General features: G+C 62.3%; 49 protein-coding genes and 6 pseudogenes. 27 read left to right on the plus strand and 28 right to left on the minus strand.

The features are described 5' to 3' along the window. Positions 1–163 precede the first annotated feature (163 nt). Together mrdA and B4L76_RS05975 are read left to right on the plus strand one after the other, a co-directional pair. Entirely contained in the window at positions 164–2,059 is a 1,896-nt protein-coding gene (gene mrdA, locus B4L76_RS05970; protein WP_296231171.1) for a penicillin-binding protein 2, read from the plus strand. 241 nt (positions 2,060–2,300) lie between these two features. Then, on the plus strand, positions 2,301–2,618 hold the full coding sequence (locus B4L76_RS05975) for a DUF2388 domain-containing protein (RefSeq protein ID WP_296231172.1): 318 nt from the start codon (positions 2,301–2,303) through the stop codon (positions 2,616–2,618). Between the two features lie 92 nt (positions 2,619–2,710). Here B4L76_RS05975 and glcC read toward each other — a convergent pair whose 3' ends face one another. After that, a complete protein-coding gene (gene glcC / locus B4L76_RS05980) occupies positions 2,711–3,475 on the minus strand; it encodes a transcriptional regulator GlcC (RefSeq protein ID WP_296231174.1) in 765 nt (254 codons plus the stop codon). A gap of 196 nt (positions 3,476–3,671) precedes the next feature. On the opposite strand from glcC, the gene glcD reads away from it, so the two are divergent. The 7 genes from glcD (at position 3,672) to B4L76_RS06015 (ending at position 12,125) form a co-directional block, all read left to right on the plus strand. After that, complete coding sequence (gene glcD, locus B4L76_RS05985; RefSeq protein WP_296231175.1) at positions 3,672–5,171, plus strand: glycolate oxidase subunit GlcD; 1,500 nt, start codon at positions 3,672–3,674, stop codon at positions 5,169–5,171. Beyond that, the gene (glcE, locus tag B4L76_RS05990; protein WP_296231177.1) at positions 5,171–6,223 is read left to right on the plus strand and encodes a glycolate oxidase subunit GlcE; all 1,053 of its coding nucleotides are present in this window, start codon (positions 5,171–5,173) and stop codon (positions 6,221–6,223) included. Before glcD ends, glcE begins: the two co-directional genes overlap by 1 nt. Positions 6,224–6,232: 9 nt before the next feature. Continuing rightward, on the plus strand, positions 6,233–7,468 hold the full coding sequence (gene glcF / locus B4L76_RS05995; RefSeq protein ID WP_296231179.1) for a glycolate oxidase subunit GlcF: 1,236 nt from the start codon (positions 6,233–6,235) through the stop codon (positions 7,466–7,468). Further along, positions 7,461–7,859: a heme-binding protein gene (locus B4L76_RS06000; RefSeq protein ID WP_296231181.1), complete on the plus strand. Its 399-nt coding sequence runs from the start codon at positions 7,461–7,463 to the stop codon at positions 7,857–7,859. The genes glcF and B4L76_RS06000 overlap by 8 nt, the downstream gene beginning before the upstream one ends. 46 nt (positions 7,860–7,905) lie before the next feature. After that, positions 7,906–10,077 carry a malate synthase G gene (locus B4L76_RS06005; protein WP_296231183.1) on the plus strand — a complete coding sequence of 724 codons (2,172 nt, stop codon included), beginning with the start codon at positions 7,906–7,908 and terminating at the stop codon, positions 10,075–10,077. Positions 10,078–10,267: 190 nt separating this feature from the next. After that, on the plus strand, positions 10,268–10,606 hold the full coding sequence (locus tag B4L76_RS06010; protein WP_296231184.1) for a hypothetical protein: 339 nt from the start codon (positions 10,268–10,270) through the stop codon (positions 10,604–10,606). Positions 10,607–10,691: 85 nt separating this feature from the next. Next, the gene (locus tag B4L76_RS06015; RefSeq protein ID WP_296231186.1) at positions 10,692–12,125 is read left to right on the plus strand and encodes a PLP-dependent aminotransferase family protein; all 1,434 of its coding nucleotides are present in this window, start codon (positions 10,692–10,694) and stop codon (positions 12,123–12,125) included. Here B4L76_RS06015 and B4L76_RS06020 read toward each other — a convergent pair. Next, entirely contained in the window at positions 12,118–13,314 is a 1,197-nt protein-coding gene (locus tag B4L76_RS06020) for a cyanate transporter (protein WP_296231187.1), read from the minus strand. The two genes, B4L76_RS06015 and B4L76_RS06020, sit on opposite strands and share 8 nt — an antisense overlap. Further along, positions 13,311–13,769 carry a nucleoside deaminase gene (locus B4L76_RS06025; protein ID WP_296231189.1) on the minus strand — a complete coding sequence of 153 codons (459 nt, stop codon included), beginning with the start codon at positions 13,767–13,769 and terminating at the stop codon, positions 13,311–13,313. Before B4L76_RS06025 ends, B4L76_RS06020 begins: the two co-directional genes overlap by 4 nt. 195 nt (positions 13,770–13,964) lie before the next feature. Between B4L76_RS06025 and B4L76_RS06030 the strand changes: the two genes are divergently transcribed. Continuing rightward, positions 13,965–14,402 carry a carboxymuconolactone decarboxylase family protein gene (locus B4L76_RS06030; RefSeq protein ID WP_296231190.1) on the plus strand — a complete coding sequence of 146 codons (438 nt, stop codon included), beginning with the start codon at positions 13,965–13,967 and terminating at the stop codon, positions 14,400–14,402. 68 nt (positions 14,403–14,470) lie between these two features. On the opposite strand, the gene B4L76_RS06035 is transcribed toward B4L76_RS06030, so the two are convergent. Continuing rightward, entirely contained in the window at positions 14,471–15,481 is a 1,011-nt protein-coding gene (locus B4L76_RS06035) for an AraC family transcriptional regulator (RefSeq protein ID WP_296231191.1), read from the minus strand. 168 nt (positions 15,482–15,649) lie between these two features. Between B4L76_RS06035 and B4L76_RS06040 the strand changes: the two genes are divergently transcribed. The 3 genes from B4L76_RS06040 to B4L76_RS06050 are packed head-to-tail and all read left to right on the plus strand — an operon-like array spanning position 15,650 to position 18,290. Continuing rightward, positions 15,650–16,834 (plus strand): acetyl-CoA C-acyltransferase family protein, encoded by a 1,185-nt coding sequence (locus tag B4L76_RS06040; RefSeq protein ID WP_296231192.1) that lies wholly within the window; start codon positions 15,650–15,652, stop codon positions 16,832–16,834. Between the two features lie 13 nt (positions 16,835–16,847). After that, a complete protein-coding gene (locus tag B4L76_RS06045; protein ID WP_296231193.1) occupies positions 16,848–17,696 on the plus strand; it encodes a 3-hydroxybutyryl-CoA dehydrogenase in 849 nt (282 codons plus the stop codon). A gap of 12 nt (positions 17,697–17,708) precedes the next feature. Further along, the gene (locus B4L76_RS06050) at positions 17,709–18,290 is read left to right on the plus strand and encodes a TetR/AcrR family transcriptional regulator (protein WP_296231194.1); all 582 of its coding nucleotides are present in this window, start codon (positions 17,709–17,711) and stop codon (positions 18,288–18,290) included. A 57-nt stretch (positions 18,291–18,347) separates the two neighbouring features. Here B4L76_RS06050 and B4L76_RS06055 read toward each other — a convergent pair whose 3' ends face one another. The 5 genes from B4L76_RS06055 to B4L76_RS06075 are packed head-to-tail and all read right to left on the minus strand — an operon-like array spanning position 18,348 to position 24,849. After that, positions 18,348–18,725: a response regulator gene (locus B4L76_RS06055; protein ID WP_225777371.1), complete on the minus strand. Its 378-nt coding sequence runs from the start codon at positions 18,723–18,725 to the stop codon at positions 18,348–18,350. Positions 18,726–18,768: 43 nt separating this feature from the next. Next, positions 18,769–19,995: a hybrid sensor histidine kinase/response regulator gene (locus B4L76_RS06060; RefSeq protein ID WP_296231196.1), complete on the minus strand. Its 1,227-nt coding sequence runs from the start codon at positions 19,993–19,995 to the stop codon at positions 18,769–18,771. Then, on the minus strand, positions 19,989–20,564 hold the full coding sequence (locus tag B4L76_RS06065; RefSeq protein WP_296231197.1) for a chemotaxis protein CheB: 576 nt from the start codon (positions 20,562–20,564) through the stop codon (positions 19,989–19,991). The genes B4L76_RS06060 and B4L76_RS06065 overlap by 7 nt, the downstream gene beginning before the upstream one ends. After that, the gene (locus B4L76_RS06070) at positions 20,561–21,382 is read right to left on the minus strand and encodes a CheR family methyltransferase (protein ID WP_296231198.1); all 822 of its coding nucleotides are present in this window, start codon (positions 21,380–21,382) and stop codon (positions 20,561–20,563) included. Before B4L76_RS06070 ends, B4L76_RS06065 begins: the two co-directional genes overlap by 4 nt. Then, positions 21,379–24,849 carry a response regulator gene (locus B4L76_RS06075; RefSeq protein WP_296231199.1) on the minus strand — a complete coding sequence of 1,157 codons (3,471 nt, stop codon included), beginning with the start codon at positions 24,847–24,849 and terminating at the stop codon, positions 21,379–21,381. The genes B4L76_RS06070 and B4L76_RS06075 overlap by 4 nt, the downstream gene beginning before the upstream one ends. A gap of 250 nt (positions 24,850–25,099) precedes the next feature. Here B4L76_RS06075 and B4L76_RS06080 point away from each other — a divergent pair, with 250 nt between their 5' ends. Next, positions 25,100–25,450: a response regulator gene (locus B4L76_RS06080; RefSeq protein WP_296231200.1), complete on the plus strand. Its 351-nt coding sequence runs from the start codon at positions 25,100–25,102 to the stop codon at positions 25,448–25,450. A 79-nt stretch (positions 25,451–25,529) separates the two neighbouring features. Here B4L76_RS06080 and cobF read toward each other — a convergent pair whose 3' ends face one another. Both cobF and B4L76_RS06090 read right to left on the minus strand, forming a co-directional pair. Continuing rightward, positions 25,530–26,279, minus strand: coding sequence for a precorrin-6A synthase (deacetylating) (cobF, locus tag B4L76_RS06085; RefSeq protein WP_296231201.1), 750 nt, complete (start codon positions 26,277–26,279; stop codon positions 25,530–25,532). A gap of 67 nt (positions 26,280–26,346) precedes the next feature. Next, the gene (locus B4L76_RS06090; RefSeq protein WP_296231203.1) at positions 26,347–27,636 is read right to left on the minus strand and encodes an OprD family porin; all 1,290 of its coding nucleotides are present in this window, start codon (positions 27,634–27,636) and stop codon (positions 26,347–26,349) included. A gap of 363 nt (positions 27,637–27,999) precedes the next feature. Between B4L76_RS06090 and B4L76_RS06095 the strand changes: the two genes are divergently transcribed. The 3 genes from B4L76_RS06095 to B4L76_RS06105 all read left to right on the plus strand — a co-directional run bounded on the left by B4L76_RS06095 (position 28,000) and on the right by B4L76_RS06105 (position 29,452). Next, positions 28,000–28,359, plus strand: a complete 360-nt coding sequence (locus tag B4L76_RS06095; protein ID WP_296231204.1) for a histone-like nucleoid-structuring protein, MvaT/MvaU family — start codon at positions 28,000–28,002, stop codon at positions 28,357–28,359. Positions 28,360–28,584: 225 nt separating this feature from the next. Further along, the gene (gene gloA, locus B4L76_RS06100; RefSeq protein ID WP_296231205.1) at positions 28,585–29,112 is read left to right on the plus strand and encodes a lactoylglutathione lyase; all 528 of its coding nucleotides are present in this window, start codon (positions 28,585–28,587) and stop codon (positions 29,110–29,112) included. A 97-nt stretch (positions 29,113–29,209) separates the two neighbouring features. Continuing rightward, positions 29,210–29,452, plus strand: coding sequence for a hypothetical protein (locus B4L76_RS06105; RefSeq protein ID WP_296231206.1), 243 nt, complete (start codon positions 29,210–29,212; stop codon positions 29,450–29,452). Between the two features lie 63 nt (positions 29,453–29,515). Here the strand turns inward: B4L76_RS06105 and B4L76_RS06110 are convergent, their stop codons facing one another. Beyond that, positions 29,516–30,337: a shikimate 5-dehydrogenase gene (locus B4L76_RS06110; protein WP_296231207.1), complete on the minus strand. Its 822-nt coding sequence runs from the start codon at positions 30,335–30,337 to the stop codon at positions 29,516–29,518. 162 nt (positions 30,338–30,499) lie between these two features. Between B4L76_RS06110 and B4L76_RS06115 the strand changes: the two genes are divergently transcribed. From B4L76_RS06115 to B4L76_RS06125, 3 genes are all read left to right on the plus strand, one after another. Beyond that, positions 30,500–30,835 carry a hypothetical protein gene (locus tag B4L76_RS06115; protein ID WP_296231208.1) on the plus strand — a complete coding sequence of 112 codons (336 nt, stop codon included), beginning with the start codon at positions 30,500–30,502 and terminating at the stop codon, positions 30,833–30,835. A gap of 93 nt (positions 30,836–30,928) precedes the next feature. Then, positions 30,929–31,111 (plus strand): hypothetical protein, encoded by a 183-nt coding sequence (locus B4L76_RS06120; protein ID WP_296231209.1) that lies wholly within the window; start codon positions 30,929–30,931, stop codon positions 31,109–31,111. 110 nt (positions 31,112–31,221) lie between these two features. Then, the gene (locus B4L76_RS06125) at positions 31,222–32,040 is read left to right on the plus strand and encodes a S24 family peptidase (protein ID WP_296231234.1); all 819 of its coding nucleotides are present in this window, start codon (positions 31,222–31,224) and stop codon (positions 32,038–32,040) included. 38 nt (positions 32,041–32,078) lie between these two features. On the opposite strand, the gene B4L76_RS06130 is transcribed toward B4L76_RS06125, so the two are convergent. Beyond that, complete coding sequence (locus tag B4L76_RS06130; protein ID WP_296231211.1) at positions 32,079–32,390, minus strand: DUF1654 domain-containing protein; 312 nt, start codon at positions 32,388–32,390, stop codon at positions 32,079–32,081. A gap of 245 nt (positions 32,391–32,635) precedes the next feature. Between B4L76_RS06130 and B4L76_RS06135 the strand changes: the two genes are divergently transcribed. Together B4L76_RS06135 and B4L76_RS06140 are read left to right on the plus strand one after the other, a co-directional pair. After that, positions 32,636–33,310, plus strand: a complete 675-nt coding sequence (locus tag B4L76_RS06135; protein WP_296231212.1) for a polysaccharide lyase family 7 protein — start codon at positions 32,636–32,638, stop codon at positions 33,308–33,310. A gap of 259 nt (positions 33,311–33,569) precedes the next feature. After that, positions 33,570–33,691: pseudogene (locus B4L76_RS06140) on the plus strand (DUF2599 domain-containing protein); the annotation flags it as partial. A gap of 104 nt (positions 33,692–33,795) precedes the next feature. Here the strand turns inward: B4L76_RS06140 and B4L76_RS06145 are convergent. Next, positions 33,796–34,860, minus strand: a complete 1,065-nt coding sequence (locus B4L76_RS06145; protein ID WP_296231213.1) for an SDR family oxidoreductase — start codon at positions 34,858–34,860, stop codon at positions 33,796–33,798. A 73-nt stretch (positions 34,861–34,933) separates the two neighbouring features. Here B4L76_RS06145 and B4L76_RS06150 point away from each other — a divergent pair, with 73 nt between their 5' ends. Further along, positions 34,934–35,338, plus strand: a complete 405-nt coding sequence (locus tag B4L76_RS06150) for a MerR family transcriptional regulator (protein WP_296231215.1) — start codon at positions 34,934–34,936, stop codon at positions 35,336–35,338. 41 nt (positions 35,339–35,379) lie between these two features. Here B4L76_RS06150 and B4L76_RS06155 read toward each other — a convergent pair whose 3' ends face one another. The 3 genes from B4L76_RS06155 to B4L76_RS06165 form a co-directional block, all read right to left on the minus strand. Beyond that, positions 35,380–35,748, minus strand: coding sequence for a hypothetical protein (locus B4L76_RS06155; RefSeq protein WP_296231217.1), 369 nt, complete (start codon positions 35,746–35,748; stop codon positions 35,380–35,382). Between the two features lie 428 nt (positions 35,749–36,176). Continuing rightward, a complete protein-coding gene (locus tag B4L76_RS06160; protein ID WP_296231236.1) occupies positions 36,177–36,386 on the minus strand; it encodes a hypothetical protein in 210 nt (69 codons plus the stop codon). A 389-nt stretch (positions 36,387–36,775) separates the two neighbouring features. Next, complete coding sequence (locus B4L76_RS06165; protein WP_296231218.1) at positions 36,776–37,855, minus strand: saccharopine dehydrogenase family protein; 1,080 nt, start codon at positions 37,853–37,855, stop codon at positions 36,776–36,778. A 321-nt stretch (positions 37,856–38,176) separates the two neighbouring features. On the opposite strand from B4L76_RS06165, the pseudogene B4L76_RS06170 reads away from it, so the two are divergent. Further along, positions 38,177–39,007, plus strand: a pseudogene (locus B4L76_RS06170) (alpha/beta fold hydrolase). A 164-nt stretch (positions 39,008–39,171) separates the two neighbouring features. On the opposite strand, the pseudogene B4L76_RS06175 reads toward B4L76_RS06170, so the two are convergent. The 5 genes and pseudogenes from B4L76_RS06175 to B4L76_RS06195 form a co-directional block, all read right to left on the minus strand. Beyond that, positions 39,172–39,631 (minus strand): annotated as a pseudogene (locus B4L76_RS06175) (tyrosine-type recombinase/integrase); the annotation flags it as partial. 262 nt (positions 39,632–39,893) lie between these two features. Then, positions 39,894–41,009 (minus strand): HD-GYP domain-containing protein, encoded by a 1,116-nt coding sequence (locus tag B4L76_RS06180; RefSeq protein WP_296231220.1) that lies wholly within the window; start codon positions 41,007–41,009, stop codon positions 39,894–39,896. Beyond that, on the minus strand, positions 41,006–44,869 hold the full coding sequence (locus B4L76_RS06185; RefSeq protein WP_296231237.1) for a response regulator: 3,864 nt from the start codon (positions 44,867–44,869) through the stop codon (positions 41,006–41,008). The genes B4L76_RS06180 and B4L76_RS06185 overlap by 4 nt, the downstream gene beginning before the upstream one ends. A 321-nt stretch (positions 44,870–45,190) precedes the next feature. Then, the gene (locus tag B4L76_RS06190; protein WP_296231222.1) at positions 45,191–45,424 is read right to left on the minus strand and encodes a hypothetical protein; all 234 of its coding nucleotides are present in this window, start codon (positions 45,422–45,424) and stop codon (positions 45,191–45,193) included. 93 nt (positions 45,425–45,517) lie between these two features. Continuing rightward, entirely contained in the window at positions 45,518–45,721 is a 204-nt protein-coding gene (locus tag B4L76_RS06195; RefSeq protein WP_296231223.1) for a hypothetical protein, read from the minus strand. 867 nt (positions 45,722–46,588) lie between these two features. Between B4L76_RS06195 and B4L76_RS06205 the strand changes: the two genes are divergently transcribed. After that, the gene (locus B4L76_RS06205) at positions 46,589–46,792 is read left to right on the plus strand and encodes a DUF6434 domain-containing protein (RefSeq protein WP_296231224.1); all 204 of its coding nucleotides are present in this window, start codon (positions 46,589–46,591) and stop codon (positions 46,790–46,792) included. A gap of 34 nt (positions 46,793–46,826) precedes the next feature. Here the strand turns inward: B4L76_RS06205 and B4L76_RS06210 are convergent, their stop codons facing one another. The 6 genes and pseudogenes from B4L76_RS06210 to B4L76_RS06235 form a co-directional block, all read right to left on the minus strand. After that, a complete protein-coding gene (locus B4L76_RS06210; protein WP_296231226.1) occupies positions 46,827–47,096 on the minus strand; it encodes a hypothetical protein in 270 nt (89 codons plus the stop codon). Further along, positions 47,096–47,405, minus strand: a pseudogene (locus B4L76_RS06215) (peptidase M48, Ste24p). Before B4L76_RS06215 ends, B4L76_RS06210 begins: the two are co-directional and overlap by 1 nt. A gap of 965 nt (positions 47,406–48,370) precedes the next feature. After that, positions 48,371–48,732, minus strand: a pseudogene (locus B4L76_RS06220) (hypothetical protein); the annotation flags it as partial. Further along, a complete protein-coding gene (locus B4L76_RS06225; protein ID WP_296231228.1) occupies positions 48,729–48,875 on the minus strand; it encodes a hypothetical protein in 147 nt (48 codons plus the stop codon). The pseudogene B4L76_RS06220 and the gene B4L76_RS06225, both read right to left, overlap by 4 nt. Beyond that, positions 48,872–49,452 (minus strand): annotated as a pseudogene (locus B4L76_RS06230) (recombination protein NinG); the annotation flags it as partial. The pseudogene B4L76_RS06230 and the gene B4L76_RS06225, both read right to left, overlap by 4 nt. A gap of 280 nt (positions 49,453–49,732) precedes the next feature. Beyond that, positions 49,733–50,137: a hypothetical protein gene (locus tag B4L76_RS06235; RefSeq protein ID WP_296231229.1), complete on the minus strand. Its 405-nt coding sequence runs from the start codon at positions 50,135–50,137 to the stop codon at positions 49,733–49,735. A 4-nt stretch (positions 50,138–50,141) separates the two neighbouring features. Here B4L76_RS06235 and B4L76_RS06240 point away from each other — a divergent pair, with 4 nt between their 5' ends. Beyond that, positions 50,142–50,687, plus strand: coding sequence for a tyrosine-type recombinase/integrase (locus tag B4L76_RS06240; protein WP_296231230.1), 546 nt, complete (start codon positions 50,142–50,144; stop codon positions 50,685–50,687). 183 nt (positions 50,688–50,870) lie between these two features. After that, the gene (pbpG, locus tag B4L76_RS06245) at positions 50,871–51,797 is read left to right on the plus strand and encodes a D-alanyl-D-alanine endopeptidase (protein WP_296231231.1); all 927 of its coding nucleotides are present in this window, start codon (positions 50,871–50,873) and stop codon (positions 51,795–51,797) included. The last annotated feature ends 80 nt before the right edge of the window (positions 51,798–51,877 follow it).

Raw genomic sequence — 51,877 nt, forward strand, 5'->3', positions numbered from 1 at the left:
CCGCATGATCATGGGCGTAGCGACCGTCGCCCGGTTGCTGCACGCGGCCTTCGCCTTGAGAGGGCCTGGCACCTTGCGTAGCATCACCGCCCCCGCACCCACAGGCCCGGCGTGTACAGGCCCACGCCTTACCCAGCCACGCCACCCGCAGACGAAACCGCCGATGCCGCAACCCATCCCTCTCAAGGACCACGAAAAGGAAAAGCACCTGGTCAACCGCCGGCTTCTGGCCTGCGCCGCCCTGGTCTTCAGCCTGTGCGCCGTCCTGGTCGGTAGGCTCTATGTGCTGCAGGTGGTGCAGCATGACCAGCAGAGCGCCGTGTCGGAAAACAACCGCGTTCACGTGCTGCCCATCGCCCCCGAGCGTGGCCTGATCTATGACCGCAACGGCGTGGTCCTGGCCGCCAACAAGCCCAGCTTCGACCTGACCATGACCCGCGAACGGGCCGGCGGCGACACGGCCAAGGTGCTCGACACCCTGACCCAGGTCCTGGGCCTGGGCGAAGACGAGCGCAAGCAGTTCGACAAGGACCTGCGCCGGGGCCGCAAGCCGTTCGAGCCGGTCACCTTGATGGTCGGCCTGAGCGAAGAGCAGATCGCCCTGGTCGCAGTGAACCAGTTCCGTCTGCCAGGCCTGGAGGTCGAACCGCAGTTCATCCGCGAATACCCGCTGGCCGAGCACTTCGCCCATTCGGTGGGCTACGTGGGGCGGATCAACGAAAAAGAGGCCAAGGCCCTCGACAACAACGAATACCGTGGCACCCAGTCGATCGGCAAGACCGGCATCGAACATTTCTACGAAAGCCAGCTGCACGGCCACGTGGGTTATGAGGAGGTCGAGACCAACGCCCAGGGTCGGGTGATGCGGGTGCTCAACCACAAGGACCCGACCCCCGGCCAGGATATCGTCCTGACCCTGGACGCGCACCTGCAACTGGCGGCGGAAAAAGCGCTGGGCGACCGCCGTGGCTCGGTGGTGGTGCTCGACCCGGCCAACGGCGATGTGCTGGCCATGGTCAGCAACCCCAGCTTCGACCCCAACCTGTTCGTCAAGGGCATCAGCTTCCAGCAGTACGCCGCGCTGCGCGACTCCATCGACCGGCCCCTGTTCAACCGTGTGCTGCGCGGCCTTTACGCACCGGGCTCGACGGTCAAGCCGGAGGTCGCAATCGCCGGCCTCGACAGCGGCGTGATCACCCCGGGCAGCCGGGTCTTCGACCCGGGCTACTACGAACTGCCCAACTATGACCACAAGTACCGCAACTGGAACCGTAGCGGCGATGGCTGGGTGGACATGTACACCGCCATCATGCGCTCCAACGACACCTACTTCTACGACCTGGCCCACAAGCTCGGCATCGACCGCCTGCACGACTACCTGGCCGAGTTCGGCCTGGGCCAGAAGGTGTCGCTGGACATGTTCGAGGAAGCCTCGGGGTTGATGCCATCGGCCGAGTGGAAACGTGCCACGCGGCGCCAGGCCTGGTTCCCGGGCGAGACGCTGATCCTTGGCATCGGCCAGGGCTACATGCAGGTCACCCCGCTGCAACTGGCCCAGGCCACCAGCCTGCTGGCGAGCAAGGGCGTCTGGCACCGCCCGCACCTGGCGAGGAGCGTGGGCGGCGTGGCCCCGGTCGATCCCCACCCAATGCCCGACATCGTGCTGCATGACAAGCATGCCTGGGACCAGGTCAGCCAGGGCATGCAAATGGTCATGCACGACCCGCGGGGGATCGCCCGTGCCGCCGCGGCTGGCGCGCAGTACCGGATTGCCGGCAAGAGCGGCACCGCGCAGGTGGTGGCGATCAGGCAAGGCGAGCGCTACAACCGCGACAAGACCCAGGAGCGGCACCGCGACAACGCCCTGTTCGTCGGCTTTGCGCCCGCCGAGCACCCGAGCGTGGTGGTAGCGGTGATGATCGAGAACGGGGAAGCCGGCGGACGGGTGGCGGGCCCGGTGGTACGCGAGGTGATGGATGCCTATCTGCTGGACGACCAGGGGCATCTGAAGCCTGAATATGCCGGGGGCGCAGCCGCGCATGCTGCGCCACACAGCTAGGGGCGCACCGCCGAACAGCCTGCCGTGCGAGGCATCAGCGCGGACGGGCGCTCCAGCTTGGCAGTGCCTTGATCCTGGCAAGCCCGAGCAGAGCACGCCGGGCTCGCCACAGTCCATGCATGCATTTGGCCGGCTGAGCGCAGCCTGCCGTGGAACACCCATGGAACTCCGGGCACCTCCGTGCGTTCTTAAACACTGAGTGGTTTATTTCCCTGTGCTTCACGTTACTGGAGAACATGCCATGCGCCACCTACTCCTCGCCCCTGCCTTGCTGCTCCTGCTGCCTGCCGGTGCTGCCCTGGCTGACGTCGACGCGGGCGACGTCGCCACCTCTGCCGGTGTTTCCGCTTCGCTCTACTCGACCTTCAAGGACGACAAACGGATCATCCCGGCGCGCGACGAGCTTTCCGCTTACGTCGCCAGCGGCGGTGCAATCCGTGGCGCCTACGTCGAGGCGGCACTGGAGCAAGCGCGCAAGGAACATCCTGGCCTGCAGGCCAGTGATGAAGAACTGGCCCAGGCCATCCTGTCGCAGGACGATACCGTAGGCAATCACTGACCCGGGCCGTCCGCTGCTGAACCCGCCTCCACAAGGCCACCAAGGCCGTTGGTGGACGGGTTCAGCCGCGCAAGGGCCGGCACTGGTGAAGTTCACCCCCACCCATCCATGCGCATGGTCGCCCGCACCAGGCGCTGCTCCTCCTGCTCGATTTCGCGCAAGCTGTCGCGGATGCCGTTGATGTGCTCCCGTGCCGCCCTCTGCGCCTGCTCGGGCAACTGCTCCATGACGGCGTGATACAACCGTGCATGCTGACGGTCGATCTGGCGCTTCTGCGCCGGGCGGCAATACAGGTTGTTGACCGACGCGAACACCGTGCTCAAGGTCAGGTCGTTGAGCGATTGCAAGGTCAGTACCAGCACCGGGTTGTGCGACGCCTCGCTGATCGCGCGGTGGAAGGCATGGTCGCGGCGGGCATGCTCACGGGCATCAAGCGCCTCGTGGCCGGCATGCGCGGCAAGCATCTCGTCATAGCGCCGGCGAATCAGCAGGCGGTCGATATCGGTGGCACGCAAGGCGGCCAGGCGCGCCGATTCGGCCTCCAGCAGCGCGCGCACTTCCAGCAGGTCGAACAGCGTACGTGGCTGCGAGCTGAACAGGTGCATCAACGGTGTGCCCCCGGCCCGCCCGGTCAGGTCGGCGACAAACGAACCACGGCCCTGCTCGGTATCGATGATGCCGCGCCCACGCAGGATGCGCAGGCCTTCCCGCAGCGCCGAACGCGAGCACCCGAGCTTTTCCACCAGGCGCCGCTCCGACGGCAGGGCCTGGCCGACCTTCAGCACACCCTCGACAATCAGCCGTTCGACCCGTTCGGCCACCTGGTCGGCGACCTTGACCTTGCCTTCTGTAGCCATTGCGCACCCTCCTGCTGGTAGGACCACTTTGCCTGCCGACCTCAATCTAGCCGAGCGATACCGCCAATAACCAGCGCTTCTGGCAAAAACTGGTAGGACCAGCTTCCCGGCTACTCGACCCCAACCGCTGTGACGCGCAGGCTGCAAAGGGTGAGCGATGTGCCAACAACGACAATAACCGTTGCCGAGTGAGCCCATGAACATCCTGTACGACGAACGCGTCGATGGCGCACTGCCCGCCGTGGACCAGGCGGCCCTGCTGCAGGCGCTGCGCGATGCCCTGCCGGACCTCGAGGTGCTGCACCGCGAGGAAGACCTCAAACCCTACGAATGCGATGGCCTTTCCGCCTACCGCACGGTGCCGCTGCTGGTAGTGCTGCCCGAGCGCCTGGAGCAGGTGCAGGCATTGCTCAGGCTCTGCCACCAGCGCGGCGTCCCGGTGGTCGCGCGCGGCGCCGGTACCGGCCTGTCGGGCGGCGCCTTGCCGCTGGCCAAGGGCATCCTGCTGGTGATGGCGCGCTTCAACCGCATCCTCGAGGTCAACCCGCAGGGCCGCTTCGCCCGGGTGCAGCCCGGCGTGCGCAACCTGGCCATCTCCCAGGCCGCGGCACCGCACGGCCTGTACTATGCACCAGACCCGTCCTCGCAAATTGCCTGTTCCATCGGCGGCAACGTTGCCGAAAACGCCGGTGGCGTGCACTGCCTGAAGTACGGCCTGACCGTGCACAACCTGTTGAAGGTCGAGATCCTGACGGTCGAAGGCGAACGCCTGACCTTGGGCAGCGATGCCCTGGACAGCCCCGGTTTCGACCTGCTGGCACTGTTCACCGGCTCCGAAGGCATGCTCGGCATCGTCACCGAAGTCACCGTCAAGCTACTGCCCAAACCCCAGGTGGCGCGGGTGCTGCTGGCCAGTTTCGAGCGCGTCGAGGATGCCGGCCGGGCCGTGGCCGAGATCATCGCCGCCGGGATCATCCCCGGTGGCCTGGAAATGATGGACAACCTGGCGATCCGTGCCGCCGAGGACTTCATCCACGCCGGCTACCCGGTGGACGCGGCAGCCATCCTGCTGTGCGAGCTGGATGGGGTCGAAGCCGACGTGCACGATGATTGCGACAGGGTCGCCGCCGTGCTGGCCCGGGCCGGGGCGTGCGAGGTGCGGCTGGCCAGTGACGAGGCCGAACGTGTGCGCTTCTGGGCCGGGCGCAAGAACGCCTTCCCGGCGGTGGGGCGCATTTCCCCGGACTACTACTGCATGGACGGCACCATCCCGCGCCGCGAGCTGCCGCGGGTGCTCAAGGGCATCAGCGACCTGTCCCGCGAGTATGGCCTGCGCGTGGCCAACGTGTTCCACGCCGGCGACGGCAACATGCATCCGCTGATCCTGTTCGATGCCAACCTGCCCGGTGAACTGCAGCGCGCCGAGGCCATCGGCGGCAAGATCCTCGAGCTGTGCGTGGCCGTCGGCGGCAGCATCACCGGCGAGCATGGTGTCGGGCGCGAGAAGATCAACCAGATGTGCGCGCAGTTCAGCGACGACGAAATCACCCTGTTCCATGCGGTCAAGGCCGCCTTCGACCCGAAGGGCCTGCTCAACCCCGGCAAGAACATCCCCACCCTGCACCGTTGCGCCGAATTCGGCGCGATGCACGTGCACCACGGACAACTGCCCTTCCCCGAGCTGGAGCGCTTCTGATGAGCATGGACCGTGATATGAGCCAGGCCCTGCTGGAGCAGGTCAGCCAGGCATTGAACCAGGCTACGGCGCTGCGTATCCAGGGGGGCAACAGCAAGGCCATGCTCGGCAACCCGGTGGCCGGCGACGTGCTGGACACCCGCAGCCACCGCGGCATCGTCAGCTACGACCCGACCGAGCTGGTGCTCACCGCCCGGGCCGGCACGCCGCTGCACGAAATCGAGGCGGTGCTGCACGAAGCCGGCCAGATGCTGCCCTGCGAGCCGCCACACCTGGGCCCCGAGGCCACCGTGGGGGGCATGGTCGCAGCCGGGCTGTCAGGGCCACGGCGGCCGTGGGCCGGGTCGGTGCGTGACTACGTGCTGGGGACACGGCTGATAACCGGCCATGGCAAGTTGCTGCGCTTCGGTGGCGAGGTGATGAAGAACGTCGCCGGTTACGACGTGTCACGGCTGATGGCGGGCAGCTTCGGTTGCCTGGGGCTGCTGACCGAAGTGTCGCTGAAAGTGCTGCCGCGTCCGCGCCAGTGCCTGAGCCTGCGCCTGCCGATGAGCCGCCACGAAGCGCTGCTGGAACTCGCCGAATGGGGCCAGCAACCGCTGCCGATCAGTGCCGCCTGCCATGACGGCGACGCGCTGTACCTGCGCCTGGAAGGCGGTGAAGGCTCGGTCCAGTCAGCGCGCCAGCGCCTGGGCGGCGAAGCGCTCGACAGCCGCTTCTGGAGCGACCTGCGCGAGCAGCGCCTGGCGTTCTTTGCCGACCCTGCACCGCTATGGCGCCTGTCGGTGCCGCTAGCCACCGGCGAACTGGAGTTGCCCGGCCGGCAACTGCTTGATTGGGGTGGCGCCCAGCGCTGGCTGAAGTCCACCGCAGCAGCACAGGACATCCGCGAACGGGTGGCCAGGGCCGGTGGCCATGCCACCTGTTACGTCCCAGGCGTTACCAACAGCCCACCGCTGCCCACCGCGCTGCTGCATTACCACCGCGCCCTCAAGCAGCAACTCGACCCCCAGGGCATCTTCAACCCTGGCCGCCTGTACCCGGACCTGTGAGCCCAGACCATGCAAACCAACCTTAGCGAAAGCGCCCGGCGCCTGGCCCGCGCCGACGAAGCCGAAAGCATCCTGCGCTCCTGTGTGCATTGTGGTTTCTGCACCGCCACCTGCCCCACCTACCAGTTGCTGGGCGATGAGCTGGACGGCCCACGCGGGCGTATCTACCTGATCAAGCAGGTGCTCGAAGGCGAGCCCGTGAGCGCCAGTACCCAGACACATCTGGACCGCTGCCTGAGCTGCCGCAATTGCGAAACCACCTGCCCTTCCGGGGTGAAGTACCACGACTTGCTGGATATCGGCCGCGCCGTGGTCGACCAGCAGGTACCACGCCCACTCGGCCAGCGCCTGCTACGCCACGGCCTGCGTGCGGTGGTGCCGCGCCCGGCGCTGTTCAAGGCCCTGACCCGCAGCGGCCAGGCGCTGCGCCCACTGCTGCCGGCCACCCTCAGGCACAAGCTGCCGGCTCGCGCTGCCGCCCCCGGCGTGCGTCCGGTAGCCCGTCATGCGCGGCGGGTCCTGCTGCTGGAAGGCTGCGTGCAACCGGCCCTGTCGCCCAACACCAATGCTGCCGCCGCACGCCTGCTGGACCGCCTGGGCATCAGCGTGGAGCCGATCCACCAAGCCGGTTGCTGTGGCGCGGTGGACTACCACCTCGATGCCCAGGCACAAGGCCTGCAACGCGCGCGGCGCAATATCGACGCCTGGTGGCCCGCCATCGAGGCCGGCGCCGAGGCCATCGTGCAAACCGCCAGCGGCTGTGGCGCATTCGTGCGCGATTATGGCCACCTGCTGGAAAACGACCCGCACTACGCTGCCAAGGCCGCACGCGTCAGCGCGCTGTCGCGCGACCTGGTGGAGGTACTGCGCGACGAGCCGGTCGAGCAACTGGGCCTGTGCGCCGAACAGCGCCTGGCCTTCCATTGCCCATGCACCCTGCAACACGCGCTGAAACTGGGCGGTGCCGTGGAAGCCTTGCTCACACGCCTGGGTTTCACCCTTACCGCGGTCGCCGACAGCCACCTGTGCTGCGGCTCGGCCGGCACCTACTCGCTGACCCAGCCTGAGCTGTCGCGGCAACTGCGCGACAACCGCCTCAACGCCCTGGAAAGCGGCAAACCGCAAGTCATCGCCACCGCCAACATCGGCTGCCAGGCCCACCTCGACGGGGCCGGGCGCACGCCGGTGCGGCACTGGATCGAAATCGTCGAAGCAGCCTTGAATCCGGAGAACCACCATGCATAGCAAGCCCGTTATCGGCCAGGCCGAAGTCGCCCGAGTGCTGAGCGCCGCCCGCCAGGAAGCCCTGGCGCAACACTGGGGCGTGACCATCGCCGTGGTCGACGACGGCGGCCACCCGCTGGCCCTGGAACGCCTGGACGGCTGCGCCCCGGCGAGCGCCTACATCGCCGTGGAAAAGGCGCGCAGCGCAGCGCTTGGGCGCAGGGAGACGCGCGATTACGAGGAAATGGTCAATGCAGGCCGCACGGCGTTCGTCACCGCACCACTGCTGACCTGCCTGGAGGGCGGCGTACCGCTGCGGGTGGAGGGCCAGGTGGTAGGCGCCATTGGCGTTTCCGGGGTCAAGCCCGGGCAGGATGCCCAGGTGGCCATGGCCGCAGCTGCAGCCCTCTGAATCCTGTGCACTCACTTTCCGCAGACAGACTATCGAGCCAACAGACATGCCAAACCACCCACTGCACATCGCCCCCACCCTGCAGCGTTTCATCGAAGACGAGGTGCTGCCCGGCACCGGTATCGAGGCCTGCGCCTTCTGGCAAGGCTTCAGCACCCTGGTTCATGACCTCGCCCCGCACAACCGCACCCTGCTCGCCGAACGCGAGCGCCTGCAGGCCGAACTGGACCACTGGCACCGCCAGCACCCCGGCCCGATCAATGACATGGCCGCCTATCAGCAATTCCTGCGCAGCATCGGCTACCTCGTGGAAGCGCCCGCCAGGGTGCAGGTCGGTACCCGCAACGTCGACCGCGAAATTGCCGTGCAGGCCGGCCCGCAGCTGGTGGTACCGCTGAGCAACGCCCGCTATGCCCTGAATGCCGCCAACGCCCGTTGGGGCTCGCTGTACGATGCGCTGTATGGCACCGATGCCATCGCCGAAACCGAGGGTGCCGAACGTGGCCACGGCTACAACCCGGTACGCGGCGCCAAGGTAATTGCCTTTGGCCGCCAGTTCCTCGATGCCAGTGCGCCGCTACAAGGAGCATCACATGGCGATGCCAGGGCCTACACGGTCAACCAGGGCAGGCTGCAAGTCACCTTGGCCGATGGCCGCCAGGTCGGTCTTGAACACCCTGGGCAATGGCGCGGCTACCAAGGTGAGCCGAACAGGCCGAGCGCGATCCTGTTGCAACATCACCAGCTGCATTTCGAAATCCAGATCGACCCCAGCCACGCGATCGGCCAGCAGGACCCGGCCGGGGTCAAGGACATTCTCCTGGAGGCGGCGCTCACCACCATCATCGATTGCGAAGACTCGGTGGCCGCGGTGGATGCCGACGACAAGGTCAACGTGTACCGCAACTGGCTCGGCCTGATGAAGGGCGACCTCAGCGAACGGGTCAGCAAGGGCGGCAAGACCTTTGTTCGCAGCCTGGCGGCAGACCGCGACTACCAAGGCGCGGACGGCCAGCCATTGACCCTGCCGGGCCGCTCGCTGCTGTTCATCCGCAACGTGGGCCACCTGATGACCAACCCGGCCATTCTCGACCGTGACGGCCAGGAGATTCCGGAAGGCATCCTCGATGCCGTGGTCACCAGCCTGATCGGCCTGCACGACCTCAAGCGCCGTGGCAATTCCCGCGAGGGCAGCCTGTACATCGTCAAGCCGAAGATGCACGGGCCAGCCGAAGTGGCCTTCGCCGACCAACTGTTCAGCCGCGTCGAAGCCCTGCTGGGCCTGCCTGCGTACACGCTGAAGATGGGCATCATGGACGAGGAGCGGCGAACCAGCGTCAACCTCAAGGCCTGCATCGCCAACGCCGCGTCACGCGTGGTGTTCATCAACACCGGCTTCCTCGACCGCACCGGCGACGAGATGCACACGGCCATGGAAGCCGGTGCCATGCTGCGCAAGGGCGACATGAAGGGCAGCGCCTGGATCCAGGCCTACGAGCGCAGCAACGTGCTGGTCGGGCTGGCCTGCGGCCTGCGCGGCAAGGCGCAGATCGGCAAGGGCATGTGGGCCATGCCCGACCTGATGGCGGCCATGCTCGAACAGAAAGTCGCCCAGCCCAGGGCTGGCGCCAACACCGCCTGGGTGCCCTCGCCCACTGCCGCGACGCTGCATGCGCTGCATTATCACCAGGTGGATGTGGCTGCCGTGCAGCAAGCGCTGGAACAGGTTGACCCAGATGCCCAGCGGGCCGAGCTGCTGCATGACTTGCTCAGTGTCCCGGTCAGTCCCGATCGCCCCTGGACCGCCAACGAGATCCAGGCCGAGCTCGACAACAACTGCCAGGGGATCCTCGGCTACGTGGTGCGCTGGGTCGAGCAAGGCGTCGGCTGTTCCAAGGTGCCAGATATCCATGACGTGGGCCTGATGGAAGACCGCGCGACCTTGCGGATTTCGGCACAGCACATTGCCAACTGGCTGCACCATGGAGTGGTGGATGCCGAACAGGTCGAGGCGACCTTGCAGCGCATGGCCGCCGTGGTCGACCAGCAGAATGGCGCCGACCCGGCGTACCGGCCGATGGCGGCCGATTTCGCCGCCTCACATGCCTTTCGCGCCGCGCGGGCGCTGGTGTTCGAAGGGCGCAAGCAGCCAAGCGGCTACACCGAGCCATTGCTGCATGGCTGGCGGTTGCGCTTCAAACAGGAGGTTCAGCGCTAGAGCGCGCCGCCCTGGTCAGGAGCAGCTGAAAGCCCGCTGCCACCCTTGCCTCCTTGCCAGTCTGAGCGGGCATCGTCCCGCTCAGAATTTTCCCACGCGGCGCTCGGAAACCCCCTACTTGTTGCCCTTGGCCGTTGAAAACATGATCGGCTCTGGATGACGCAAGGTCGCGATCCAGAGGAGGCTCCGCATGCACCAGTACGCCCGCTCCACCGCCGAATTGCGCAGCAGCCTGCGCGAACTGCTGGCCCATGACATGAGCAACCCCGATGAAGATCCACACCTGTCGGGGGTGATGTTCTTCTGCGCCACGGATGAACGCTCCCGTCAGCTGATCGAGCGTATCGAGTTGCTGGCCAGCGAAGTGTTCTTCGACGCGCACGGGCGGGCCATTGCGCAGCATATGAAGGCGGCAGCAGTGGAAGGCGTGCGCATCAAGCGCACCCGCGCGGCGCCAGCGGATGAAACGGTGATCCGCATAGCCTTGGCGGACAAAGGCTATATCACGGTGAGTACAGCCCGCTTCTGAGCACCCGCATGCCATCCCACCCTGGCGCAACACAAGGCCGTTTCTACCCGCTATCCTGAGCGCACCTCCCACTGCGGACCCGTCCATGGAACTGCATATTCGCCTGCACGGCCGCAAAGGCCTGGCCGACCAGCTCTACCAGCAATTGCGTGCCGGCATCGATAGCGGCCACCTGGCCGCCGGCACCCAACTGCCGCCAAGCCGCCTGCTGGCCGAACAACTCGGCGTGTCACGCAAGACCGTGGCCGAAGCCTACTCCCGCCTGACCTATGACAACCTGTTGAGCGGAGTGGTCGGCCGCGGTACCTTCATCGCCCCGCGTCAGCCGCTGCGCAGCAGTACGTCCAGCACCATCCCGCTGGCCAGCGCCGCTTCGCTGGAACGCTGGCAACAACGCGCCACCGTGCTCGGCCGTCGCCAGCTGGAATCCCCCTCACGCTATGACTTCATCGGTGGGGCCTCGAACAAGGCGCAGTTCCCGTTCGACCAGTGGCGCAGTTGCCTGAACTACGCCCTGCGCCGCAGCCAGCGCCACCCCGAACGGCACTTTCCGGCCCAGGGCCTGCCCGAGCTGCGCGAGGCCATTGCCCATCACATCGCCTACGCCCGGGGTGTGCACTGCAGTGCCGCCGACCTGTTGGTGTGCAACGGCGCCCAGCAGGCACTGGACCTGATCGCCCGGGTTCTGATCGAGCCGGGTTGCCAGGTGGCCATGGAGGACCCCGGCTATCCGCCCGCACGGCAACTGTTCCTGGCGCTGGGTGCGCGCCTGCAGTGCGTGCCGGTGGACGACGAAGGCCTGTGCGTGGAACAGATCGCCGACGGTACCCGGCTGATCTATGTGACGCCGTCGCACCAGTTCCCGCTGGGCATGCCGATGAGCGAGCAACGCCGGCACGCCCTGTTGGCGCGGGCCGCCGAGCTGGGGGCGTTGATCATCGAAGACGATTACGACTGCGAATTTCGCTACCACGGGCCGGCTGCAGATGCGCTGCAGCGCCTCGACCGCCATGGCCTGGTGGCCTACGTGGGAACGTTCTCCAAGACCCTGCTGCCAGAACTGCGCCTGGGTTATGCCGTGCTTCCACCAGCCGTGCTGCAAGCCGCCTGCGTGGCCAAGCACCTCAGTGACTGGCACAGCCCGACCCTGTTGCAGTGGGCGCTGGCGCGCTTTTTGGCCGAAGGCCACCTGAACAGACACATCCGCCGTTGCCATGACATATATAGCGCCCGCCGCGAACGCATCCTGGCGCGCCTGGGCGGTGACCTGGCGCCATGGCTCAGCGCCATCCCCGCCAGTGCCGGCTTCCACCTCAGCGCGCTGGCCAAGCCTGGGGTGGATATCGAACTGCTGGCCAACCTGGCACGCAAGGTGGAGGTCGGCCTTTACTCGCTGGCACCGTTCTTCAGCGAGGCAGCGGTGCGCCCCGGGCTGCTGCTGGGCTTTGGCGCCATCGAACTGCTGGACATCGACCCGGCGCTGGACCGCGTGCGCGATACCTTGCAGCGTCTCAGTTGACCACCGCGGTCTTGACTGCCGGCAGCGGGCGGGTGATGGCAGCGGCATAGCCGCGCGGGTTGAAGCAGACAGTCACCAGCAGCATTGCCAGCACGGTCACGCTCAGCAGCGTCCAGGACGCCTGGAAGTCGCCGCTCACATCACGCAACCAGCCAGTGATGTACGGCACGATGCCGGTGATGATGAAACCGATCCCCTGCACGAACGCCGCCAGGCTGCCCGCCTCGGTCGGGGTCTTGAGATGCTCGAGGGTCAACGTCAGGCTCTGGCTGAAACAGGCGCCCAGGCCAAAGCCGATCGACGCCACCCACAGCGCCGGTGCCAGTGTTGGCGCCAACAGCAGGCCGAGGAAACCCGCCAGCTGGATCGCCAGCGCCAGCCACAGGCCGGGGCGGCGGTCTGGCCAGCGCCGCAACAGCAGCGGCAGGCCCAGTGCACCAGCCACCTGGAACAGGGTCATCAGGCCAACCAGGTCTGCGCCGCCCTGGGCGCTGCCGCCATGCTCGATGTGATAGGCCGGCAACCAGGCGACCATGCTGGTGTAGCCGCCATTGATCAGGCCGAAGTACAGCGCCAGCAACCACGCCCGGCGCGTCCCGAACCAGTGCCCGCGCGCGGCACCGGCTTGCATCGGTACGTGCCGGCGGGGCCGCAGCATGGCCCAGGCAAGCAGTGCCAGCAGCGCAGGGGCGGCCCACAGGCCCAGGCCGACCTGCCAGTGGCCAAAGTAGTCACTGACGTGCGGCCCGAGCACGGCGGCCAGGCCGCCGCCGCTCATCAGCGCCGCCGAATACAGGCCCATCGCTGCGGCCAGGCGCCCGGGGAACCAACGGTTGACCAACCCTGGCATCATGCCCTGTACCAGTGCTACCCCCAGGCCGGCCAGCAGCGCACTGGCGATCAGCGCCCAGGCACTGTCCAGCTGCAGCCGCCACAGGCAGGCCAGGGCGAACGCCGCCAGGCCCGCGAGCATGCCGCGATGTTCGCTGAGCCAGCGCTGCAACCACGGCTGCAGCAGCGGCACCAGGCCCATGCACAGCACCGGCAACGCCGTCAGCAAGGCCGCCTGCTGATAGCCCAGCCCGGTGCTGGCGCGCATGGCTTCGAGCAACGGGCCGATACTGGTCAGGATCGGCCTCAGGTTCAGTGCCAGCAAGATCACCAGCAACAGGTTCAGGGCCGCTCTCATTGCTTGTTGGCCTGCTGCCATTCCAGGTACAGGCCGGCTTCGCCGCTGGGCTTCAGCGCACGCAGCGGCAGGCTCTGCTGTTGCGGCGGGCGGGCCATCTGCGCGTAGACCGCCGCAGTGGACAAGCCGAAGGGTTCGCCCTCGGTGTTGTCGTAGGCAAACCAGGCGCGCTCGATACCACACAGGTGCATGGCCGCCAGGCACATCGGGCATGGGTGGCCGCTGGCGTAGATTTCGGCACCCGCCAGGCGCGCCTGGCCCAGCGCATGGCTGGCTTTGCGGATGGCCTGCATCTCGGCGTGGGCGGTAGGGTCCTGGGTGCTGTGGATCTCGTTGACCGCGCGCGCCAGCACCTGCCCCTGGTACACCAGCACGGCGCCGAAGGGCCGGCCACCGGCGCGGATGTTGGCGCGGGCCAGGTCGAGGGCTTCGCGCATGAAATGTTCTGCGGACATGAATGGCTTCTCCAGTAGCAACTCCCGGTCATTATCCCGGCCCGGACGTCCGGGCAGAAATGAAGAGATTGGATGCCTGTCAGTGGCCAGCCGAATAGCCGATTGGCCTCCTCCTCATGCGCGCGATTGGCTATCGGGGCGGCGCACGGCCGGCGCTACAGTAGCGCCATCCCACCTACCCCCTTGGAGATAGCCATGCACAACCGTATCGAATGGGCCAGGCACGCCCCCGAGGCCTACCAGGCGATGGTCGGCCTGGAACAGGCCCTGGCCAGGAGCGGCCTGGAGCAATCGCTGCTGGAACTGGTGCGCCTGCGGGCTTCGCAAATCAACGGCTGCGCCTACTGCGTCAACCTGCACGCCAACGATGCTCGCAAGGCCGGTGAGACCGAAGCGCGCTTGCAGACCTTGTGCGTCTGGCAGGAAACCGCCTACTTCAGCCCACGCGAGCGTGCTGCGCTGGCCTGGGTCGAGAGCCTGACCCGGCTGCCCGAGCACGGTGCGCCGCAGGCACAGTATGAAGCTTTGCTGGAGCACTTCGAAGCGGCCGAGGTGGCCAACCTGACCCTGGCGATTGCCACCATCAATGCCTGGAACCGCTTTGGCGTCGGGTTTGCCATGGTACCGGCCTGATCAGTGAGCGCAGCCTGTGCCAGCCTCTTCGCGGGCAAGCCAGCGAAGAAGCCGGCACAGGTGACCGCTCAACGCCCGGCCAACCGCGCCCGGTAGCTGCCGGGACTCTGTCCGGTCCACTTCTTGAACGCCCGGTGGAACGCACTGGGCTCCTGGAACCCCGCCTGCTCGGCGATCTCGGCAATGCTCAGCACCCCTTCACGCAGGCGCTCGAAGGCCATTGCCCGGCGCACCTCGTCCTTGATCTGCTGGTAGGAGCGACCTTCCCGCTCCAGCTGGCGGCGGAAGGTGCTGGCACTGACCCCCTGCTGCTGCGCCAGCGCCGCCAGCGTCGGCCATTGCCCATACCGCCGCGCCCGCAAATGCCGGTACACCTCGGCCACCAACCCGTTCTGGTTGCGGAAGCGAATCACCAGCCCCTGTGGTGCGCTGCGCAGGAAAGTTTTCAAGGCCGCCAAATCCTGCACCACCGGCAGGCGCAGGTAGGCGCTATCGAACTCCACTTCGGTACGCCCGCTACCCAGACGCAGGTCCGGCCCCCACAACAACAGGTCGTCCTCTTGCGCCGGGCGCGACATCGCCAGCTCGGTGCGGTCGATGGCGATCCGTCGCCCGGCCAGCCAGCACAGCATGCCGATCATCAGCACCAGGTAGGTTTCCTCGGCATACACCCGGGTCAGCGGGTCGGCAATGTCCGAGTGCACGCTGATCACGGCCCGCCCGCCGCGCACCGTCAGGCTGCCGCGCAAGTCACGCAGGAACAGGCCGAAACCGGCCATGCACTGGCGCAGGGCTTTTTCCAGGTTCGGCTCGAGGATCAAGCCCCGGCAGATCAGTGCGAAACTGCCCTGCGGCATGCCATGGCTGTCGAGGCGGAAGAATTCGTCATCCAGGCGCCGGATCAGCGCCAGCCACAGCTGGGCAAAGGCCTTGGCCGGCACGCGGGCCTGGGGCTGCGCGAGCAGTTGCGGGTCGATGCCCACCGCGCGCAGTTGTGCATCGCGTTCATCGGGGCAGCCGCGCAGGGCGTGGAGCATGGCATTGAGGAAGTACACGGCGACCGAATCGCTATCGCGCATGGCGGTTTTCGCTGTCTATGCTGAGTGGCAAAAAATGCCAGGTTGTCTGAACAGTTCCGGCATAGGCTGCAACAGAGCCTTTGCCTAGACTCGGTCCCACTCCGGGATTGCCGGCCATTCTCGCAGAGCCTGGCCCGGTCCCGCCATGCCTTCGCAATCGGAGCCCCTATGAGCAGCACAGAAATCTATGTCGTCAGTGCCGTCCGTTCAGCCATCGGTGGCTTCGGCGGCTCCCTCAAGGACCTGCCGCTGGCTGACCTAGCCAGCGCCATCACCCGTGCCGCCATCGAGCGTTCGGGTGTGGATGCCGAGCAGATCGGCCATCTGGTGATGGGCACGGTGATCCCCACCGAGCCACGCGATGCCTACCTGGCCCGGGTCGCGGCGATGAACGCCGGCATCCCCAAGGAAACCCCCGCCTTCAACGTCAACCGCCTGTGCGGCTCCGGCCTGCAGGCCATTGTCTCGGCCGCCCAGTGCCTGCTGCTCGGCGACACCGACGTGGCCCTGGCGGCCGGCGCCGAGTCCATGAGCCGTGGCCCGTACCTGCTGCCGCAGGCCCGCTGGGGTGCGCGCATGGGTGACCTGCAAGGCATCGACTACACCGTCGGCGTGCTGCAGGACCCGTTCGAGCACTTCCACATGGGCATCACCGCCGAGAATGTCTCGGCCAGGCACGGCATTACCCGCGAGATGCAGGACGAACTGGCCCTGACCAGCCAGCGGCGTGCCGCCCGCGCCATCGCCGAGGGCCGTTTCGCCAGCCAGATCGTCCCGCTGGAGCTGAAAACCCGCAAGGGCAGCGTGCAGTTCAGTGTCGATGAGCACGTCCGCGGCGAAGTGACCGCCGAACAACTGGCCGGGATGAAGCCGGTATTCAAGAAAGACGGTACCGTCACTGCCGGCAACGCCAGCGGCATCAACGACGGCGCTGGCGGCCTGGTGCTGGCCACGGCTGACGCGGTGCGCCGCCTGGGCCTCAAGCCGCTGGCACGTCTGGTCGGCTACGCCCATGCCGGCGTCGAACCGGAACTGATGGGCCTGGGCCCGATCCCGGCCACCCGCAAGGTACTCGAGAAGACCGGCCTGAAGGTGCAGGACCTGGACGTGATCGAGTCCAACGAAGCGTTTGCCGCCCAGGCCTGCGCCGTGGCCCGCGAACTGGGCTTCGACCCGGAAAAGGTCAACCCCAACGGCTCGGGTATTTCCCTCGGCCACCCGGTCGGCGCCACGGGCGCGATCATCGCCACCAAGGCCATCCATGAGCTGCAGCGCATCCAGGGACGCTACGCCCTGGCCACCATGTGCATCGGCGGTGGCCAAGGCATTGCCGTGGTCTTCGAACGCGTCTGAAGGAGGCTGATACATGAGCATTGAACAGATCGCCGTGATTGGCGCCGGCACCATGGGCAACGGCATTGCCCAGGTGTGCGCGGTAGCCGGCTACCAAGTGTTGCTGGTGGATGTTTCCGACGCGGCGCTGGAGCGCGGCGTGGCCACCCTGAGCAAGAACCTCGAGCGCCAGGTCAGCAAAGGCACCCTCGATGCGGACAAGGCTGCGACGGCGAAAACGCGTATCCGCACCAGCACCGACTACACCCAGCTCAGCGGTACGCAACTGGTGATCGAGGCGGCCAGCGAAAACCTGCAGCTCAAGCAGCGCATCCTGCAGCAAGTGGCGGCCAACGTCGCCGCCGATTGCATCATCGCCACCAACACCTCGTCGCTGTCAGTCACCCAACTGGCCGCCAGCATCGAGCACCCCGAGCGTTTCATCGGCGTGCATTTCTTCAACCCGGTGCCGATGATGGCACTGGTCGAGATCATCCGCGGCCTGCAGACCAGCGACAGCACCTATGCCCAGGCGCTGGTGGTGACCGAGAAGGTCGGCAAGACCCCGATCAGCGCCGGCAACCGCCCGGGCTTCGTGGTCAACCGCATCCTGGTGCCGATGATCAACGAAGCGATCTTCGTGCGTCAGGAAGGCCTGGCCAGCGCCGAGGACATCGACACCGGCATGCGCCTGGGCTGCAACCAGCCGATCGGCCCGCTGGCCCTGGCCGACCTGATCGGCCTGGACACGCTGCTGGCGATCATGGAAGCCTTACATGAAGGCTTCAACGACAGCAAGTACCGCCCTGCCCCGCTGCTCAAGGAAATGGTCGCGGCCGGTTGGCTGGGACGCAAGAGCGGCCGCGGTTTCTTCACCTACTGAGGAGCGCACGCCATGCCCCCGGTCAATGCCGCGATGCGCTGTGCCAATTTCGAGGAGCGACGCGAGCGGGCCATGGCGCTGTTTGCCGAAAAGGGCTTTGGCCAGGTCAGCATGCGCGAGCTGGCGGCTCATGTGGGCCTGACTGCCGGCTCGCTGTACCACCACTTTCCCAGCAAGCAGGACTTGTTGTACGACCTGATCGAGGAGTTGTACGAGGAGTTGCAGGCGACCCTGGATCAAGGCCGCCGGGCCATGGCCCGTGGGGCGTCGGCGTTGAGCTGCCTGATCGCAGCACACTGGCAGTTGCATGCCGAACGACCGTTGCAGTTTCGCCTGGCGGAGCGCGACCTGTGTTGCCTGAGCGACGACCAGCAGGCGCGCCTGGCCTTGTTGCGCAAGCGCTATGAGGCGGGGTTGCTGCGGTTGATCGCACCGCAGGCAAAGCTGCAGGGTGAAGCGCTGGTGGCTACCGCGCATGTGCTGGCGACACTGCTGAACCAGTTGCCGGGGCTGTTGAAGGCGTTGCCTGAGGAACAAGGGCTGGGCTTGATGGAAAGCATGCTGGTAGGCGGGCTGGAGCGGACCCTGCGCTGACCTGTACTGGCCCTGTCACCTGTGCGCGCTGGCTTGCCGGTAACAGGGCCATCAGCTTTACCGCAGCAGGCTCTGGATCTGCTCGTGCAAGGTATCCAGGTCGAACGGTTTGGCCAGGATCGGCGCCTTGCGCGTGATCGGGCTGCCGGATTCAAGAATCTCGGCCGGGTAGCCGCTGATGAAAATCACCTTCAGGTCCGGCCGCAACTTGACCGCCGGTTCGGCAATCTCCACCCCGGATATCCCACCGGGCAGGCGGTAGTCCGTCACCATCAGGTCCAGGTGCGGTTTGCTGGCCAGGATCGCGAACGCCTGCTCGCCATCTTCGGCCACCAGCACGTGGTAGCCCTCGCCTGCCAGGTAATCCTGCAGGATCATGCGAATCGCCGGTTCATCCTCGACGACCAGCACCACATCTTGTGCATCTTCACTCATGTCAACGCCTTGAAATGCTTGCAACAGCCATGTGACCCCAGGCTCATGCAGAGGTTGCTCGCGCCTGGTCGTTTTGTTGTGCGCAGGCCGCCAGCGGCAACTGCAGGGTGAACGTGGCGCCCTTGCCCTCTTCACTCTCGAGCAGGATACGCCCGCCATGGGCCTGGACGATCTGCTCCGATATGTAGAGCCCAAGGCCCAGGCCACCACTGGCCTGCTGGGTAGCCACCCGCTCGAACTGCTGGAAAATGCGCTGCTGGTTGGCCGCGCCAATGCCGATGCCGTAGTCCTGCACCTGCACGCAGGCCAGGCCATCTTCCTCGAACACGCGCACGTGCACCGGTTTGCGCTCACCGTAGCGCAAGGCATTGGACAACAGGTTGGCCAGCACCTGCTCGATGCGAAATTCGTCCCACTCACCGTACAGCGGCTCGCAGCGTTGCAGTTCGATGTGGGTTTCCAGCGCGGTGGCCTGGGCGGCAAAGTTCTCCACCAGGCCACGCACCAGCTGGCCCAGGTCGAACGCCTTGGGCCGTAGCGACAGTTTGCCGGTACGGATGCGCGACACATCGAGCATGTCCTCGACCAGGCGGATCAGGCTGTTGATCTGCCGCTCGTCGCGCTCGACCATGGCCTGGAGCTTGTCGCTGCTGAACGCGGCAAGGTTGCCGCGCGAAAGGTGCAGCTTGCGCAGCTGGGTTTCCAGAATCAGGCCGTTGAGCGGAGTGCGCACCTCATGCGACACGATCGACATGAAGTCATCACGCATGCGCACGGCATGCTCCAGCTCGGCCCGCGCCGTCTGCAACTGCGCGAGCAGCATTTCCTGCTCCTGACGGCTGCGCTCCAGTGCCTGCAGCTGGCGGTCGAGGACCTTGCGCTGGCGGTACAGGTCGACGAACACCGACACCTTGCTCTTGACCGCCAGCGTGTCGAGCGGCTTGTGCAGGAAGTCGACTGCGCCGCTTTCGTAGCCCTTGAAGGCGTAGTTCATCTCGCGCCCGGCGGCGGTGACGAAGACGATGGGGATATTGCGGGTCTTTTCCGTACCGCGCATCAGCTCGGCCAGCTCGAAGCCGTTCATGCCCGGCATTTGCACATCCAGGATGGCCAGGGCGAATTCATGTTCGAGCAACAGCGATAACGCCGCTTCGGCGGATTGGGCCTGATGCACTTCACGGTCTTCGCCCTGGATCAAGGCGCCGAGGGCCAGCAGGTTTTCCGGCAGGTCGTCGACGATCAGCAGTTTGGCGGTGGTGTGGCTTAGCATGCGCTGGGTTCCAGGGCAGCGAGCAACTGCTCGATACCACTCAAAGTAAGGATATGGTCGGGCTGGTGCAGGGCCAGGGCAGCCTCCGGCATCAGCGCAACCTGTGCATCGCGCGGGTCCTGGACGATGGTCCGGCCCCCGCTGTTCTTGATATAGGCAAGCCCTGCGGCACCATCTTCGTTGGCACCGGTGAGCAGCACGCCAAGCAGGCCGGAACCGTAGGCGTCGGCCGCCGACATGAACAGATAGTCGATTGCCGGCCGGGAGAAATGCACCGGCGGCTCCTGGCTGAGCGACAGGCTGAAATCGCGTTCCACCGACAGGTGATAACCCGGCCCGGCCACATAGATCTGCCCAGGCCGCAGCAGCTGCTTGTCGCGCGCCTCGCACACGGGCCGGCGCAAGCGGCGTTGCAGCACCTCGGCCAATTGGCTGTGGCGGTCATCCGGCAGGTGCAGCACACAGACCACCGGCAGGGCAAAACCGGCTGGCAACGCGCCGAGCACCTTGAACAGGGCCGTCACGCCGCCTGCCGAGGCGCCGATCACCACCGCGCGCACGCCGTTCATGATTTACGGTAGATCCGTTCGGGCTTGACCAGCGGCTCGAAGCGCTCGGCGTAGGCGGAAAAATCCACCGACTCCTTGCTGCCCAGCACCAGGAAGCCGCGGTGGCACAGGGACTCGTGGAACAGACCCAGGGCGCGATCTTGCAATACCTTGTCGAAATAGATGAGGACGTTGCGGCACGACACCAGCTGGGTTTCGGAAAAAACGCTGTCGGTGGCCAGGCTATGGTCGGCGAAGGTCACGTTTTCGCGCAGCGAGCTGTCCATGATTGCATTGCCATAGGCCGCTGTGTAGTACTCGGAAAAATCCCGCCGGCCACCAGCCAGGCGGTAGTTTTCCGCGTATTCGCGCATGCTCTGCATCGAATAGATGCCCTGCTTGGCCTTGTCCAGCGAATGCGGGTTGATGTCGGTGGCATAGATGATGGTACGTTCCAGCAGCCCTTCCTCGCGCAGCAGGATGGCCATCGAATAGACCTCCTCGCCAGTGCTGCAGCCAGCAATCCAGACCTTTATCGACGGCCAGGTGCGCAACAGCGGCACCACTTCGTTGCGCACAGCCAGGAAGTGCTCCGGGTCGCGAAACATCTCGCTGACCGGGATCGTCAGGTACTGCAGCAACTGCATGAACATGCCGGGGTCGTGCAGCACACGCTCCTGCAGTGCCGATACCGTCAGGCAATCGAACTGGCGCAGCGCGTGCAGGATCCGGCGCTTGATCGAAGCGCCGGAATAGTTGCGGAAATCGTAGCTGTACTTGAGGTAGATGGCCTCGATCAGCAAGCGGATTTCAATGTCGGTGTTACGTTCGCTAGTCAAATTCGCTCCAGTTGCGGCAGCCAGACCCGGATCAGCGAGAACAGGCGGTCCAGGTCAATCGGTTTGGCCAGGTAATCGTTGGCGCCGGCCTGCAGGCAACGCTGCTGGTCATCCTTCATCGCCTTGGCGGTCACGGCAATGATCGGCAACTTGCGCCAACGCGCTTGCTGGCGGATCAGGCGGGTGGCCTCGAAGCCGTCCATTTCCGGCATCATCACATCCATCAGCACCAGGTCGATATCGTCATGCTGTTCGAGGCGCTCGATCGCCTCTCGCCCGTTGCGACCGATCTCGACGATCGCGCCCTTGTGTTCCAGCGCGCTGGTAAGGGCGAAGATGTTGCGCACGTCATCATCCACCAGCAGCACCTTGCGGCCCTCGAACACCTTGTCGCGGCTGCGCGCGGTCTTGAGCATGCGCTGGCGTTCGTTGGACAACTGCGACTCCACCTTGTGCAAAAACAGCGTCACTTCGTCGAGCAGGCGCTCCGGCGAACGCGCGCCCTTGATGATTATCGAGCGGGAATACTTGAGCAGGTCGGCTTCTTCTTCGCGGGTCAGGTTGCGCCCGGTATACACGATTACCGGCGGGAACGCGCGGATATCCTCGGCGGTCATGCGCTTGAGCAGCTCGTTGCCGAGCATGTCCGGCAGCTTGAGGTCGATGATCATGCAGTCGTAGATGTTCTCGCGCAACAGCGCCAGGGCATCCTGGGCCATGGCCACGGCGGTGATCTCGACATCGTCATCGCCAATCAGGCGGGCAATGCTTTCGCGCTGCAGGTCGTCGTCTTCCACCAGCAGGATGTGCTTGAGCTTTTGGGTCAGCTTGGCCTCCAGGCGGGCGAACACTTCCTTGAGTTCCTCGCGGCTGGTGGGCTTGACCGCGTAGCCGACGGCGCCCATGTGCATGGCCGCCTCGACCCGGTCTTCAACAGAAATGATATGCACCGGGATGTGCCGGGTGCTGGCCTGCTCCTTCAGCCGTTGCAGCACGGTGAGGCCGGAATGGTCGGGCAGGCGCATGTCCAGCAGGATGGCATCGGGAAGGTACTCCTGGGCCAGCTCGAAGCCCTCATCGGCACCCTGCGCGACCAGGCAGCTGTAACCCAGCTCGTGGGCCAGGTCGAACAGGATGCGGGCGAAGTTCGGCTCGTCCTCGATCACCAGGATGCAGCGGTTGCTGAACGGTGCACGTTCGCGATCGTCGGCAAACGCCGGCGCCGGACGCTGCTGTGCCACCGTCACCGGTGGCGTCGGGGCAGCAGGCGGCAAGGCATCGACCGCCGGGCGCAGGGCCAGCGGCTCGGCCGTCTGTGCCTCGCGCTCGTAGCGCTCCGGCAGGATCAGGCTGAACACACTGCCTTTGCCAGGGCTGCTGTCGACGAGGATCTGCCCACCCAGCAAATGCGCCAGGTCGCGGGAAATCGACAGCCCCAGGCCGGTGCCGCCATAACGCCGGTTGCTGGTGCCATCGACCTGATGGAAGGCACCGAAGATCGCCTGCTGCTGGTCAGCGGCAATACCGATGCCGCTATCACGCACGGCAAAGATGATGCCGCTGTCGGGCTGGTAGCCGATGTTCAGGCTGACCTGGCCGCGCTCGGTGAACTTGATCGCGTTGGACAGCAGGTTCTTGAGGATCTGCTCCAGACGCTGGCGGTCGGTGAACAGGGTGGCCGGCACCTGGGCGTCGGTGGTCACCTCGAAGGCCAGGCCCTTGTGCGCGGCCAAAGGTTCGAACATGCCGCGCAGGCCTTCGACCAGGCGCTCCAGCTGGGTGGTTTCTGGGCGCACTTCCAGCTTGCCGGCCTCGACCTTGGCGATGTCGAGGATGTCGTTGATCAGATTGAGCAAGTCGTTGCCGGCCGAGTAGATGGATTCGGCGAACTTGACCTGTTCCTCACTGAGGTTGCCTTCGACGTTCTCGGCCAGCAGCTTGGCCAGGATCAGCGAACTGTTCAACGGTGTGCGCAGCTCGTGGGACATGTTGGCGAGGAACTCGGACTTGTACTTGCTCGACCGTTGCAGCTCTTCGGCACGCGCCTGCAGTTGTTCCTGGGCGTGGAGCAGTTCGTCATTCTTGCGGTCCAGCGCCTCGGTACGCTCGGACAACTGTTCGTTGGTCTGCTCCAGCTCCGCCTGCTGGGTTTCCAGGTGGGCCTGGGACTCCTTGAGCACGCGGGATTGCTCTTCGAGCTCCTCGTTGGCGGTTTTCAGCTCTTCCTGCTGCACCTGAAGCTCTTCGTTCAGTTGCTGGGTTTCGGCCAGCACTTCCTGCAGGCGCTGACGGTAGCGGGCGCTGTCGATGGAGATGCCGATGTTGCCACCGAGCCGTTGCAGCAGTTCTTCGTCACGTGGCTGCAACGGCCGCAGGAAGCCCAGCTCGAGCACGCCGTTGGTCTGCGTGCCTTCACTGGCCGGCACCAGTACAGCGCTGCGCGGCAGGCCCCGGCCCAGACCGGAGCTGAGGTGGAAATAGCCTTCGGGCAAGTTGTCCAGGCGCAGCAGCCGCCCCTCGCGCACCGCCTGGGCGAGCAGGCCTTCGTGGTCGCCCAGTACCTGCTCGCGGGCCTGCTCTTCGGCATCCAGGCCGTAACTGGCCACCCGCACCAGGTGCCCATGTTCGTCACGCACGTACAAGGCCCCGACCACGCTGCCCAGGTAAGCGGCGAAGAAGCGCAGGATGTTGTCACCGAGCATCGGCAGGGTCAGTTGGCCCAGTACCTGCTCGGCGAGCTGCGTCTGACCGGTGCGCAGCCAGGCCTGATGTTCCAGGTGCTCGGTGGCGCGTTGCTGGGCGTGCAGGTTGTCATCGTAGCTGGCCGACAGCGCCAACAGGTCGCGCCGCCCCAGGTAGGCGAGCAAGGCGCTCAGGCCGACAATGAACAGCACGAACGACACCATGACCGTGACCGTGACCGTGCTGACCCGCTCGTTACGGGCCATACGCAACTGCTGCTCGGCGTTGATCAGGGCGTCGAACTCCTTGCGGATTTCATCAGTCAGGCGCTTGCCGCGGCCGCTGCCGATCGATGCGCGGTAATCCCCCTGGCTGCGACGCTGGGCGATGAGTTCGCTGCCGAAGGCGTTCCATGCCTGCTGCAGGGCGACCAAGCGGTCGATGCGCTCGACCTGCTGCGGGTTATCCTCGACCATGCTGCGCAGGCCCTGCAGGCTGCCGAAAATTCGCGGTTTGGCCACCTCGTAGGGGTCGAGAAAACGCTCGTCGCCGGTGATCAGGAAACCGCGCACACCCGTCTCCATGTCGATCGACAGCTTGACCGTCTCGTTGGCGCTGCCGATGACCCGGTCGGTATGCTCGACCCACTGCATGGCCGAAAGCAGGTAGTTGATCATTGCGACGAAGGCCAAGGCCCCCAGCAGGCCCACCCCCAAAGGGAGGCCGATGTTGCGGGTCAACAACTTGCGGAAGCTGCGCTGGTCCATCGAGGCTGCTTGAATCATGTGAAAACGCCCGAGCAAGAAAAGTCCATGAATAGTGTGGCCGATCAATCGTTGTCGTTATTCGCCAATGCCCTGTCCTGTAAAGCGAGTCTAACCAGCTTTAGCGGGTCTGGCAGGGCATTTAGCCAGTATTTGAAGGTGGTGTGCGCCAATCGTTCCATCTGATTGCATGGACCGGTATCCTCGGGGAACTTCTGCTGCCACCCGGAGCACAGATTAAAGACAATTCAATTGGTACAGGATCGGAACCATGCACCTTCTGGTAGTCGAAGACGACGACATCGTCCGCATGCTGATGGTCGAAGTGCTCGACGAGTCAGGCTACACGGTCATTGAGGCGGAAAACGCCAGCGCGGCGCTGCGCATTCTCGAAAACCTGGGCCAAGACCTGGCGCTGATGATGACCGACGTGGGGCTGCCGGACATGCGCGGCGAGGCGCTGGCAGCCAAGGCGCGCGAACTGCGGCCGAAGCTGCCGGTGCTGTTCGCCAGCGGCTACGCCGAAAGCGTCGATGTACCAGAAGGCATGTACCTGATCAGCAAGCCGTTCACCATCGACCAATTGCGCGATAAGGTGATAGACATCGTGGGCCCGGCTTGAGGTGAGCGCAGTCGGCTTGGCGGGCCTGCCCGCTCCCAGACCGGCCCGCGTGGCCTGCAGCTGCCGGGCTGACCGCGCCTCACGGCTCCCTGCGCAACAGATAGGTATCCATGATCCAGCCCTTGCGCCCGCGCTGCCGTTCGCGCACCTCGAGGATCTGCGCCTTAACCGCCTGTAATGGGCCGGCAATCAGCACCTCATCTTCGGTCCCCAGATACGCGCCCCAGTAGATCACCAATGCCGGGTCATCGAGCTGGGCAAATGCGCACTGGCCATCGAGCATCACCACCACGTTGTCGATACGCCCCAGCGTCGCCAGGCATCGCCCTGGCAGCACCGTCAGCGGTTCACCAATGCGGTTGAGCGGCACCTGGTGACGCGCGGCCAGGGCCTGCACGCTGCTGATGCCGGGAATGACCCGCAGGCGCAGTGCCACGCCGCGCTCACGGACTTGGTCGAGAATGCGCAAGGTACTGTCATACAAGGCTGGCTCGCCCCACAGCAGGAAGGCGCCCACCTCCCCGGCGGCGATCTCCTGGTCAATCAGTTGCGCGTACAGGGCGGCGCGCTCGCGGTGCCAATGCTGTACCGCACCCAGGTAGCCATCGGCGTGTGCCTCGCGCACAGGGTCGGCCACCTGCACCAGGCGGTAGCCACCCTCGGGCCGGTAACGTTGCAAAATGGCCTTGCGCAGTTGCACCAGCTCATCCTTGTCGCGGCCCTTGTCGAGCACGAAGAACACGCTGGCCTGGGCCAGCGCCTCGACCGCCTCGTAGGTGATCTGGCGCGGGTCACCGGGGCCGATGCCAATCAACAACAGGTCTTTCATTGCCCTGCCCTTCGCGTGAACCAGCAGCCATTGTCAGGCGGCTGCCGGTATTTGGCAAAGCCAGCGATCAGAACAGCGAGAAGTTGTAGCTGACGATGACCCGGGTCTCGTCCATGTCACGCGCCCAACGTTCATAGTTGCTGCGGTAGGTGGAATTGCGCAGCCGCACGCTGACGTCCTTGAACGTGCCACTTTGCACCTGGTACTTGAGTTCGGTGTCGCGTTCCCATTCCTTGCCTTCGGCCGCACTGCCCGGCACCTTGATACTGTCACCGTTGATGTAGCGGGTGAAGAAGGTCAGGCCGGGTACCCCCATGGCCTTGAAGTCATAGTCATAACGCACTTGCCAGGAGCGTTCCTGGGCGGCGGCGAAATCGTTGACCTGGGCATAGTTGACCAAGTATGGGTTGCTGCCATCCAGGTACGGCATGGCACTGTCGCCGTACATACGCTGCCAGCCGGCGCTGAGCTTGTGGCCACCCAGGCTGTAGCCGAGCATGCCGCTGAATGCACGGTGGTCGATTTCACCAGCGCGGGCATTGCCGATGTCATCACTCTTGATCAAGCGCAGGTCGGCCGACAGGCTGCCCACCGCCAGTGGCTGGCTGGCCACCAGGCCGAGGAAGTGCTGGCGGTAGATGTTCTCCAGCTTGGCCACCTGGTACTGGGCGCTGAGACGCTCGTTGAAACGGTAATCAACACCGGCCAGGTCAAAATGGTCGGCCTCGATATCACAGGCATATCGCTTGTTCTTGCAATGCACGCGGATATCCTGACGGTCGGTGGAATCCCGTGCGGTGTATTTGTCCAGGCGGGCCAAGGTCAACTTCAGGTCGCGCACTTCTTCGGAAGTCAGCATGGCACCCTGGAACAGGGTCGGCAGCAGGCGCCCATCGTTGTACTTGAGCAGCGGCACGTCCGGCATCATCGAACCGTACTTGAGCACGGTATTGGAAAGCTTGGCTTTGGCGGCCAGGCCCATCTTCGCGTACTGGTCGGCCGAGTGCCGCGGATCGTGACCAGAAGACGGCAACAGGCCGCTGTTACTGTCCGCCGGGCTGGAGTCCAGTTTGAAGCCGAACATGCCCAGTGCATCCACGCCAAACCCTACCGGGCCCTGGGTAAAACCGGACTGCACATTGAGGATGAAGCCTTGTGCCCATTCTTCGCGCTTGGACGCTCCCTGGCTGGAACTGCTGTGACCATCACGAAAGTCCCGGTTGAAATAGACATTGCGTGCTTCAACCTTGGCGCTGCTGTCTTCAAGAAAACCGGCGGCCTGGGCATTGGCACCGGCACACAACAGGAACAGGCCGGCAACACGACGCCCGGGGGCGAGAGGGAAAGGGGCAAACATGCGGGGAAACATCCAGAATCAAGGCGAGTAAATAACCTGTGGCGCAAGCTGGCCACGGTATTGCGGGGGCGGCCGAAGAATAGACGGCCATCATCTGAAATGATCGCAAAACCGCTCTAGGGCGAGCCATTGGACCATGGTCTAAGCACGCAGCAGGGCAACCATGAAAAAAAATGCAAATAACGTACGTGACAGTCGCAAAGTTCCCGGCTTACTTCAAAAAAGTTTGCAGTTTACCCAGTACCGCTGAATGACTACACTCGATATCAGCGAACAACATAACCCACCCGCGTGGCCGGCGTTTTTTTTAGTTCCTCAATGTTCGTCACGCCCTGCCACACCCGACGTACAGGAGTGATTACAGTGTCCAGACTTGCAGAGTTTCGTGCTGCCGAAAAAGCGCTCCAGGAACAGATGGCGCAACTGGAAGCGTTGAAAAAGGATGCCGGCCTCAAACGCGAAATCGAATTCGAGCAGAAACTAGTCGGCCTGATGAAAAGCTACGACAAGAGCCTGCGCGATATCATCGCCATTCTCGACCCGAAGAGCGCGACCCGGGCGCCCAGTACAGCACCCAAGCAACAGCGCCGCCCCCGCGTGGTGAAGGTTTACACCAACCCACATACCGGCGAGCGGATCGAGACCAAAGGCGGCAATCACCGCGGCCTCAAGGCCTGGAAAGAACAGTATGGAGCCGCCACGGTAGAAAGCTGGGTACGCTGATGAAACATCCACGCGCACTTCACACTTTTTTCACAACGGCTGGCTCAGTATCGAAACAGCTAAAGGACTAGCGACCCCATCACGCGCCCGCACATGCGGGCCTCTAATTCCAGCGCCCTGCCTCATTCAGGGCGCTTTCATTTGCGCAATCGGCGCACTGCCGTATCATGGCCAGCCTGTCTGTTTTGCCGGCGCCCTGCGCCCGGCCTTGCCTCAGGAGTTCCCATGAGCCTGCACGATCTGCAAACCCTGCCCGGCGTCACCGCCCAACCGGACGCTGCCACTGCACAGTTCGTCTTCAACCACACCATGCTGCGGGTCAAGGACATCGAAAAGTCCCTGGACTTCTACACCCGTGTACTGGGCTTCCGCCTGGTGGACAAGCGTGACTTCCCCGAAGCGGCCTTCAGCCTCTACTTCCTGGCCCTGGTCGACCCGGCACAGATCCCGGCCGACGACGCCGAACGCCACCAGTGGATGAAGTCGATCCCCGGCGTGCTGGAACTGACCCACAACCACGGTACCGAGAACGATGCCGGGTTCGCCTACCACAACGGCAATACCGACCCGCGCGGTTTTGGCCATATCTGCGTTTCGGTACCGGATGTGCGCGCCGCCTGCGCACGCTTCGAGGAACTGGGTGTAACGTTCCAGAAGCGTCTGCAGGATGGACGCATGAACCACCTGGCCTTCATCAAGGACCCGGACGGTTACTGGGTCGAGGTCATCCAGCCGAGCGAACTCAAGGGCTGAGCGTTCCTTGCGGTGCGCTCGTCGGGCCGGGAACTCCCGGCCCCTTGCTGTGGTATATGAAGGTAACTGCTTCACATGCCACAGCGAGGTAAGGACGATGCAATCTCTTCACTGTGAATACCGCCAGCACACCATCACCGCCAGCGTGATGCCCCACCCCGACTCACCCCTGCCCTATGCCGCCGGATGCCTGATTACCGACCCCGACGGGCATACCAGCAAGCGCATGGGGATGCCGATGAAGTTCTTCTCCGACCTGGAGAATGCACAACATGTGTCGCTGGCCCATGGCCGGGCGTTGGTCGACGAGCAACTGGATAAAGGGCACAAGGTGTTCTGATCCTGACTGTTCTGTTCCGGCCCTTTTGCGGGTGGCCCAGCGAAAGAGCCGGAACAGGCATGATCAGATATCCCGGGCGTAAGCCACCGCCGCCTCCACCTGCGCCGGCGTCGGTCGCACACCGGTATACAGCACGAACTGCTCCAGCGCCTGCAACGCAATCACCTCCAGCCCGGTGATCACCGGTTTAGCCAACGCCTGCGCCCGCCGAATCAAGGGTGTATGCGCCGGCATCGCCACCACGTCGAACACCCGCTCTGCCGCAGCGATGGCGTTTTCGGAAAACGCCAGTTGCTGGGCTTCCGCACCGCCTGCCATGCCGATCGGCGTCACGTTGATCAGCATCGGAGGGCACAGGTCCTCCAGCTCAGCCACCCAGCGATAGCCACAGACATCCGCCAATTGCCGCCCGGCCTGCTCGTTGCGCGCAACAATGATGCCCTCGCCGAACCCGGCATCGCGCAAGGCACTGGCGACGGCCTTGGCCATGCCACCGCTGCCGCGCAGGGCAAATGCCGTGCGCGGGTCTACCTGGTGCTGCGCCAGCAACTGGCGTACCGCCAGGTAGTCGGTGTTGTAGGCCTTCAGATGGCCGTTGGTATTGACCAGGGTATTGACTGACTCGATGGCCGCCGCAGAGGGGTCGACCTCGTCGACCAACGCCAAGCAGGCCTCCTTGTACGGCATCGATACGCCGCAGCCGCGGATGCCCAGGGCGCGGATACCCGCCACTGCTGCCGGCAGGTCATCGGTGCGCATGGCCTTGTAGTAGAAGTCCAGGCCCAGCTGCTGGTACAGATGATTATGGAACCGCACCCCGAAGGTGCCGGGGCGGCCAGCCAGGGAAATGCACAACACAGTGTCTCTGCTGGGACTTGTCGACATGACCTGCTCCTTTTTCATAACTGAAACGTTTGTGCAGCGTAACAGAGGCAACCACTGGTCGTCCCTTACGCAACCTTTACCGTTTCCCTGTGCTCGGCTGACCGAAAGTGGAGTCATAGTTAACAGGACCCCACGCTTGGGGTGTCCTTGCGAGGTTGCTTTATGAACCGCCACATTCCTTCAGTCGCCCTGCTGGTCAGTGCCCTGGCCATCAGCGGGCCCGCTGCCGCCCATGGTGGCCATCGCGGCGGTGGTTGGTATGGTCCGGCCCCACTGTTAGGTGCCGCCGTGGTCGGGGCTGTGGTCGGGGCGACGGTGTATGGCGAGCGCGAGCGTACCGTGTATGTCGAGCGCCAGCCGGTCTACTACGCACCGCCTCCGGTGTACGTACAACCACCGCCACCACCGGTGTACTACCAGCCTTACTATGCGCCACCGCCGGGCTACCGCGGCTACTATGGCCCGCCACCGGTGTATTACGGCCCGCCGCGCTGGTGAAGGTTGATAGAACTAATGACCACTATCGAGGAAGTTGATTTCAAACCGCCTCGGCTGCTGCGTATGGTGAAGCCATGTTTACAGGAGGTCCCCATGGCCACTATTCAGATCATGTCCGTTATCGGCAGCGCCGTCCCCGCTTCGTTGCGTGAACAAGGCCTGCTGGCCTGTTGGTACCTGGTGCGCAACGGCGAAGCCGTTAGCGGCCCGATGCCAAGCCTGGCCGCGGCCCAGGCGCTGATCGAACAGCTGCAACCAGGCACCCTGGTCGCCTGACCCGCATTTGTTGTGCGTTGCTCCCTACGCCCTTCTGGCCCGCCTATTGGTGGGCCTTTTTTTGCCTGGGCATATTTAGCAATGAGCTAAACACTGGCATGCTTCGCGTCATGGACATCTACGAAATCCGCAAGCACAACCTGGTCAAGCTGATCGGTAACCAGAGAAAGGGCTCCTGTGCAGAACGCTGGGGCATGGCCCCTGCACACCTCAGCCAGATCCTCTCGAACAAGACAGCAAAGAACCTGGGTGATGACGTGGCGCGCAGAATCGAGAGTATAGAGGGCTTGCCCAGGGGTTGGTTCGACACCACGGCAGCCGGTGAGCAGGCCCTGCCTGACATTGGCGACAGCAAGCTGTCCGCAGCTGACCTGGTCAAGCAGATGCTGGCCAGAAGCGGCAAAGGCATTCCCGAGGAAACCCGGCAACGGCTGCTGGCTGCTGCCGAGGAGCCGGTAAAGGCCACGCTGGTCAAGGCCGACCTGGCTCAGCCTGGCCTGGTGGGTGACGAGGTATGGATCGCCCACTATGACGTGCGGGCGGCCATGGGCGGCGGGCAGATTCCCCACGATTACCCGGAAATGCTCAGGGACGTCCGTGTCAGCCCAAGCCACCTGCGCGAGCTGGGTGTGGAGTTCAGCGACCATAACCACCTGAAATTGGTGACCGGCTGGGGCCAGTCGATGGAGCCGACCATCAGGCATCGCGACCCACTGATTGTCGACGTCAGCATCCGTGAGTTCGTCGGCGATGGCATCTACCTGTTTTGCTGGGGTGACCACCTCTATATCAAGCGGCTGCAGATCGCCGATGAAGAGCACTTCGAAATGATTTCCGACAATTCGCGACACAAGGACCGCATGGTCCGTCGAGAAGAAACCTATATCCAGGCCAGGGTGTTGCTGGTATGGAATGCGCACCTGGTATGACGCCAAGCCCGCCCTCCTGGCGGGCTTCTTTATGTAACTCAGAACGGTGCAGCCTCGCCGACCTGCTGCTCAACGGCAAGATCGTCGTGCGCAGCCACGCTGCTGCGCGTCCAACGCAGCGTGACACTGCCGTCGTTATTGAAGGCCAGGTCCAACTCTGGCGTTTCGGCCAGCAGGCTTAGCACTTCCTTCCACTCAGCCTCACCATCCGTATCCAGGCGATGGACCACAACCCAACGCTGGGTCTGTGCCAGCGGGTGGTTGATCATCGCTGAAACCCGCAGGATCAGCCGCTCCAAACCGGTCATTTGCTGGCGCTGCTGCAGCGTCGGCTTCATGTGCCTGTGCATCTGCCACCTCCAACACTGTTTTTTTGTACAGTATCCAGACCAAGCATAGCCCTTTCTCAAAATCAGCGTAAAGCCCCGTTCGGGAAACAGCCCAGGTCGGGAGCGAATTTATCGCCGAGCGAAATTAATTTAGCTCATAGCGATTGACAAGAATTTAGCTCGTGGCTAAGTTTTTCATCAGCAGCGGCGCCATTGTCGCTGCCAGCCCAAAGGGCACAACCCGTTATCCATCAAGGAGTACTTCCATGAGCGTAGACATCAGCAACCTCATCATTTCCGTTCCGGTGGCCGAATCCGCGACCAGCCTGGTCGCCGACGAACTCACCGGCAGCGAAGCGATCGCCCAGTATCCGCAGTATGTGTCAGTGCTCGCCGACGGTTCGGTGCAGCTTTCTGCCCCGACCAAAGGCGTGTCGAGCAAAAGTACCCGACGGACACGCTGCGAGTGGTCCGAGCCGACCTACTGGACGCTGGGCAGTGCCCTCGACCACTGGAACCGTCAGGAAATGACCCTCACCAAGGTAAACTGGGCACAGAAGGTGGTCGTGGCGCAGATGCACGTATACGGCGACGACAGCCCGCCAGTGAAGGTGTTCTGGAAAAAAGGCGATATCACCCTGGGGTTCCGGCAGACCTACAACCAGACGGACCCAGTCAACTCGACGGTGCTCAGGGGGGTGCCACTGGGAGCAAAGTTCTTCGTGAGCATCCACGCCAGCGCCAAGGGTGTCGTCAACGTGACGGCCAGCTGCAACGGGGTGACCGGCAGCTCCGGCGACCTGCCATTCGACAGCAGTTGGGCGGCGCACCGGTTCGAGTTCCATGGCGGGGTCTACAACCAGGTCGATTACACCGATACGACCCCGGCCGATGATGGTTCGATCTGCATCATCAGCGATCTGTCACTGGCCCATGTCTGAGCTTGGCTAGGCGAAAAAGACGTCCCGATGCCCTGTGTTCCGACGCAGGTTGCACGGGACGTTTTGCGATGAAGGCGCCGCTGCCTGGCAAGCGCATTTGACCGCAAACAACCGGCTGACTACGCCGCGGGCACAAGCGCGACCAGCTGTATCGGCAATGTACCGCTTTCGTCTCTCATTTCTCAGCGCCTGTACCCTGCCCTTTACCGTCGATATGCTGGCCGCCCCTGCCCAGCGACGCGCTGGCCTGGGCAACTGGTGCCACCTGGCGGCGAGGTTGACGACTGGCCTGTCAGGAACAAGCCCGGATGGCACCTGGAGCCGGCGCGGCCGTACGTCGACCGGGCCAAGGCCGTAGCGCAGTACTGCAACCCGTATTGATCCGCCGGCGCGGACCTGTCGGTACCGACCGGTATCGGCGGGGCTCCAGGCCTTGATTTCAACAAGACGCCACAGCCCGGCGGACACGGCCTGAGGTGGTTGGCTCAGCAAGGCAAGTGAGCCATGACGTAGCACACTGTCCTTTCCAGGGTTTGCGCCATATCGGGATGCGTTAACTGATACTTGCGCTCGAGTTGCTCGCTCTCGCTCATGTCGAAGCGCTGCGGCTGGATGAAGTTCAACGACTCGGCGCGGATCTCCAGGCGTGCGGCCAGCCCGGGGATCCTCGCTAGCCAGCGAAGCACTCCGATCGCGACATGGCGCCGGGGTGCCTTGACCCCCAGTGTTTTCGCCAGCGCCTCGAGCAGCCCCTGCAGGTTGGGGGTGTGCTCATTGAGCGCCAGCACCTGCCGGTTGGCCAGCAAAGGGTCGAACGCCACGCAGGTTATCAGCGTCACCAGGTAATCGACGCTGACCATTGGCAACCAGTGCCGGGCGGAACCGGGAACCGCCTTGAAACGGCCGCGCGCCAGATTGCGAATGAGTTCGACCAGCGGCTGCCCTGCCAGGATGTGCCCACTCTCGCTGTGGCCAACCACCGTAGCCGGATGAACGATGGTGTAATCCGCATGTGCTTCCTGCAGGTAACGGATGACTGCGAAATGCGACTCCAGCTTGCTGCCCTCGTAGCCACCCACGCGGCTATAGACGGCGGGCCAGTCAGTGTTTTCCGGGCATTCGTGATCAACCCCGATACGCCCAAGAAAGGCAAGGTTCTGCACCATGTAGCCGCCCACCATCAGCAACCGAACATGCAGGCTCGCCGCCAGCCTGGCGACCCTCAGCGCGCCCTGCACATTGATCGCGCGGGCATGTTCCATCGTCAGTCCCCAGGAAAACGCTGCCGCCAGGTGGAAGACCACCGAGACGCGGGATATGCACTGCCGGTCTGCCTCGCAGAGGCCAAGCCCGTCCCTGCCGATATCACCCGCAACGGCATGGATGTTCGCCGGGTTACCGCCCAGTCGGCCGACATGCTCTCTGAGACACGCGATGTTTTCAGGGTTGCGCATGAGCACCCAGGTCTTGTGCCCAGTCGCGGAAAGACGGGCCAGCAAGTGTTGCCCGACAAAACCGCTGCCACCTGTAATGAAGCATTCCACAGCCATGACCGAATCCTTGTTTGTATGATCGGCGCAGGCTAAGGTATAGAGCCGGGTCTACAGTCAAGGAGTTTACGCTGTGAATGTTGCGCAACTGGAGCGTCGCAGTGGCATCGGCCGCCACGCCTTGCGCTATTACGAAAAGCTCGGGCTTATCGGCGCCCATCGACGGGCCAACAACTATCGCGATTACAGCGAACAGACCGTGGCCGACCTGCAATTCATTCAGATTGCCCAGAGCATGGGGTTTTCGCTTGCGGCGATCGGCGACATTCTGGCTGCCAAGCGCGGCAACACGATCAATTGCGCCCAGGGCGCGGCCTTGATCGCGGAAAAGATGGCCGAAATCCAGGCGAAGATCATCACCCTGCAGGACGCCTATGCGTCACTGGATGCGGAGCGGGCGAAGCTTGAAGCCAGTGCTATCGCCAAGGGGCTGATGGTGCCGCATCTTCCTGTACAGAAGGCTGTCTCCAGGCAATAAAAAACCCAGCGCAATGGCTGGGTTCAGGGGTTAGCGCCTGCTTACTGGGAAACGCTTCGGCTGTGATGCCAGTACAGATAGGCCAAGCCGACTGGAGCGATGAAAATCGCCATTGACCAGCAAAGCGCCATGGTGAAGACCTTGACCGCCAACATGAACAGTGCGTTCACGAAAAAGACGTTATTACCCATGATGAAGCCCACTACGCTTTCGTAGACGAACCGAGAGTACGGGTATAACAAGGTCGAGACGACTGCCATCAGCAGCAGGCCGGGTTTGCCGCTCAGGCCGGTGGGGCTATTGGCAGCCAAGCCCAGAATCAAGGCCGCGAAAAGCGCGCCGAAGAAAAGCTGGCGGATGTAATAGCTCGGTGTCAAACCGCCAAATGTCATTGCAATGATGCGCCGCATAAGATCCCTCTCAGGCTGGTAACAAAGGCGCAGACTCTACCAGTTACAGAATTCGCGGGCAAAGCGGCAAATGGCAACCTGGAGCTGGTTAGCCAGGTCGACTGATGTCGCCCCCGAGCGTGCAGAAACTGACCCAGGCCCTATCCTGCAGCGGCAACGTTGGGTACAGGATCAAATTTCCTTCACCTTGCGCCCTTTAGTCATAAGGCATTCGACAGCAATTCAGCCATACTCCAGAGATGCTTTCCGCGTTTTTAAGAGTTTCTGAAAGTGAGGAAAGCCCGTATTTACGGGCCTTCCAGCACATCTCATCACCCTTTGATACTTACCAAAAAATAGCCATTGGTAGAAAAATTGGCACGAAGTACCTGAATCCGCCCAGCGGTTTCAGACAGCCAAACACCCCTCCTCCGGGGCTCTGCCGATCTTCACTCCGCCCCTTCACAGATTGACCCATCCAGTGCCCACAGCCTGGCCGCCTTTGCCAAATCCAACATGTCCACCAGGTCGCCATCATCAACCTCTCGCAGCCGGCGCGCGGCATAGGCCATCTCATCGAGCACTGCTGCGCGCCCATCGGTATCAGCCACCAGCGCACACTGGTCGTTCAGCTCGGCTAGCCAGATTGAAGTAGCCAGGACAACACCGGATGCAAGCCGGGCACTGGCAGCGCTGGGGAACACACCAGACGCGTACGGGCAAACCTGGCACCTGCCCTGTGACGATGAGCGGCTGACCTACAAAGAATTTGTCACGCTGGCTTCCCAGCTTGCTGGCAAGGACGCTACTTATAAAGTTTTAGGTAAATTCACCCTGACAGCTGTAGGCCTGATAACCAAGCAGGTTCGTGAGCTGCGAGAGTTGCTGCCACGCTACGAGCATGACAACCTGTTCGACTCCTCGAAGTACAAGCAGCGTTTTCCCGATTTCAAAGTCACGACATACCGCCAGGGGCTCACTCAAATCTTCGATGGGTGTGGTAGCAACTGAGACGGTCCCTCGTCCGCCTTGGCTGCCGCATTCTGAGCTAGCTGATTTGCAAGGGACCCGATTCCGGCAGCTGGTTTACCAAAATCGAGCCAACCAATTTGGCCGGTGTGTAAGTGCCAGCTACAGACCCAGACTTCATCAGATAATCCACGACCGCCAATGAACCCGTGACAGTCAGACTGTAGCCGTTGGCAGTACGGATTCTCGCGGTTTTCTTTTCTCCGCGCGCGTTGACAACCTCACCCCAGACGAACGTAGGCTGATGGGCACGTTTTTTTTCGCTAGGCCCCCTCACCGTTTTGGCGATACGTGTCTTGATCAACCTTTGCACCCAGGCGATTCCTAGTAGCGGTCGTATATAGTTAGCACGCTTGGCGTTAGTGATTATGCTTGGTGAGCCCGGGATGAACACTTCAATATTGGGAATTCCGGTGGTGTGGTAAGCAGTGGACACATCGCCCCAAGGAATGGTCATGGCATCCTTCTCGCCGTCGCCGAAGTCTATCCTGCGCACCTTGTACGCCAACGGCACACTTACGATCCTGCCATCGTGGCGCACCTTGCCGCCTTGCGCCAAGCCTTCGACCGAGGTCTTCGCAGTACCTGGAGAGAATCCTGATCGGGAATCAAAGCCCAGTGCCAGGTGCGTCGCGTCAGGTAGCGTAGTTTTCAATGCAGCGGCGACGCAGTCAGTCGGAATGACGTCGAAGCCTACGCCAGGGCAAAGCACGACACCGGCTTGCTCTGCTCGATTTGCCAACGATTGCGCCAATTCGAATACGGCAATCTCGCCGGTTATGTCGAGATAGTGGGCACCCGATCGCAAGCAAGCTTCCATCATCGGCGCTGCGGTGGCCGAGAAGGGACCGGCACAGTTGAGCACCAACGATAGGCCTTCGATCTGCTCAGCCAGCACCGTGGCATCGGCAAGTCCGAATACACGAAACTCCAACCCCAGTTCGTGAGCAAGCGCCTCCACGCATCCCCGATTCCGACCGGCCACTATCGGCTTGAACCCTCGCCTCACGGCCTCACGAGCGATCAGCTCCCCCGTATAACCGTTAGCGCCGTAGATCATCCAGCGCAACTCAGCCGGCGTATTGTTTTTTGAACCCATGCCATCATTCCCAGTGCCGATGTCAGTGATCCCAGAAGCGTAACGTTAAAGCAAACTTTAATGTCAAACGAAATTGTTTTAGGGAAGCCGGGCAGAGGCGCATCCGGACCTGAACCACTCATCTGCATCAAAGGGATGGCTTTCTGGACTCGCCTATCCTCGTCCTGACCTTTATAGCTTGACCTTAAAGCCGGCTTTAACCTTACAGTGCTTCAGGGATGAGTATGCTGATCGCTCACGGAAGAGAAGCAACTCTCCCGCTATAAGCGGTGATGGCTGCTCACTGTCTACCGAACTCCATCACATGCAGGAGACGCAAACATGGGATACGTCACGACAAAGGACGGAGTTGAAATCTTCTATAAGGACTAGGGCCCAAAGGATGCACAAGTCATCCATTTCCACCATGGGTGGCCGCTCAGTGCTGATGACTGGGACGCCCAGATGCTGTTTTTCCTTGCCCATGGCTTCCGGGTCGTTGCCCACGACCGACGAGGCCATGGGCGTTCCAGCCAGGTTTGGGATGGTCACGACATGGACCATTACGCCGACGACGTAGCGGCGGTAGTCAACCACCGCGGAACCCAGGGAGCCCTTCATGTCGGTCATTCCACTGGCGGCGGTGAAGTGGTGCACTACATTGCCCGCCATGGCGAAGACCGTGTTTCTAAGGCGGTCATTATCAGTGCCGTCCCCCCACTGATGGTGAAAACAGACAGCAATCCAGGCGGTTTGCCCAAGCAAGTTTTCGATGACCTCCAAGCTCAGCTCAAAGCCAATCGCGCCCAGTTTTACTATGACGTCCCAGCAGGCCCGTTCTATGGTTACAACCGACCAGGCGCCAAACCCTCGGAGAGGATCATCTGGAACTGGTGGCGCCAGGGCATGATGGGATGTGCCCAAGCTCATTACGACGGCATCGTCGCATTCTCGCAAACGGACTTCACTGAAGATCTGAAAAAAATCACTATTCCCGTATTGGTCATGCATGGTGACGATGATCAGATTGTTCCGTACGAGGATTCAGGGATACTTTCTGCAAAGCTGCTTCAAAACAGTACGCTGAAAATCTACCCAGGCTACCCCCACGGAATGCCAACCACTGAAGCCGATACGATCAACGCTGACCTGCTTGCCTTTATTCGAGGCTGATAAGGCCTAGGAGCCAGGTCTTTATCCTGGCTCCTTGTTGGCCGTGGACTGATCGGCATTTCCATGCTGCGCCATTTATATGCAGAGGTTCGGAATCAGACTGTGCCCCTCCCGACCATGCATCTCCCAAGGGCGATTTATACTTCGACCGTCGCTATACGCCTTCACACCTCCGTCTGCTCCGCCATCTCCAATGCGTCATCGACCTCGATACCTAGGTATCGCACCGTGCTTTCAAGCTTGGTATGGCCGAGCAGAAGCTGAACTGCTCTCAGATTTTGTCCTGCGATAGATCAGCGATGCCTTCGTACGTCTCATCGTGTGGGTGCCGTACATGGCTGGATCAAGGCCAATAGCTTTTATCCACGCTTTGACGATTCGGACGTACTGCCGGGTGGAGAGATGCGCTGAGACGTGTAGCCGGCTTGGAAAAAGACAATCCTCGCTGTGGAGCCGGGCTTCATGTATCCAGGCCTGTAGGGCCAGCCGCGTTTGCTCTGTAATCTCAAACTGCACGGGCCGCTGGGTTTTCTGCTGCATCACTATCGCTCGAGATGACACGTGTTCCCCATGAGCGACATCGCGCACGCGAAGCTTGGTCAGATCACAGGCTCGTAGATGGCTTGTCCTCCATGTGAGGAAGGACAAGGATGGCCAGCTCGACCCAGAGGTGCTGACCGACTCAACGCGGAGAGTCGTCAAGGACAGCTTCCGACCCAAAGCTGCGCTCCGCTAGAGACCTATACCGTGACAGAGGCAACCTGGGCGGTAGCCAATAGCTAAGGTCAGCAGGCCCTAAAGTCCATATAATTCGGGGCGGATTGTGCCATGTTTACCGCTGTTACACGCTCACGTACAGGCTGAAGCAGCCTTGGGCATTGAAGTGTCAGCCAACCTCATCGCTATCAGCAAAGCGCTCCGCGATAGCCTGGAATTGCTCATGGTTGGCCAGGAAAACGTCGCATATATCTGGATCGAAATGCTTGGCACGTCCCTGGCGGATAATCTCCAGCGCCTGATCATGGGACATGCCCTGCTTATAAACGCGCCGGCTGATCAGTGCGTCATACACATCCGCCACCGCCATCAGTCTGGCACTGATGGGAATGTCGTCGGCACTCAGCCCTTCGGGATAGCCGGTACCATCCCACTTCTCGTGGTGGCCGTAGGCGATTTCCTTGGCCAGACGCAGAAACCCCACCGAGGTGCCCAGCTGCTCCTCGGCGTGTCGGATAGCATCGCGTCCCAGCACCGTATGGGTCTTCATCGTCTCAAACTCCTCCGGTGTGAGACGCCCCGGCTTGAGTAGTATGTGATCGGGTATACCGACCTTGCCGATGTCATGCAGCGGAGCAGACTTAAATAGCAGTCGGATGCTCTCATCATCAATGAAATTGCGGAACCTCGGGTGTTCGCGCAGCATCTCGGCCAGCAACCTGACGTAGTGCTGGGTTCGTCGGATGTGGTTGCCCGTCTCATTGTCGCGGGTTTCGGCCAGCGAGGTCATGGCTTGAATGGTCACATCCTGGATAGCCATGACCTCGGCGGTGCGACGCTGCACTTCCTGCTCAAGATAAGCCTTCTGATCTCGTAAGAAGTCGGCGGCTGCCTTGATATTCAACTGGGTTTCCACCCGCGCCAACATGATCGGCGGGTTGATAGGTTTGGTGATGTAGTCCACGGCGCCCATCTGCAATCCGAGGATCTCGTCTTCCATGGTCGCCATGGCGGTGAGGAAGATGATCGGAATATCGGCTGTGCGCGGATCGCGCTTGAGCTGCCCTGCCACTTCATGACCCGACAGGTCGGGCATCATGATGTCGAGCAGGATCAGATCCGGGCGGGGCTCCTGGGCCGCTGCCTTCAACGCGCGCTCGCCGTTGATGGCCACCCGCGTACGGTAACGATCCTTGAGCAGCCCATTGATCAATGTGATGTTCTCTGGCGTGTCATCGACAATGAGGATGATAGGGCCATGGGGGTTGCTCAGGATTTCATTCATGATGTTCCCTCCCGCAGCGTTTGCCGTGCGGCCTCGAAGTCAAAGTTGTTCACCTCATTGCACAGCTGTTCAAAACAATCCTTGCCAAGAACACCCTGCAACGCAGCTGCGTGCTGCTGGACATAATCCGGCGCGACCCCGTCATTGGTCTCCAGCAGCTGCATCAGCGCTTTGGCATGCTGCGTATCGTCGACGCTCGATACTACCGGTGGATCTACCTGGTCACTGCCCAAGGCTCGACGGATCGCCTGCACGGCCAGCGAAAGCGCCTCAATCATTTCACTCACCAAGGCGTCCGAATCGGCGTGTGCCTTTATTGCGGTCTCCAGCTTCCCAGCCATGATTTGCAGGCCGCTGAAACCGAGATTGCCTGCAACACCCTTTACGGCATGGGCTATGCGCTCGGCCGAGGCCCGGTCACCGGCCTGCAGCGCGTTCAGCAACGCCTGCCCTGCCAGCGCCTTTCGCTCGGCAAATTGCCCCAGCAGCTTGAGGTATAGATGGCGATTGCCCGCCACTCGCCTCAATCCGTCGGCGCTATCGAGCCCCGGGATATCCGGCAGCCAACCCTCGCCTGAAGCGGCGCTGGTCGGCTGCTCTACGGCCGACCGAAGTACGACCCAGCGCAGCACCGTGGTGACCAACGCCTGCGGGTCCACGGGTTTGGTCACATGGTCGACCATGCCCGCCTCGATGCAGCGCTCGCGATCCTCAACCCTGGCATGGGCGGTCATCGCAATCACCGGAAGCTTTGCCCAGTGTGGTTCGGCGCGAATACGCCGGGTGGTCTCGACACCATCCATCTGCGGCATCTGCACATCCATCAGTACCGCGTCGTATTGCGCAGCGGCAAGCATGGAGAGTGCCTCGCAGCCATTGCCCGCGACCTCTACCAGGGCACCGGCGGCCTCAAGCAGCTCCCTGGCGATCTGCTGGTTGATTTCGTTGTCCTCTGCGACGAGCAGGCGCACCCCGGCGAGCACCTGCGCCTGCGCAGAGGGTACGGCTGCCGCCACTACGCCTGTTTGTGGCGCGAAGAGGTTGACCAGTATCTCAACCAGCGAGGATTGGTTGACCGGCTTGACCAGAAACGCTCGAACGCCGGCCGCCTGCGCGGCGGCGCGCATTTCATCATGCCCGAATGCACTGACCATGACGGCGTGCAGTGCAGGACGCAGCGCAAGGGCCCGGCGCGCTGTTTCGATCCCATCCATCGTCGGCATATGCCAGTCCACGAACAGCACAAGGAACGGGTCGTCTGCTGTGGCACTGTGCAGGCTTTCCAGGGCAGCCTCGCCGGACGCCACCGCGACCGGCGTAAGCCCCGCTACGCGCAGCATGTCGGAAAGGATCTGACGTGCGGCAGCATTGTCATCGACAACCAATGCACGCGCTCCGGCAAGCTCGGCAGGGACGATCTGGCGCTGAGCCTGCAGTTGCGGGCCAAGCCCAAGCCAGACGCTGAAAGAAAAGGTGCTGCCGTTACCCGGTTCAGAGTCCACCGTAATCGTTCCGCCCATCAGTTCAACGAGGCGCCTGGAGATGGCAAGGCCCAGACCAGTGCCGCCATATTGCCGGGTGGTCGAGCTATCGGCTTGGGCAAAGGCCTGAAAGAGTCGCCCGGCCTGCTCGGGCGTCATGCCAATGCCGGTATCGTGAACATGAACCTGCAGTTGAATTTTGTCCCCGGTGCGGCCCAGGTTGCGGACCACCACCATCACCTGGCCATACGCGGTGAACTTCACCGCGTTGCCTACTAGGTTGAGGATGATTTGCCCCAGTCGCAGCGGATCCCCGACCAGTGTGTCGGGCACGTCCGGCGCTCGGTCGAACAATAGTTCGAGCCCTTTGTCGTAGGCCTTTTGCGCAATCAACGAGGACACGTTGTCGAGCACTGCATCGATCTGAAACGGTACTGTCTCGACGCTGAGCTTGCCGGCCTCGATCTTGGAGAAATCAAGGATGTCGTTGATGATGCCAAGCAGCGAAGTGCCCGCGTTGTGGATCTTCGAGACATAATCGCGCTGCCGGTGGTCCAGCGATGTCTGAAGCGCGAGGTAGGACATGCCGATGATCGCATTCATGGGCGTGCGGATTTCGTGGCTCATGTTGGCCAGGAAATCGCTTTTTGCCCGCGTCGCCTCTTCAGCAATCTCCTTCGCTCGCTGCTGAGCCAGTTCCGCTGCCTTGCGTTCGGTGATGTCGTGAAGCCAAGCAAGCAGCCCTTGCTCACCCTGGATCTGAATAGGCAGGTAAGTGACCAGCATGGTGCGTTCGTACCCGTGCCGGTCGAGCATCTGCACTTCCTGGCCCTTGGCAATGCCATCGTCCGCGAGGCGCTCGACGATGGCCTGGCGATCCTGCCCGTTCACGTATAACTGCAGGGCAGCGTCACCGACACCCAGGCCGAACGTTTCACAGAAACGGGGATTGGCGAAGCGGATCACGCCCTGGGTCGAGAAGGCTATGTTGATCGGACTGGTATCGAGGATCGCCTGCAGCCGCATGCGTTCTTCACTGAGCGCCACCGCTGCCGCATGGTGTTCCGTGACATCACGCATCCAGCTGGCGATCAAGACCTCACCGTGGATCGTCACGAATGATGCGCCCACCAGAACCCAGAGGATCGAGCCATCCTTGTGCAGCAGGCGGGTCTCGAAGTTTTCGACCTTGCCGTTGCATGTCAGCAGTTCAAGGAAGCGTTCGCGCTCGTCAGGGTCAACATACAAGCTGGTGGTGTTGCGCCCGAGCAGGTCCTCAGCGACATAACCGGTCGCCTGCGAAAAGCGTTGGCTGACCTCCCTGACTGCGCCGTTCCGGTCTGCCAGTATCAGACTCGCTGGGCTGGTATCCATGAGCGCTCGGGTGAACGCCTCACGTTCGGCCAACTCCGCAGCAACGCGCTTGCGCTCGTCCACTTCCCGGTTCAGGCGTCGGTTCCATGCAAGCATGGCGCCAAGTAGCAGCAGTACCGCGATAACACCAGGAATTGCCCAGCTCATAACTGCTTTGATATCGAGGCCGTCCTCGCTGAAGGATTCCTCAAACAGCCGATATTCCATCAGCGATACGTGATAGTACTGTCGCCAGCTCGCATCGAGTGGCGAATCGATACGATTGCTGGACTTGAAGAACCGCTCCAGCGCGCGCGCAAGATCCGCAGCGTTGCGCGCAACACCCCAGCCAACGCTGGTCGGTTCGCTGACCGGAAACGCAATGGAGAGACGCTCGGGGTCTTCGCGTGCCCAGCGCAGCGCACTTTCGCTACCCAGCACGGTGAAATCCACCTTTGCATCGGCGACCAGTTTCACCGCCTGATCGGTTGTCGCATAGACCAGCTTCACCGGCTGACTGGAGAGAGGGCCGCGGTTAGCTTCATCGATCCATTGCTCGTAGCCCGTGCCCTTCTGCACTGCCGCTGTCAAGCCACGCAGATCAGCCACCTCATTGCCCAGCGACTGTTTGGAGCGATGGACGATGACGAGATTGCGAACCTTGTAGTAAGGCACCAGCAGCATCTTCGTTTCGCGCCAGGGTACGATCTGCAGGTCATTTGGATAGAGATCACAACTGCCGTCGGCAAGTAGCTTCGGGTCGTAGCTTGCGTCGCGTACGGTTTCACCCCGAGCGTTATGAAACTGCGCATCGAAGCTCGGCAGCTCCGTTACCTGTGGGCGCACCGCGAGTGACCGGGCAAACGCCTCGGCATTGGTCCGATAAAAGGAAGCACTCGAGCCAGCGACGCATATGCGCAGGACGCCGCTTTCCCGAACCTGGGCCAACGTACGCGCTTCCACACATGGGATGGCCAGCGCCAACAAGTTCACCAGCGCAAGCCATATCCTCCAGCGCGCCTTCATGCTCAAAAAGCAACTGCTGGTAGGTAAATGATCATGAGGCACACGACTTATCCCTTCTGAAGGTCCTTTTCACGCGTACTTTGCCGTCCGGCACTTGATCATCAGCGAGGCCCGTCCAGACAGACTTTCGCAGTGTAGGCAGCCCGGAAAGCAAGCGCCAGCGCCTAAACTGGCTAGCCGTAGCGAACCGGTATATCGAAAGGTTGTCATGGATAAAGCGAGTGAGCGTGGGTCCCCGTACGGCTTTCGCCAATGTCCGCAATGGGTCGATATTCTCGACCGGCCGCAATCAGAGCTCACAGTCTAGCCGCCTCGGCAAACTTAGATTTCCAGCAACTTGCCGCCCACCCGACCAAGAAACTCCTCAAGCCGGCTGCGGCTGTAGGTTTTCAGTTCCTTGCTGGTGAGCTGGTCGCGGACATGGGCATCAGCGCGCCGCAGGTAGGTCTCGAACTTCTTGACCTCGCCGGCCTTGAGCCACTCAAGCAGCACCGAGTGGCGGCTGACCTGCTCCAGCAGCTTCTCGTCCGCCGTTTGCTTCGGTTTCGTCGCCATCTTCTCTGTCCAAGTTCACGCCTCCAGCGCCGTGATGGTCGCCGATCAGTTCGGCCTCTTCGTCATAGGGGGGCTCGGGCAGCTTTCCAGTGATCAGATACGGCAATACGTCTCGGCGCTGATGGTTCCGGCCATGACACTCTTCTGCAGCTCAGCCAGCACTTGGGCGTCCACCACCGGCATCACAAACTCCGGCTTGACCTTGAATGCGACTTCGTCCGGGTTGTTTGGACCTCGAAACGAAGGGGCTTGAAAAGCCATTAATTCGCCACCATATCTATAGGGCACATCAAGCATGGAGCTTCACAATGGCAAAAGTTATGTACCCAGCGCGCCTCATCGCGCACATCCAAAATTCTTACCCGACCGTAACTACCGCGTACCCGGACGCCATTGGGACGGCGATGTTCACATTCGCGGACAGGTCGATCTGTAACGTTTTCGAGAATGGAAGCGTAACTTTTCAGGGGAAGGCCAGCCCAATTAGGGCTGAGCTTGAAAAGCAGATTGAAATCCTCAATCGGGGCTAAGTAATACCACTAGCGCAAAAAGGTGCGCCGCACTCACTTGCGGCACACCTCACTTGAACCAGCCAGTAGCCTCTACTCCACAGTCACGGCAGTGCACTACGCCGCTGGCTTGGCCAGGCTTGCGCATGATGAAAAATGTTTCGCTACCGCAGTCGCAGTGGAATGCCTCATCACCTGGCTGCGCGCCGAATGGAAACTTGAACGCTCCGCGATGGGTGCCACACTCAGGGCACTCCAATTGTGTGACGCCTACCGGGGCAGCCGCTACCCATTCATGCCGACAGTTTGCGCAAATGCACTCGCCGGAGGCGTGAGGCCCGTCGCGATCTCGCGGTTTCAGCTCAACCACGTTCATTCGGTAACCATCTTGTGCGCCTCGGCGTGTGCGTGCCCGTGCAACAGGCCAACCAGCAGCCCCCTGCGGAAGGCCGACAGACCTGGCGGCATCAATTGCTTTCACCAGGGCAGCATCGAACTCTGCCACCGCATGGACGATATCCATGTTACCGGAAGCTCATGGCGAATTCGTGTGACGTTGCTCATGACTGCTCCCGCGCCGCGTGACGGCGCATCTCTGTGTTGAGGTGCGAGCAGTGTTAGGCTCTGGGCTAATTCGCCATCCAAGGAAAAGGAAATGAGCTTCGACTGGCACGCTGGACCGATTACCCGCTCTACTCCACTCGACAGGAACTACCGCAACACGCAGAAGGTCCGGCAGTTCCTGGTGAAGGAATGTGGCAGTGGATTCAAGTTCGATCGCGCCTTCATATTTTGGATTAAGAGTGGCACCCCATCCACCATGGGTGATGTCGCAGATGAGTGGTTGCGGACGCACTAACCGCCTCAGCGATGCTGCCCGGTTGTGTGGCGCTCTAACTCAGCTGGAACACATGGCCGCGCCGGGCGACCGCATACAGGACGATCCCCAGCTTGAGGATCACGCCGTACAGGGTGTGCACGTGGCCGTTCATGGTCAGGACGAACGAGCCGAACGCTCCAATGGCCACCAGGTAGAACGCGACAGCCAGCAGCGGGTGATCCATCGGGCGGATGCGCCGCAGGTAATCACAGGCCGCGATCACAACCAGCACGCAGAGGAAGGCGTTCGCGCCGATCAGTACTGAAATCAGTGTCGAGCTCATCAGGTAGCTCCCTTGGCTCCGGACTGACCCACGAGCGACTTCAGTGCCGGATGATGTTCATTGCCAGAAGGCCTATCAGAAAGGCCACGCCGTATTGGGTTTCTCCGCTGGTGCCAAGGTTGAAATAACTAATGGCAAGCGGGGTGCAGAAGACTGCTGAAGCGAAGCCGGTGAAGAAGGCGGCGACCGCCTGGCCCAGGTGAGGCCCCGCAGGAAGGTCAGCGGAAGGATCGCTCCTGCGAAGCCACCAATGATCACGCCGTACTTCACCAGCAGGACGCCGGCAGTCGTGCTTGCTGGTTCGGCCATGTGTGGTTCCTAGAAGAAAAGGCCCGGAAGTTCCGAGGCTTAGAATGTTAATCGTACATCCGTTGATCTGATCGGAAGACAATTCACCTGAACAAAAAACCGCCCGAAGGCGGCTAGCTAGTGATTTATTAGCGCTTTCCAAATTCATCGGGCGCTTCAATCAGCTCAAATGTTCTACTTCACGACTTTCGCGGATCATTTTTGACATCTTTCTCGGCAACCTTGTCGTGCCGACTATAGAGCTCTGCCTTTGAAGCCCGCTCGGTGTTGGCACGCTTGCTTCCCTCCGTCCTTGGGCCTTGGGGAGATGTATTTTCGCCAGAACTTCTTTCACCCTGGCTCGATGTTTTATCTGTCATATAAACCTCTGATGAGCCCGGTTATCCGAGCTCAAATAAATGAATTACTCAGTGAGCGGTCCATCATGGTGTACGCATCTGCCTCCGATCAGTCTCCGATCCTTTATCAAGGCCTGGCTCGTCATCATCGGGAGTGTAACCCAATGGATCATCAGCCCCGAGGAGAGTGCTTGGAGTACAATATATGCTTGAACGTGCGCCGCTACCAAATGCGCCCAGGATGAGCCCAACTATTCTGCTCGCGACTGAACTTTTCCGAATTTGAAGCTTTGGGACGCACAGGGGACTCAGATTCTTGTTCGGGCGTAGTGTCGGAATCTATATAATCGTCCCTATCCTCTGGGCTAGATTTGTCCAAACCCTCACGCTTTTCTGTACCTGCTTCAACTTCCGATTCAGGTCCCGGAGATCCATTTTGTTTGGTAATGTCACTAGACATAAGTACCTCTCAATAACTCAGAAAATCTGAGCTAAAGCGAGTATGCGCCCTAAGGCTGGCATAGGGTAAAATAACAGACCACCGGGACAATTAATAAGACCGGGGCAGTGCTGGGCGGCCCTCTTCGGGCAATAAAAACCCGACTCAGTGGTCGGGTTCTTTTGTGTCGTACTCCGCTTGCCATCGACTCCAGGCAGCTTTGGCATGGCCCAGGTCAGGATGCGCATTGGCGAAAGCGATCCGGGGCCGGCGAGCGACAGGTGCGCGTCAGCTCCTCGATGGCCGCATGCTTGCGGTCAACGTGAGTGGAGTACTTCGCCACCAATTGGCGCCAGTGCGATGCGCTCAGGCTCTTGTGCAGCCGGCTGAACACCATGCAGTCGATGAGGAATGCCGCTTCCTTTCCCAAGATGGCGCCCTTCTGCTTGGCGGCCTGGACCTTCGGCTCAAAATCGCAACCGCCAGTGCGATTGATCGTCTCGGCCGCCAGGGCGCGCACTACCGCTGCCAAAACGCTCTGATACTTCATTGTTTGCCCTCTGCCCGCTTGGCCTTACTCAAGATGAATTCTTCGTAACTGCGCTTGCGGCGCACTGCGCCTGCCCAGGACAGCGCCACACCGGACACCACCATGAGGGTGGCCATAATCAAAAACCCCCACGCTGGCGTCATGCCGCTGCCCTCCGCAGATCCTTTAGTTTTTGCCTGTACAGGGCCTTGATGGCCTGCAGGTCTTCGATGGTCAGGCGCTGGGGCTTATGAGGCCCTTCGAGCCAATCAACCTGGTCGGCGCCGATGCGCCTCATCAGCCGGATGCGGTATTCGTCGGCATTGCCCGACAGGTTCCGGTTGCACTTCACGCACTGGCGGTGGACGTTGAGCGGTCCGAAGCGCAGCTCTGGGCAAGCGCCCACTGTCCGGTAATGACCAGCGTCCCAGCGGCTCCCTGTGATGAGGTCGTGATCGCTCGACAGCGAGTCGCAGCTGATGCATGCAGGCCGGCGTCACGCTCGCGGACATGAGCGTTGAACGCGGTCTGCGCCTCGGCCATGTGCTCGCGGCGGGTCTTCAGCTTCTCACGGCGCTCCTGCAGGTCCTGGCGGGCCTGCTTGGTGATGCCCTTGGCTGCGACCTTCTGCAGCTTGGGGTCTTTGGCCATGGCCTTGGCACAGGCGATGCTGCACACCTTCTGCGTGGTCATGGTCGGCTTGAAGGGCTTGCCGCAGCCTGGGGCCTTGCACTTCTTCGGCTACGCGCATGGCGCGGCCTCCTTCGATTTTTGCTGCTCGGGTTCGAAGTCGCCGCGCAGGGGCATGAGTTGGCTGGGGCGGCACCAGTTGGTGTGCACCGGGAAGGGTTCCCAAAGCCAGCTAGCTGTTCCACCATTCCATCACCGCGTACGCAGACCGGGTGATCATCCAGTGGTGGGCACTCAACCTCGACTACCTCGACGACTTTTCCGATGTTCTGCTCGCAGCGAGGCCCCGCGGATACTATGAGAGCCAAGTCGCCCGGCTTGAATTGATGGCTCATGCCGCCTCCTCGCTGAGCAAGTCGCTGAAAACCACACCCTGCGGCGCGAATTCGGCCACGATGCGGTCGGTGTACTGACAGCCCTGGGCTCGATCGAACAGCCGGGTCACAGGGAAGCCATCCGGCCCGAACATCGCGCACGGCCCCATCAGGCGAAGCTTCACCTCATAGGGGAGATGGATGAACGAATCGGCCCAGCCAGTGCGGAACTCATCGCAGCCGGCGCGCATGATCGGCACGCCGAAGTGCAGCTTGCAGTACCGGCGAACATCCTCGATGTCGCCCATCTCGGTGCTCTTGGCGATCCGGTCGTACATAGCGAACCACAGGGCGTTCTGGTCCAGGGTCCGGTCCTTGCCCGGGCGCATGCTGAGCACGACGAACTTGTTGTCGCGGAACATGCGGGTGTACGAGAACTTTTCTCGGTGCAACCAGGTATTCGCAGCATTCTACGAGTTCGCCTTCTACACGGGCACGCGCACGGGCGAAATCATGGCGCTTCGCTGGGACGAGATCGATTTCGAGAAGAAGACAGCACACGTCTGCCGGATCGTCGTGGAGAAGCAGGTGGTCGAGCGGACCAAGACCAAATACACCCGCACGGTAATGCTGAACAGCCGCGCCTTGGTCGCTGGCCAGGGCCAAGGAAATCGCTCACTACAGATCGAAGCAGAAGCGACGAGTCTCGACCGAATCGCCATTCATCTTCCAACCGTCGGGTTCATCACTACACATCACCGTGCCCGAGTCGGCGGGCAAGCACTTCAACCAGGCGGTCGAAGCGAAGGGGCTCAAACACCGCCCCCAGTACAATTGCCGGCACACTTATGCCACGATGTGCCTCATGTCAGGGATGAATCCGGCGTTCATTGCAGGGCAGCTTGGTCACTCGGTACAAGTCCTCCTCTCCACCTACGCGAAATGGCTAAATTCTGCGAACGATTGGGCTGAATTGGCGAAGCTTGAGACGAACGTAATTGGTACAGAATTAGTACAGGATTAAATTTCCTTCACCTTGCGCCCTTTAGTCATAAGGCATTCGACAGCAATTCAGCCATACTCCAGAATGCAGCGGTTTTTTGGGGGAAAACCCTTGCACAGCCAACGACATACCAACTTTTAGTGAGCCTCAACGTGAAAACATCCCTGTCCATCCTCAGCCTGCTGCTGTTGCTCACAGGTACCGCGACCCTCCCGTCGACCGCTGCTGCACAATCCCCGGCCCAGGTTCAACGTGACCCGTCCAAGCTGCACCTGGCGTCGGGTAGCGCTTTGCTGATCGATCTGAACACCAACCAGGAGCTGTATTCGAACCACGCCGACCGCGTGGTGCCGATCGCCTCGGTGACCAAGCTGATGACCGCGATGGTGGTGCTCGACGCCAAGCAACCGATGGATGAAATGCTCACCATGACCATCGCCAACAACCCGGAAATGAAAGGCGTGTATTCGCGTGTGCGCCTGGGCAGCCAGCTGGACCGCCGCGAAACCTTGCTGATTACCCTGATGTCGTCTGAGAACCGTGCGGCCAATACCCTGGCCAACCACTACCCGGGCGGCTACCCGGCGTTCATCAAGGCGATGAACGCCAAGGCCCGTAGCCTGGGCATGGCGCACACCCGCTACGTCGAACCGACCGGCCTGTCGACGCAGAACGTGTCCACCGCCCGCGACCTGGCCAAGCTGCTGATGGCCTCGCGCAAGTACCCGATGCTGAGCGAGCTGTCGACCACCCGCGAGAAGACCGTGGCCTTCCGCAAGCCCAACTACACCCTGGGCTTCCGCAATACCGACCACCTGGTGAACAAGAGCAATTGGGACATCAAGCTGACCAAGACCGGCTTCACCAATGAGGCCGGCCACTGCCTGGTGCTGCTGACCCGCATGGACAACCGCCCGGTGGCCATGGTCATCCTCGATGCCTTTGGCAAGTACACCCACTTCGCCGATGCCAGCCGCATGCGCCAGTGGCTGGAAACCGGTGTTGCCAAGCCGGCACCGGCAGTGGCCATGCAGTACAAGGCGGAGCGGCAGAACAAAGGGCGCCTGGCGGCAGAATGACGGCGCTTGGCGACAGCGCTGTTCAAGTCAAGGGCGAGAGTTTGTCGAAAGAGGGATTGCGCCTATCCGATCGAGCGCCG

The organism is Pseudomonas sp. UBA4617 (assembly GCF_002386445.1).
Taxonomy (GTDB): domain Bacteria; phylum Pseudomonadota; class Gammaproteobacteria; order Pseudomonadales; family Pseudomonadaceae; genus Aquipseudomonas.

Coding starts and splice junctions, on each gene's coding strand:
- mrdA (WP_296231171.1), top strand. CDS start 164: ATGCCGCAACCCATCCCTCTCAAGGACCACGAAAAGGAAAAGCACCTG.
- B4L76_RS05975 (WP_296231172.1), top strand. CDS start 2,301: ATGCGCCACCTACTCCTCGCCCCTGCCTTGCTGCTCCTGCTGCCTGCC.
- glcC (WP_296231174.1), bottom strand. CDS start 3,475: ATGGCTACAGAAGGCAAGGTCAAGGTCGCCGACCAGGTGGCCGAACGG.
- glcD (WP_296231175.1), top strand. CDS start 3,672: ATGAACATCCTGTACGACGAACGCGTCGATGGCGCACTGCCCGCCGTG.
- glcE (WP_296231177.1), top strand. CDS start 5,171: ATGAGCATGGACCGTGATATGAGCCAGGCCCTGCTGGAGCAGGTCAGC.
- glcF (WP_296231179.1), top strand. CDS start 6,233: ATGCAAACCAACCTTAGCGAAAGCGCCCGGCGCCTGGCCCGCGCCGAC.
- B4L76_RS06000 (WP_296231181.1), top strand. CDS start 7,461: ATGCATAGCAAGCCCGTTATCGGCCAGGCCGAAGTCGCCCGAGTGCTG.
- B4L76_RS06005 (WP_296231183.1), top strand. CDS start 7,906: ATGCCAAACCACCCACTGCACATCGCCCCCACCCTGCAGCGTTTCATC.
- B4L76_RS06010 (WP_296231184.1), top strand. CDS start 10,268: ATGCACCAGTACGCCCGCTCCACCGCCGAATTGCGCAGCAGCCTGCGC.
- B4L76_RS06015 (WP_296231186.1), top strand. CDS start 10,692: ATGGAACTGCATATTCGCCTGCACGGCCGCAAAGGCCTGGCCGACCAG.
- B4L76_RS06020 (WP_296231187.1), bottom strand. CDS start 13,314: ATGAGAGCGGCCCTGAACCTGTTGCTGGTGATCTTGCTGGCACTGAAC.
- B4L76_RS06025 (WP_296231189.1), bottom strand. CDS start 13,769: ATGTCCGCAGAACATTTCATGCGCGAAGCCCTCGACCTGGCCCGCGCC.
- B4L76_RS06030 (WP_296231190.1), top strand. CDS start 13,965: ATGCACAACCGTATCGAATGGGCCAGGCACGCCCCCGAGGCCTACCAG.
- B4L76_RS06035 (WP_296231191.1), bottom strand. CDS start 15,481: ATGCGCGATAGCGATTCGGTCGCCGTGTACTTCCTCAATGCCATGCTC.
- B4L76_RS06040 (WP_296231192.1), top strand. CDS start 15,650: ATGAGCAGCACAGAAATCTATGTCGTCAGTGCCGTCCGTTCAGCCATC.
- B4L76_RS06045 (WP_296231193.1), top strand. CDS start 16,848: ATGAGCATTGAACAGATCGCCGTGATTGGCGCCGGCACCATGGGCAAC.
- B4L76_RS06050 (WP_296231194.1), top strand. CDS start 17,709: ATGCCCCCGGTCAATGCCGCGATGCGCTGTGCCAATTTCGAGGAGCGA.
- B4L76_RS06055 (WP_225777371.1), bottom strand. CDS start 18,725: ATGAGTGAAGATGCACAAGATGTGGTGCTGGTCGTCGAGGATGAACCG.
- B4L76_RS06060 (WP_296231196.1), bottom strand. CDS start 19,995: ATGCTAAGCCACACCACCGCCAAACTGCTGATCGTCGACGACCTGCCG.
- B4L76_RS06065 (WP_296231197.1), bottom strand. CDS start 20,564: ATGAACGGCGTGCGCGCGGTGGTGATCGGCGCCTCGGCAGGCGGCGTG.
- B4L76_RS06075 (WP_296231199.1), bottom strand. CDS start 24,849: ATGATTCAAGCAGCCTCGATGGACCAGCGCAGCTTCCGCAAGTTGTTG.
- B4L76_RS06080 (WP_296231200.1), top strand. CDS start 25,100: ATGCACCTTCTGGTAGTCGAAGACGACGACATCGTCCGCATGCTGATG.
- cobF (WP_296231201.1), bottom strand. CDS start 26,279: ATGAAAGACCTGTTGTTGATTGGCATCGGCCCCGGTGACCCGCGCCAG.
- B4L76_RS06090 (WP_296231203.1), bottom strand. CDS start 27,636: ATGTTTGCCCCTTTCCCTCTCGCCCCCGGGCGTCGTGTTGCCGGCCTG.
- gloA (WP_296231205.1), top strand. CDS start 28,585: ATGAGCCTGCACGATCTGCAAACCCTGCCCGGCGTCACCGCCCAACCG.
- B4L76_RS06105 (WP_296231206.1), top strand. CDS start 29,210: ATGCAATCTCTTCACTGTGAATACCGCCAGCACACCATCACCGCCAGC.
- B4L76_RS06110 (WP_296231207.1), bottom strand. CDS start 30,337: ATGTCGACAAGTCCCAGCAGAGACACTGTGTTGTGCATTTCCCTGGCT.
- B4L76_RS06115 (WP_296231208.1), top strand. CDS start 30,500: ATGAACCGCCACATTCCTTCAGTCGCCCTGCTGGTCAGTGCCCTGGCC.
- B4L76_RS06120 (WP_296231209.1), top strand. CDS start 30,929: ATGGCCACTATTCAGATCATGTCCGTTATCGGCAGCGCCGTCCCCGCT.
- B4L76_RS06125 (WP_296231234.1), top strand. CDS start 31,222: ATGGACATCTACGAAATCCGCAAGCACAACCTGGTCAAGCTGATCGGT.
- B4L76_RS06130 (WP_296231211.1), bottom strand. CDS start 32,390: ATGCACAGGCACATGAAGCCGACGCTGCAGCAGCGCCAGCAAATGACC.
- B4L76_RS06135 (WP_296231212.1), top strand. CDS start 32,636: ATGAGCGTAGACATCAGCAACCTCATCATTTCCGTTCCGGTGGCCGAA.
- B4L76_RS06145 (WP_296231213.1), bottom strand. CDS start 34,860: ATGGCTGTGGAATGCTTCATTACAGGTGGCAGCGGTTTTGTCGGGCAA.
- B4L76_RS06155 (WP_296231217.1), bottom strand. CDS start 35,748: ATGCGGCGCATCATTGCAATGACATTTGGCGGTTTGACACCGAGCTAT.
- B4L76_RS06165 (WP_296231218.1), bottom strand. CDS start 37,855: ATGGGTTCAAAAAACAATACGCCGGCTGAGTTGCGCTGGATGATCTAC.
- B4L76_RS06180 (WP_296231220.1), bottom strand. CDS start 41,009: ATGAATGAAATCCTGAGCAACCCCCATGGCCCTATCATCCTCATTGTC.
- B4L76_RS06185 (WP_296231237.1), bottom strand. CDS start 44,869: ATGAAGGCGCGCTGGAGGATATGGCTTGCGCTGGTGAACTTGTTGGCG.
- B4L76_RS06190 (WP_296231222.1), bottom strand. CDS start 45,424: ATGGCGACGAAACCGAAGCAAACGGCGGACGAGAAGCTGCTGGAGCAG.
- B4L76_RS06195 (WP_296231223.1), bottom strand. CDS start 45,721: ATGCTTGATGTGCCCTATAGATATGGTGGCGAATTAATGGCTTTTCAA.
- B4L76_RS06205 (WP_296231224.1), top strand. CDS start 46,589: ATGAGCTTCGACTGGCACGCTGGACCGATTACCCGCTCTACTCCACTC.
- B4L76_RS06210 (WP_296231226.1), bottom strand. CDS start 47,096: ATGAGCTCGACACTGATTTCAGTACTGATCGGCGCGAACGCCTTCCTC.
- B4L76_RS06225 (WP_296231228.1), bottom strand. CDS start 48,875: ATGACGCCAGCGTGGGGGTTTTTGATTATGGCCACCCTCATGGTGGTG.
- B4L76_RS06235 (WP_296231229.1), bottom strand. CDS start 50,137: ATGTTCCGCGACAACAAGTTCGTCGTGCTCAGCATGCGCCCGGGCAAG.